The sequence below is a fragment of the Trichococcus collinsii genome (genome assembly GCF_900107505.1).
Taxonomy (GTDB): Bacteria; Bacillota; Bacilli; order Lactobacillales; family Aerococcaceae; genus Trichococcus; species Trichococcus collinsii.
The window spans coordinates 1-55893 of the sequence record NZ_FNQH01000011.1; the positions used below are offsets into that span (position 1 = coordinate 1).

Genomic DNA, 55893 nt, shown 5'->3' on the forward strand with positions numbered 1-55893 from the left:
TTGCGGACGAAATCGGGTATCCGGTCTTGGTGCGTCCGTCCTACGTATTGGGCGGACGGGCGATGCAGATCGTCTACAACCAAGCGGATCTGGAGAAATATATGCGCGAAGCGGTCGTAGCCAGTCCGGAACGTCCGGTCCTGGTCGATCATTACCTGATCGGACAAGAGCTGGAAGTCGATGCCATCTGCGACGGCGAAACCGTCCTGATTCCGGGCATCATGGAACACATCGAACGCGCAGGCGTCCACTCGGGCGACTCGATCGCTGTCTATCCGCCGCAAAATCTGTCGCCTGAATTGATCCAGACGATCGAAGACTACACGATCCGCGTGGCACAAGGGCTGAACACCATCGGTTTGGTGAACATCCAGTTCGTCATCAGTGAAGGCGTCGTCTACATCATCGAAGTGAACCCGCGCGCGAGCCGGACGATCCCGTTCCTGAGCAAAGTGACCGGCATTCCGATGGCGAAGTTGGCCACAAAAGGAATTCTAGGGTTGAAGCTTAAGGATATGGGTTACAAGACAGGTCTGGTTCCATCAAAATCAGGCGTATACGTGAAGATGCCAGTCTTCAGTTTCAGCAAACTGAAGAAAGTCGATACGGTTCTGGGACCTGAAATGAAGTCTACCGGAGAGATCATCGGTAAAGATGTCAACTTGCCGAAAGCTTTGTATAAAGGCTTCATTGCATCCGGCGTGAATGTGCCTGACTATGGTACAGCGTTGATGACGGTATCGGATAAAGACAAAGAAGAAATCATCCCATTAGCGAAACGTTTGATTTCGTTAGGCTACCACATCGTTGCTACGACAGGTACCGGCAAAGCTTTGGAAGCAGAAGGAATCAAAGTTGATGTTATTGAGAAAATCAATGAAAACAGCAACGACATTCTTGATGCCATTCGCGACGGCCGCATCAACCTGGTCGTCAATACGATGACGGAAGGTAAGACGAGCGAGACCGACGGATTCTTGATCCGCCGTGAAGCAGTCGAAAACAACATCCCATGTTTAACTTCATTGGATACAGCAGAAGCTTTGCTGCAAGCGATGGAAACCATCCATTTCCAATTGGAAGACATGAGTAAATAAATTGTAAAGCAGAAAAGAGAAGCGATTGCCTCGTTGGGGCGGCTGCTTCTCTTTTTTTCTATTTGATTGTGTCTGTCATTAGACCAGTAAGGTAACCTAAACAACCGAGACAAGACAAATGTGTCAACCGTTAGCTTGGTCCGGGAATAGGAACAGTCAAGACAAAGGGATTGTGTCAACTGTTAGGGGATGTCGGTAGATTAAACAGTCAAGACATGGCGTGGATGTCGGTCGTTGACGCAGCCCACAAACGCAAACAGTCGAGATCTTGTTGTTCCGATAGGGGCTGTCTGCGCTGCTCCCACAATCAATCAACCTGCAAAACGGCAAAAAATAACCCCTAGAAAGTCATATGAATCGCTTCATATCAACATTTCTAAGGGTTTCATCTACATCTAGATGGAGACGACGGGAGTCGAACCCGTGTCCAAGCATATCGGCACTTCCAAGTCTACGCTCATAGTTAAACTATTGGAATTCGCCTTGAACTAGCCGTTTAACAGGCATTATTGTTGGCTAATCTGATTGATCTCTTCTGATTCCTCCAGATGGAAGGTCACAGCGTATCCCACATCATTGAGACCCTGATCTGAGTACATGGGCGATACCAGGAGGATCTTAGCTAGCTACAATTAAGCAGCGAAAGCTAAAGTGTTGTTTTGTGTTTTGTCAGTTGTTTTAACTGTAACGTTTTAACGTAGACGTAACCTACGGAGCGCATCAAAAGCTCGACCTATACCTGTCGAATCCGTAACGTCCCCGTAATGGGAATGCACAGAGTTATCTTGCATTTCATATTATACGGCATCCATTCCAAAAAGCAAGTATTATGCACAAAATATTTTGGCAGCCTGCTGCAAACAATAAGTAAACAATAAAGAATCGCAAAGCTGCGCAGAACCGGAGTGATGGGATTCTGGAGCTTAATACTTATCGCTGCGGTTTTTCTGAAAGGGCTATCCTTTGAAATGCGCAGTCACTTTCAGTACACTGTAAGTAAGTGACAAGCAACACCATTAAGAAAGGATGGATAGAAATGAGACAAAGAAAAATAGTAATGAGTTTGTTCAGTCTATCGGCTACTGTATTATTGGCCGCTTGTTCAACGGACACGACCACGGAGGAAGTCTCTGTCGGATCGGAAAGTAATACGATGGAAAGCATGGTTGAGGAGTCTTCCTCCAGCAGCTCAGAAGGCATGGGGGATATGGTCCATGACGATTCAGGTGTAATTCCTGAAGGGTTGATGGAAGCGGAGAATCCTACTTATAAAGTTGGCGATTCCGTCATCATGCAGGCAGGCCATATGGAGGGCATGGAAGGTGCAGAGGCGACAATCGTTGGAGCCTTCGACACGATTGTTTATGAAGTTTCTTATGATCCAACCAATGGAGATCCAAGAGTAGAGAACCACCAATGGGTTATCCAAGAAGAAATCATGGATGCAGGAATAGACCCATTCGGCGTTGGCAGTGAAGTGATGCTGGAAGCTGAGCACACAGAGGGCATGAGCGGCGCGACTGCAATCATCGAAGCTACTGAAACGACTACTGTCTATATGGTGGATTATATAGATACAGTCACTGGGGAAACAATCAAAAATCATAAGTGGGTGACTGAAATGGAACTTGAGCCGATTGAGGAACCTTAAGAGCAGCTCGAGTATACAGACGTATTCTTTTACGCAAGAAAGGACTGGTTACTATGAAATTCGGCATGCGCAAACCAAGCCTGAAGCGTTCATTTAAGGCTAGGACAACCGGAAAGCTGAAGCGGGCGATCAAGCGGCAAACAAATCCGTTCTACGGTGAAAAAGGCATGGGCCTGATCCGGGATGCCAAAAGAACCGCCTACAACCGGATATACAAAAAAGCCACGTTCTCGATTCGAGATTTGTTCAAATTCAAATAAGAGTAGTTACAAAAAAGCAGAGAAACAATCCCTCACAGGATTCATTTCGCTGCTTTTTTATTTGCGCCAGTACCGTATGATCAAAACTATTCCTCATCATTGATGAAATTCATCATTGCTCTATACCCGCAAACCGGGCAAGTCAACAAGGCAGTTAACCCAAAGCGTACTGATAATAGAATTGTTATAGGCGAGTCTTGGAATGATGATCTGCAGTTTGGACAGACGGAGTGCATATGCTTTGCGCGATGATCAATGAATTTAAATGCCAGGATCGGGGCGAAAGCCGGCAGCTCCGCAGTACGATCTGTCGTTGAACGAATTCTACGGCGTGGCGTTGGACAATCAGGAGTGGACGACCCTCGGTGAAAAGCAAATGCTTGTTGGCACGGCATCAAATGCAAACGGAGTCATGATGAAATTGGCGGCCGTCAAGGACTTGGCGCATTGGAACTACAAACCGGAAGCCGCATTCATCTGGGACTTCTTCCAGGATTATCAGAGAAATACCGAGAACGGCGCACTGATCATCAACAGTTCTGAAGAATGATCGTTTGAAACAGCAGCATCACTGATTTAAATTGAAAAAAATGGACTAGCCCTTGAAGGAAGAGTTGGAAAATCCACTCTCTTCAAGGGTTTTTGTCATATTTAAATAAAAAATATCGAATATATTGCTGATTCAGGCATAAAATTCTGTATATATTTTGAAAATAAGGGTATAATGAAAGCGTTACCTGATCAATGCGGAAGTAACATTACCTTATCCGATCGTTCAGGCTAACAACGACATAGGAGGCGGTTGCGATGACAATGAAGAAATTCCAAGTGGAGCTACCCGAAGATATGCTTGAAAAAATGAGAAAAGGGTATGCCGCTAAAAGAAAACAGGGCGGATACGATGTAAAAGATATCAGCGATGAAGATCTTGCTGAATATTTCATGGGTATGGGCTTAAATTATGTCGACAGAAAAATATCCGAAATTCTTGATAAAGAAAAAAAATAAAGAAGAAGAGAGAAGCGATCCCGCAAAGATTGCTTCTCTTTATTTAATGATCCATATGATTAAAAAAATGATGAATCATCGGGATAAAGAAAGTATGATGATAGTGGAAAAGCTAAAGTTGGGCAGCGTAGCGTAAGAGCAGATGAGAAATTGGATTTAGAAAAACAGCGGCAGCATATTTTAATATGCAAATTTTGATTGTGTAATGCTTGATGGTGGCGAAATAGAAATAGGGGATAATGTGTGGGTCGGAGCTGTCGTTCACATCAACCAAGGCGTAAAGATCGGTGATAATTCCATCATTGGATCAAGGAGTGTCATTACAAAGAATATCCCTGCTAACGTTATTGCAGCTAGTATTCCGTGTAAAGGCATCAAAAGGATAACCTCAGAAGATGAAACGAGCAAACTGCAGAACTAGTAATATTCAAAACGATAGGGCTTGCACAATCAAAAAATCCATGGTACAATGACTTTAACATTTTGTGAAGCGCAGAAAAGAATTGTTTCAAAACATTCCGATTCGTAACGTTAGCAACAATGTATCATAAAGTGCAAAACGCACGAGGAGGATTTTCAATTATGGAAAAAGGTACAGTTAAATGGTTTAACGCAGAAAAAGGTTTTGGTTTTATCGAACGCGAAAACGGAGACGATGTATTCGTACATTTCTCAGCTATCCAATCTGAAGGATTCAAATCTTTAGAAGAAGGACAAGCAGTAACTTTCGACGTTGAAGAAGGTAACCGTGGACCTCAAGCAACAAACGTTTCTAAAGCTTAATTCAAATTAAACTTATAGGAACCTGATCTTCGGATCGGGTTCTTTTTTTGACGAAAAATTGCAGAATGGCGCGCTGGAAAAATGATTTGTATCAGTATTGAGAATTTTTTTGCCATTTCGATTTGCATTATTGAATAAAGCATGATACAATGAATTTAACATTTTGTTGGGTTAGAGAAACGAATTGCATTACGAAAATTCCGATCCGTAGCGTTAGCAACAATGTATGATATATGTGCAATAGCACGAGGAGGATTTTCAATTATGGAACAAGGTACAGTAAAATGGTTTAACGCAGACAAAGGTTTTGGCTTCATCGAACGCGAAAACGGAGACGATGTATTCGTACATTTCTCAGCTATCCAATCTGAAGGTTTCAAATCTTTAGAAGAAGGACAAGCAGTAACTTTCAGCGTCGAAGAAGGTAACCGTGGACCTCAAGCAACAAACGTAAACAAAGCTTAATTCAAAATTAAACTTAATAGGAACCTAGTCTTCGGATTAGGTTCTTTTTTTTGTTCTTTTTTGTCATCCCAGCTTCGGTTGGGCAGCTTTCATCGGAGCAGCAACTATAATCAGGTATCGAATCTCCGGTCTTCCGATGAAACAACGCCTCATCGGAGGAATGCTCACAAAAAAGCATCCAAAATTTTAATTCTGGATGCTTTTTTGTGGTACATCAATATTTCTTCTTTGGATGGCGGTCGACGACTTCGGGATATTTTGCCAGGATCGCTTCACCTTCGGGAGTGATACGGTATCCCCTCAGCGCGAACTGTGATGCCAGTTGTTCTTCGCTCAATTCCTTTTTCGCAAGTTCCATCAATTCGGGCTTCTTCATTTTGGAATAGCCGGCCACTTCGTAGTGTTTCAAGATGGCTTTCAGGCTAGCTGCGTTCAGGTGATCCAGCGAATCGGTCGCCGAAAGTTCCACCGCATAGCCTTTTTCGATCACTTCATCTAACGCTTGAGAGCCATTGATGCCGTAATTGTATTCGAAATATTTCGGATAAGCGCTCTCGTTCGTGAATGTACCGAATTGTATGCGCCACAACAGGATAAGATGTCCCGGCAGGATATCTTCCTCAAAACGGACAACGTTGCGTTTGGGTACCAGCTGTTCCGAACCGATCCGGACAGCATTAAGCCAACCTTCCTTGTCGCGTCTTTCGGAAATGAAAGGCACTTCCGGATAATCCTGATAAAGCGCGAAAATATCCTGGACCGCTTTATCCTGCAAGTCCAAATGGCTGTTTTGTTTTTCGATGTTCTTGGTATTCATATAGATCCTCCTGTTCGGTCCTAATTATTATGCCTCAAAATCAAAGGCGTAGCCCATTCCTTTTTCGAGTGCCCTTCGGTAAACTTCTCCGGCTATCGCAACATCCATGGCTCCGGTGCCGATTGGGATGCAGATGGTGATGTCCTGCGAAAGGTCGCCGGCATCTTTCATTCCGACTGCCAATTCGCCCAACGTCGCAAAAATATCTTTTTCGGACAGTTTTCCTTCACCCGTCAGTTTCTTCAAAGCACCGCGATGGAGAGCCTGCTCCACATGGTCAACGATGATTTTGTCTGCCTTCAGGATGAGTGCATCTTCAATTTCCTGGAAAGATCCCATCGGAAAGATGATGGTACCCTTTTTGATCCATTCCGCTTTGATGAGGGGAGTCTGCGCTGGCGTGACGGTAATGAGGACCTCGGCCTGGCTGGCTTCCCGAGGATCGTCGACAATGCGGATATCGCCTTTTACGTGTTCCTGCATTTTTTCGGCAAATGCTTCCGCTGTGCTGCGTCTGTGGTTCCAGATAATCAATTCGGTGATGTCGAACAGATCCGCGATTGCCCGTACATTGGTGCTGGCTTGCATCCCGGCTCCATAAAGGCCGATTGTGACGGTCGGTTTCTTGAGCAAATACCGCAATGCGTTTGCGGTCTGAGCCCCGGTGCGCATGTTGGTGATATAAGCGCCTTCAAGTGCGGCAGTGAAAGTTCCCAAATGCGGATTGATCAGCAAAATCATTCCCGTGATATAAGGCAATCCGGCAGCTTTACGCTCGCCCAAAAACCCTCCGACCCATTTCAAGCCGGCGATATCCTGCGAGCCGATGTAGGCCGGCATTGCGTTCATGAATCCTTCGTACGGCGGGTAACCGCCAGTTTCACCCAGATCAAGCGTCAATTTTGTCGGGTTGATGACCGTGCCGTCACCGAGTCCCTGAAATGTCTGATGCACGAGATTGTTGAAATCCGCAATATCCAATAATGCCTTGATGGTGCTCTGATTGATCAGAAGCGTATTGCGTTCTTCCATGGCCATTCTCCTTTAGACGAGATGTGTTCATAAGAATTGCTCCCCTCGAACAGTCACATAAAGTATAGCATTTTTAAGGGAAGAACAAAAAATCGCGGGCATCCAAATATCGAAAAATATCCAAAAAATCGTATCAATTGGAATGCATTTTTTGTTGTTATATACTGAAACCATAAATGACAGAGGAATATGAGGGGGATGAAGATGGAAAAGAAATCCGAACAGGCTAAGGTGAGGAAACCGGAACTGGTTTTCTATGCGGATTCGATATTGTTGGAAGGGCCGCACTGGGATGCGGAGAACAGCTTGCTTTATTGCGTTTCAATCGAAAACAACATGATCTACGCCATCGACCCGGAAACAGGTGAGGTGCAGACCTACTTGACCGATGGGCCGGTCGGTTGCGCAGTGCTCGATCAGGAGGGGATGATTCTGGAAGCTGAGAGGAGCGGTATTTTCCGGATTGATCCTCGGACGAAGGAGAAGCAACTGGTGGCCGAGGCTCACAACGACGAACGGATGCGTTACAACGACGGGAAATTGGATCCGAAAGGCCGCTTGCTTGTCGGGACGATGGGTTATGAGGGCACCTATGAAGGGGAAGCCGCTTTGTATGCCATCGAAAAGGACGGAACGGGCCGCAAGGTTTTGGATGGCCTCACGTTGGCCAACGGGATGGGATGGTCACCGGATGGAAAGACGCTCTATTTCATCGACACGCCGACCAAAAAAGTGGGCAGCTATGCTTATGACACAAAAACGGGTGAAGCGAATTTCGAGAAATATGTGGTCGAGATCACCGACGGCAGCAATCCGGATGGCATGTGCGTGGACCTGGAAGGCATGATCTGGGTGGCGCAATACGGCGGTGGAAAAGTCTGCAGATGGGATCCGGAGACCGGCAAAAAGCTTGAGAAAATCCGGATTCCGGTGAAGAATGTGACGTCCTGTTGTCTGGGCGGCAAGAATCTGGAGTATCTCTACATCACGACTGCGAAAGACGGCGAGACGGAAGAGGAACTGGCGGGTGGCTTGTTCCGCGTCAAGCTGAGTTAGAGTGGCTTTCCACAAAAAAATAATGGATTTAATCTAGAAAAGGTACCTGTTGTTTAGGTATCTTTTTTTTAGGCTAAAAATCATTATCCAACATAATTCTCTGGTAAAAGTTAATTCTTAATCTTAGACACTTTGTTGGCATAAATTTTGCTAGTATTTCCGTGTCTAATAAGTTGTCAAATCAACTGATTAAAGACAATTTGAGTCCATCGCTGAAGTGTTTACAATGGATGGTTCAATAAAGGTTTTGAGAAGATGTAAGTTGATTTTTGTGTACTTTGATTTATGAAATTGTTGTGAAAAGGAGAATAGAATTATGACAGAAGCTTTATTTTTGAAACCCGTCTTTCAAGAAAAAATATGGGGAGGCAATAAATTACACACTGTTTTTGGGTTTGATTTGCCTAGTGACAGAATCGGTGAAAATTGGGTAATTTCTGCTCATCCACACGGTGCGAGCACTATTGAAAACGGTAAATTTAAAGGGGAAAGATTAGATGATCTCTGGAAAAATCACCCAGAGTTGTTTGGGAGCAACTGTGAGTCCGTTTTCCCCTTGTTGACAAAAATTTTGGATGCAAAAGACGATCTGTCCATACAAGTCCATCCTAACGATGCTTACGCCAAGGAACACGAAGGTGAATTGGGCAAGACTGAATGTTGGTATATTATTGATGCGGAAATAGGTGCGGAAATTATATACAATCATTATGCACGGACTAAGCAAGAATTAATGGAAATGATCCGAACAGATAACTGGTCTGAATTGTTACGGAGAGTGCCTGTTAAAAAGGGGGACTTCTTTTATGTTCCTAGTGGCACTATACATGCAATAGGAAAAGGGACGCTGGTTTTGGAAACCCAACAAAGTTCTGACACGACCTACCGCGTTTATGATTATGACCGTACTGATGGCAATGGCAGGAAGAGACAGCTGCATAAAAAACAGTCCGTAGATGTGACCACAGTACCCGGATTAACCCCCAAATTAGAAATCAAAACAGACAATTATGGGGATTCAAGCATTGTGACGTATCTCAGTAATCGATTTTTTAATGTATACGAATGGAATATCAAAGGTGCTTTGAAGATGGTGAAAAAAGATGCTCCGTTCGTTTTGGTTACTGTAGTAGAGGGAAGCGGTGAACTTGTGATTGAAGAGACAGTGTATCCATTGCAAATGGGGACAAGTTGCATTCTTCCTGTAGGGATTGAGGATTGGCTCGTAAAGGGGAATCTAAAAATCATCGCATCTGAGCCCGGATACCATTGACAATCGTTAAGATATTTACGGGGGATTCAATCGCTCTAAAAATGCACGTAATTTCCTGGAAAGGATGTAATTTGGATTGATTACTTGATGAAAAATTTCTAAGCTAAAGAAGTGTCCGAAATAAATTGGGCACTTTTTATTTTGATTGTGTCGGCTGTCGTTAACGCAGGATACTAACTCAAACTATTGAGGCCTGAGTCTGATATGCTGTCCGCGGCGCATTCAATCCAACCAACTTGCAAAACAAAAAAAAAAATAACTCCATAGAATGTCGAATGAATCGCTTCATATCGGCATTTTTGTGAGGTGTTGAATCGTTGGTTAGTGATTGCGGTTTACAGGCAATCATACTTTAACAGCAATCTACAATATTTTTTCGTAGATTCCAAAAAACAAAAACTAAAAGAATGAACATAAGATTCAGAGATATCATTGTATCTTATTTTCTTTTCGACGGAATAATGGCACAATAATTGCTCAAAAGAATAGTGGGATGAGTGAATGGAGCTTTTAACGTTAGAATGACTATTGCTGTTGCTGTGTTGGAGTTCCAACGTGAAATAGCAATGGACAATACACAGGGAATTCGTCGAGCAGCTGAATCAGGGAGGGAACATTACAAGAATAAACGGCCGGTTTAATCTCCAGCCGGTAGGAGTAATGAGGTAATTGGCGACTAATAACTATCTGATCGCCTTTAATGGAACTAATTTGACTGAGAAGAAAGGGGATGAGAGAACTTTTCAAAATAATAACGATGAAAATTCTGAAAATCTCACAAATGTTTGGACTAGCTCTTGAAGAAAATGTTCCAATCGTTTCTGAAGGTTCAACTGACATGAAGGTAGTCATTTTAAGTGACGATCATTGTGGATTTTCATTCGTGCTGATTCTCTACTTTGCTCATTGCCTCTTTCAAATCCACTAAACTCATTTTTTTGAGAGAGCCTTAACGAAATAAGGAAAAAGAAATCCTTGTATAAATATTCTATAGAATCCGTAAAGACTAGCCAACTCGAAATTTGATAGCGGTTACAAATTTTATTGGCCTATTTTAAAATGAATAAAAGAAAATCATCCAGTTATTGAAAAGGAGTACAACAATGAAAAAATATTCAAAACATCTCTTATCATTAGCATTCTGTACATTAATGCTTTTAACGCAATTCTATACCTTAGGAGGAGAAATGGTGAAGGTTGCTGCGGCGACAGAACCGATAGTGTTTCCTACTACTCAGGATGCATTTGTTTCTAATTTTGGATCACAAGCAGAAAGTGTTGGCATAAATTTGAACTCGAATAAATTAATATATGGGAAAAATAGACATACTTATCTTAAGTTTGATTTAACATCAATTGATACGCAGTATTATGACATCAATCAGATAAAAGTGGAGCTAACCTTCAGAAAATCGCATGCACCTAATGATTTAATTTTCACTGAAAGTGATTCAACTCTTATGAATTCAGTGGAAGAGTGGACAGCTTCAAATCTAACCTATAATAACCGTCCTAATGATGTGGCTGAATCACCGCTTGTAACTCAGAATGTTACTTCTAATGGTGAAGAAACCATTACTGTAGATTTGTCTCCCGTTTTTCAATTTGCATTTCGAAATGATAGAAAAGTAGTCACTATACATATTTCAACGGATAAGGTGAATGATGGAACTGTAGCAGCAAGTGAAATGTATTCATCACGTAACGACCTAGGTCAAGCAGTTCCCACTTTATCCATAACTTTAGGGAATCCAATCATAAATGATAATGTGGATAAGACCGCTCTGGATACTTTGATTATTGAAGCGGATAAGTTGTTACAAGCCGACTACACACCTGAAAGTTGGAATAACTTCATATTCACATTGAATCAGTCTAAAGTTGTTAACATGACGAACACATCAGCAGAGTCTGTTAATAAAGCTCTTTTAGCGTTACAAACGGCAATGAATAATCTTGTGAAAATACAAAAGCCATCTCAACTTGCTGGCCCCGATATGGGAGATTACTTTACGAACAGTGCGAATGCAGCGAAGATTTTCAAAATGAAGAATGTGGATGACCAATACATTAAGGTTGATCCGGTTACGGAAAAATTATCTCTGACATCAAATTCTGGCGAGGCTTCTACATTTGCCCTTTATGTCTTAGATTATTTTAAAAACGTAGAAAAAGAGGAACCAGAAGCCGGAGCAACGCGGACGGCATATTCTATTAAATCTTTGGATACCGGTAAATACCTTAGCATCCAAAATTATTTTACTGCTGAAGAATTTTTGAGCGATACGCATCAGTATTTTAATATTATTAGCGGAGATGCAGATGGTTTCAGCACCGATAGGATTTTCGAAATTAAAGCATCCGCAAGTATGGCAGGCTGGAATGAGCGTTTTTATGTAGACCAGTACGGGGATGCTGATTATTATCGGATTTGGTCTCATTTATCGAGGATGAGAGACAGTGCTGACTTTGACCGTTTTAATGTAAAAATGACAGCGGATTCGATGCAAAGCAGCGGTATCGAGCAAGAGAATACTGAATATCGCTTTGTTTTCGAAGAAGCAACTAAACAAAATTTACTGGAAATCAATCAAAAAGTATCAGGATATGATGCGGAATTGTCTTGGTTTCCTATAAACGGTGACACAAATCCAGATAATTACAAACTCGATGGAGAAGAGGCTAATGTAAGATATACAGAAGGCATGATGCGGGCGGAGCTTGTTGACTTGAGTGTTGGAGTTCATAAATATAACGTAGAACATAATGAAGGGGAGTATCAAACAAGTACAGCTGTGGATGTTCGAATCTTTGACCATCCGGGTATCTTGCTGACAATGGGAGATCTGGATAGGATGAAAGCACATGTGGAAGCGAAGGAAGAGCCTTGGTATTCGGATTACCAGAGGTTGGTGAACAGTGTTCCGTATAATTTATCTAGTCCAAGTTATGTGACTACCGTTTTTTCTAACGTGGGTAGAGGGGGTGCTCCCTCAGATTCTGGCAATATTGGATACTTTGAAAAAGGGGGACTAGCCGCATATTTTAACGCTCTTCAGTGGGTAATTACAGGAGAGGATCAATACGCTGAGAAGACAGTTGAAATACTGAATAAATGGGCGGATGGCTTAAAAGTACTTGATGGTAGGGACAGAATATTGGGTGCCGGTATTAATGCTTATAAATATGCAAGTGCAGCAGAGATTGTCCGGTATTATAATGGGGGATACAGCCAATACAGCGATGAAGATTTCAACAACTTAAAAGGAATGATGATCAATGTGATATATCCGGTCATCCAGGATGCAGCAGTTCCGATGTACGCTAATGGAAACTGGGATGCTGCTGCTATGGTCAGCTTAATGGCCATTGGAGTGCTTTGTGAAAATACCGAAATATTTAATCGTGGAATGACATTTTATCAAGACATTCATACGAACGGGTCTATTTTTGCTTATGTAAATGAATCAGGGCAGACGATGGAAACTGGACGCGATCAGGGTCACGCTATGTTGGGATTAGGATATATGGCTGAAATTAGCATGATTGCTAAAAATCAGAATGAGGATTTATATTCTTTATACGATAACAGACTGGCCAAAGCTTTCGAATATACTGCAAAGTACAACCTCTATTCGAAAGAACTATATGGGGAGGATAGTCCATTTGTTGCGATGCCTAATGTTTTTGGTGATACTGCTAGGGGTTATTACGGAGCGGGATTTGACAATGACAAGAATGGGCTCAACAGGGGGGAGCTACGGCCAGTGTTCGAACAAGCTTTAGCACTGTACAATCAAGTAGAGAATTTAGATTTGACTTGGACAAAAAGAGCAGCTGACGCATCGCGGCCACAAGCCCTGGTGCATATTGATAACATGAACTTTGGAACTCTTACGTATTATAAAGGTGAAGCGCTCGGTGTGAGCAGTCCCTATTTCCAAATGAGGACGCGCTGGGAACCTTTATATCAAAGAAACTGGAGTACGGTAGACGGTGAGAAAGTTGCTGAAACTTTGAATTCCTATTACGATGTTGATGATAATGGTGAACTTGTCACTAGTGTGATGAAGAAAGATGCTCCTTTCTATCAATTGGTCCCTAATGAAGACGGCACATATTCAATAAGATTCATAAATACGAATACGTATTTATCTGTCAAGGATGAGTTGGTGGGGGGAAATAATATAATAAAAGCAGATGCCACCGCGATAGGTGACAGTGAAAAGTTCACCTTCCGTTCAACCGGAGTGGGTCCTTATTTCTTAGCATCACCTAAGTATGATAATCGGATCGTTTACCAGGAAGCTGAGGGTTCGGGTAACAACGCCACTCTGAAGCTTATGCTGGGCAGTAAACAACTTTCACAAATCAAAGATATCCCGGATGTGACGACGAACGAAAGGCTTATCTTTATGTTCAACAACATTGAGGAGTATACAAATGATGTTACCCCGCCAGCTACCACGGATAATGTTTCGGCCGGCTGGATCAACCAAGATGTAGTAGTAAGTTTAAATACCACTGATGAAAGTTCTGGGGTTGCTACAACCTACTATATAGTGAATGATGGACCAGAAAAAACAGGAACTGAGGTTAAACTTACTGAAGAAGGAACAAATAAGTTAGTTTACTGGAGTGTGGATAAGGCAGGCAATGTAGAGGGTCAAAAAACTGCTACTGTAAAAATAGATAAAACAGCTCCAGAAATTGCTATACCAGGATTTGAGAATGAAAATCTCAGTTATGCTATAGATACCGTACTTGATGTAACTTTTAAGGATATTTTATCAGGAGTAAATGACAGTGAAACACATTTATACATAGATGGGGAAACGTATATCAATGGGGATATCCTTCAACTTTATGCTCTTCCACTTGGAGTACATACTTTGAATGTTGAAGTGAGCGATTTGGCAGGTAATTTTACCAACGATACAGTAACTTTCAGTACTCTTGCAAGTACAGAAAGATTAAAACAAATGGTTACATCTTTTGAAAAAAGAAATTTGATTGATAATCAGGGAGTAGCTAATAGCTTACGACAGAAGTTGTCATCAAACAATCTGCAATCCTTTATAAATGAGGTGCAGGCACAGGGTGAAAAACATATTGGCAACGATGCAGCAGAATACATGTTGCGTGATGCAAACGCATTGATTGGAAATAATTGAGCAGTGTGATTATTGGTAGAAGTAGGAAGCAATTGCTCCTACTTTTTTTTATTTGAGAACGCTCCCCAGAAGTTGGCATAGTTTTTGCTTAAATAAAATTTGACAGTTTGGTATTGGCAGGAATAACAGAAAAAGACCAGCCGCTTTGTTTTGAACGTGTGGAAGACCTCTTAAAACCCTTAAATGAAAGGCATCATAGTTTTTGAAGGGGCAGCGCATATCACTTCCGGTTAAAATGAAAACATTACATTCGTGCCTATTGCCACCATCACTAGCCAGAAATACAGCATCTATTTCGAGAAAAAGTAAACGCATCATTCTTTCGTAAGTAGGACCTGATAATATTCCCGATTATATTATAGTGACTAATCCAATGGGAATGTGAACGATCCCATCTTCTGTTGTAAATGCATAATTAAAATTGTAAAGTAATATAAGGAATCAGCGGATTCAGAATTTTAGAAGGAGGTATTGCTTTGAAACAGAAACTTGGCCTATCCAATGTACAAACTCAGACACAAAAGATTCGCCTATCGCAAGAAATGAAGCAATCAATCGAACTGTTGCAGTACAATAAGGATCAATTGCAGGAGTTTTTACGCAATAAAGTTCTCGAAAACCCTTTGTTGGAGATTTCTGAGCCAGTAATCGGCTCATTTTCTGGTCTGCATTCTCATGGAAGAATGGATGACTACGATCCGCTTGTGCAGCTCTCTGATGGAACAATTTCGTTCTATGACATTGTCATTCGGCAGATCCACATGAATTATCGCGATACATACCTGCGTAAGTTGATTCTATTTTTAGTCAATCATCTAGATGAAAACGGATTCTTGTCTGTTTCGCTTCAAGAAGCAGAAAAGATGACCGGCGGGACTGGTATCGAATTGCTTGATGCGTTGACCCTGCTTCAACAGCTTGAACCTGCGGGAGTAGGGGCACGAGATATGCGCGAGTGTTTCATGCTGCAGTGTGAGAGGAATGAATCAGCGCCAGCGCTTGCCTACTTCATCCTTGAAGAATATTACGAGCTGCTCATGAAACGTAAATGGGAGGAAATAGCCAATCAAACCAATATTTCATTGAAGGAAATTCAAATCATTTTTGATTTTGTAGGGAATCTCTATACTTCACCCGCCAAATCGATGGAGAGTGGTCAAATGGAGTATGTTGTTCCAGATTTGAGCGTGAAAGTGGAAGATGATGAGATTACGCTGAAGGAAAACAGAGGCGCTCAGACAAAAATAAAATTGAATGTCGCTTACCTGAGAACATTGAGGGAAATCAATGATCAAGAGACGAAAAAATATCTGAACGAAAAAGAAAAAGAGGTTCATTGGTTAGAAATGGTCATAGCCAAAAGGGCAAGCACCATTTTTCGGGTTGGAGAATTCATCATCAAGTATCAGGAAGATTTTTTTCTAAAGCCCGAGCATCCGATCAAGTCGTTAAAGTTGAGCGATGCAGCCACCGATCTATCCCTTCACGAATCCACAATCAGCCGTGCAGTGAACGGGAAATATCTGGAAACGAACTTCGGGATCTTTGAGCTGAAGACATTCTTCTCCAACAATGCTGTAAAAGGTGAGGATATTTCGAGCCAACAGATCAAAATCAGGATTAAACAATTGATATCCGAAGAAAACCCAGCCAAGCCTTTCTCCGACAGCAAGTTAGTCAAAATGCTCGAGAAGGATCAGATTCCTATTTCGAGGCGAACCATTGCAAAGTACCGAGACAGTCTTGGAATTTTGCCATCCTCCAAGCGAAAGCGATATGAATGAAATCGACGACAGGACGAGCAACATCTTTTTCAACCTGTTTCGCTAAACAAGTGAATAGACTAAAAACACTTTTTCTGTCGAAAGAGTGTTTTTTTCTGTCGAAAAAAATGCTCGTATTCAGTGAATGGATGCGATGCAGAATATTGGCATGGAAATTGCTTATTGTTTTGTGTTGGTAAAATTTTCTATTGAAGGGGATGGGCAAATGCAACGAGTCGATCGTTTGATTCGATTAAAAGAATGCGGCGTCATCGCTGTGGTTCGCGGTGCGTCCAAAATTGAGGCAATTGAATCTGTCAAAGCGGTTCAAGCTGGAGGAATAAACGGAATAGAACTGACCTTTACCGTTCCCCAAGCAGAGGAGGTAATCAAGGAATTGGTTGCATTGTTCGAAGGGAAATCAGAAGTGGTAATTGGAGCGGGGACTGTCTTGGATGCTACGACAGCAAGAGTAGCCATCATGGCTGGCGCAGAGTACATTGTGAGTCCATGTTTTGATAAAGAAACGGCAGAAATATGCAATCTCTATCAAATTCCATATTTGCCAGGTTGTCTGACTATTTCTGAAATGAAAATGGCTCTCAAAGCTGGCGTGGACATAGTCAAGCTTTTCCCGGGGAGCGCTTTTGGGCCAAGTATCTTGTCAAATTACAAGGCCCCAATGCCGCAGCTTAATATTATGCCTACAGGTGGTGTTTCACTTGATAATATGAACGAATGGTTGGATGCGGGTGCCGTGGCAGTTGGTGTCGGTGGCAACTTATTTGTAGGAGCTGCGACCGGAGACTATAATCGCGTGACCGAAACAGCCAAAGCATATATGCAACGATATCGGGAACTGAAAACGAGTTGATGGAGCAGAAGCAAAATCCGTTCAATTTCTGGACAGGATGAAGGACAAGTACATGTAAAGTGAGGACAAAAAATGCAAAATTTAGAGACACGCTATACGCATAGTCCGTTGGATATCAGACATTATTCGACAGAGGAATTACGCAGAGAGTTTTTGGTTGAAAAGGTATTCGTCCCAGGAGAAATTTCATTGACGTACACCCACAATGATCGCATGATTTTTGGCGGTGTCACGCCAACTGAAAAGCCACTTGAAATCGTTTTGAGCGATGCACTCGGTGTCGATTATTTCCTCGAACGCCGCGAAATGGGTGTCATTAACGTAGGCGGCCCCGGAAAAATTATCATCGATGGTATTACGGATGCGATGGGCAAACAGGATGGTTACTATATCGGCAAAGAAACGCGACATGTCATTTTTGAGAGTGAGGACGCGGCGGCTCCAGCCAAATTTTATATCAGCTCTGTGCCGGCGCACCATAAATATTCTAATGTCAAAATCAGCATCAACGACATCAAGCCTGTAGAGACTGGCGAAGGCAAGACGATGAATAAACGCAAAATTTTCCAATACATCCATCCGAACGTATGTGAGTCTTGCCAATTACAAATGGGCTATACGATTTTGGAAGAAGGTTCAGGCTGGAACACGATGCCATGCCACACACATGAACGGCGCATGGAAGCGTATGTGTACTTCGATATGGAAAGCCCGAATAAGGTTTTTCATATGATGGGCAAACCGGACGAGACGAAGCATTTGGTAGTTGACAATGAACAGGCTGTAATCAGTCCCAGTTGGTCAATCCATTCAGGTGTAGGCACCAGTAATTACAGTTTCATATGGGCGATGTGCGGTGAAAACATCACTTATACCGATATGGATATGGTTCCAATGGACGAGTTAAAATGACAATCAAAGGAGAAGATGACTGTGGTATTTAGTATGGACGAATATTCATTAAAAGGTAAAATTGCCCTTGTGACCGGGGCTGTTTATGGAATCGGGTTCGCTTTGGCAGAAGGGTTCGCCAGCGCAGGAGCAACGATTGTTTTTAACGACAGGACACAAGAAGGCGTCGACAAAGGTCTGCTCGCGTACGAGGAAGCAGGAATAGCGGCTTATGGGTATGTCTGCGATGTAACCGACGAAGAAGGTATCCAAAAAATGGTCAAGCAAATTGAGGAAGAAGTAGGGCTGGTCGATATTCTTGTCAACAATGCGGGGATCATAAAACGGATTCCGATGCTGGAAATGAGCGCGGCAGATTTCCGCCAAGTCATCGATGTTGACTTGAATGCCCCCTTTATCGTATCAAAAGCCGTCATTCCGGGTATGATCAAAAATGGTGGCGGTAAGATCATCAACATCTGTTCAATGATGAGCGAGCTAGGGCGCGAAACTGTTTCAGCATATGCAGCTGCCAAGGGTGGTTTGAAGATGCTGACAAAAAATATCGCATCTGAGTACGGGAAATATAACATTCAATGCAACGGTATCGGACCCGGCTATATTGCAACCCCTCAAACAGCGCCTTTACGCGAAAAGAAAGCTGATGGCTCACGTCATCCATTCGACCAATTCATCATTTCTAAAACACCGGCAGAGCGTTGGGGAGAAGCTTCGGATCTGCAAGGGCCTGCAGTTTTTCTGGCAAGCAAAGCATCGGATTTTGTGAACGGACACATCCTCTACGTAGATGGAGGGATTTTGGCCTATATCGGCAAACAGCCGGAATAAGGCATCAATAGCAACAAGTCAGTCATTCAAGACGCTTGAATGACTGATTTTATGAAAAATGATACAATAAGTACACGTGCAGAATGTGAGGTGGATAAGGGATGTCTAAACAAAAAGTTCAAGATTTGCTTGTGATGCATACAATGAACCTTGATGAAATTATTGAAGATGAGCATTTGACCGCAGAAGCCATAGCAGAAGAGGTGGGGATTGCCCGAAATACGATCAGCCAGTATCTGAATGAATTGGTGAAGGAAGGTTTTGCTTTCAAAGTCAAAAGCCGTCCTGCTTATTTTTTCGCAAAAAGTGTATTTGAAGAAAACTTTTTCCCTATCGAAAAAGAGGTCTTTGATAATTTTGTCGACCTGGAATCGGTCCAGATGCAATCCAAAGCGAGTCCATTCATAGCGTTCATCGGGTCGAATGCAAGCATGAAACAGGCGATTGAGCAAATTAAATCCTGCGTTCATTATCCGAATATTGGGTTACCTTTCATGCTGTACGGGGACACTGGTGTCGGAAAGAGCTTATTGGCTCGTTTAACACGCGATTATTGTGAAATGAAGGGGCTGATAGAGCCGAATGCCCCATTTATTGAACTTAACTGTGCCCAGTACTTTCATAATCAAGAGCTTTTAAGCAGCATTTTGTTCGGATACAAAAAAGGAGCATTCACCGGTGCGGATGAAGATCGTATCGGTTTGCTGGAGGCCAGCGATGGCGGCGTTTTGTTTCTGGATGAATGCCATCGACTTGGTCCAGAGAGTCAGGAGAAGTTGTTTACATTTTTGGATAACGGTAGTTTTAGCCGATTAGGTGAGAACAACAAGGTTCGCCATGCGAAAGTCAGAATTATATTCGCTACCACAGAAAATATCAAAGAATCTTTTCTCAGGACATTTCTAAGACGAATTCCGATCACTATCGGCATACCCAGCTTGAACAGCAGGACGAAACATGAACTATCAGAGTTTATTTTTTCCTTCTTTGTCGCGGAAGCCGAGAAACTGGATCGGGAGTTGTATATCTCTTCATGGCTCATCAATCGATTGATGAGCATTAAATATGAAGATAATGTTGGGGAACTAAAAAATACGATTAAGTTCATGTGTGCGAGTGCATACAGCAGACATCCTGCCGATAGTTCCCTATTGATCAATTCTGAAGTCATCGAAAGTGAGTTGCTGCAGAAATTTTTGGCGATCAAAGAAATTGATGATATCGACAAAAAAGAAGTAAGGATTACGAAGGATAGTAAGCTGACTGACTTCATTTCGAAAAGCTCTCCTGAAATCAAATTAATCCGCGAAACATTCGAGCGTTTTTCGGAATACCTTAGCGCATATAAGAATGAAAGTAATTCAAAAGAATTTCTGAAGACTCAATTAGCAAGAGAGGCCAACACTGTAATCGACATTATCGTAAATACGGAACGCGATGACCACGCGAAAACGGGAGTCCAATTTCTGGCGACAACCATGAAAGAGTTGGTCAATTACGTTGAGAATATGAATTATATCCGGATTAAAGGAAATTTCATTATTGCATTGAGTCATTATTTTTATGCGAGAGGTAATTTCTTGTCCGAGTTCCCGATATTGGATTCTGCAACCAGTGAAGAATTGGCTACTTTTACTAAGGATAACTTAGAGGTCGAAGAAAAAGTTGTGACAGCGCTTTTGGAATTGATTGAAACCAGATTGGACAGCACACTTTCAATAGAAGAGAAGATGCTTATCACCTATTATCTGAAGAGTCTTAATTTAGAAGTGAAAAAGACTAATACGCGTGCAGTGATCTTGTCACATGGCTTCTCGACGGCTAGCAGTATCGCCGATGCGGTCAATCGATTTTTGGATGAACATATATTTGAGTCGTTTGATATGCCTTTTGATGTTCCAGTCGAAAAGGTAGAAGAAAAGATGATTCAATATGTTAGATCAAATGATTGCGGAAAGGGACTCATCCTGTTGGTCGATATGGGCTCGTTGTTGGTGTTGGGTAAAAAGCTCGTTGAGTACACGGATGGACCTGTCCTTGTGATCAACAATGTAACGACACCTCAAGCGTTGTTTGTCGGGGAAATGCTGAAAAAAGGGACGGACATCGAATTGATTGGCCCAAAGATCATGGAGAACTTGAAGACATCCTATGATGTGAATTATCCGGTATATGAAAAAGAAGCAATGATTCTCACTGTAAGCCAAAGCGGACTAGGTGGCGCGGAACAGCTGAAAACGTTTATCGATTCATCCAAACCTGTGGGCAGCGACTTTATTGTTGAGGCGATAGAGCTCTCCTATTTGGAAAAATACGGCAAGAATAATTCCCTGTTCAAGCAGTATGATGTAAAAGGAATCATTGGCACAACGGATCCGTCTATTCCAGATATTCCTTACATTTCTCTTGAAGATCTGATCAGCGGAGTCGGCGAAAAACCGTCCATCGATGTTTTCAATTTTTTATCGACAGAAGAGCTGAAGCAGTTCAATGATGCGCTTATCAAAAATTTATCGATTGACAGACTTGTCTCAGCGATTACGATTCTTGATGTGAAACGGGTGACGGAATATATCGATCAGTTCATACACCAACTGGAACGCCAACTAAATATTAACTTGTCGAATGCGCAGAAAGCCCTTCTATATGTCCATATTGCGGGCGCTGTAGAAAGGCTCATCCGTAATATAGAAACGCTGACCTATACGATAGAAAATCAATCTCCTGAAAGACGGAAGGCTGTTTCAGTCATTGCGGACTCCATCAGTATGATTGAACAAGCCTATAACATTTCCATCCCTCAGGATGAACTCCAATACTTATACGACATTCTTTTCTGAGGTCACGTGGATAATAACAAATGATGCCGAATACCGCTGTCTTCCAGCGGTATTTGTTTTATGCAAAAATATTTGTGCATTCGCCAAAATCTGGCACAGATTTTGCTTCAACTATAGTGAAGGAGTTGAGAATAATTGAGTATCTTTGCAATAGATCTGGATGGGACTCTGCTTACAGATGATCATCAGGTGACGAAAATGAACAAACAGGCGATCCAACTGGCGGAGAGTCTTGGGAATACGATAGTTATTGCAACCGGACGGAGTGTTCATTCAGCGGTGGAACATCTAAAAATGCTGGAAATCGATGGCTATGTTGTCGCATTGAATGGCGCAGTGGTAATGGAGACTTCCAACCAAGAGATTCTATTTGAAAAAATGCTGCATAAGGAAGGCGCGAAAGCAATGTTGGAGATAGGGGAAGCATACAATGCCAACGTATCAATCAGCTGCCTGGAAAACAACTATCAAGTGGATTTTACGGGACAAAAACAGGATTTTGTCCAAGAGTTTTTACCCGGCCAGACGCCATTCACCATTATCAGCCATCAAGAAGCACAGCAAATCATCCAGCGGGATTCTGTATTGAAGGTTGCAATCATGAATGAAAATATTGAAAAGCTTGAGGAAATGAAACGGCATCTTTTCGAATCGGGGCATCCTGTCATATCCAGCGATACGCATTATATCGAATTGATGGCGGAGGGTGTCAATAAAGGCTACGGGACGAGGATAATCGCTGAAAAATTAGAGGTTCCAAAAAATGATATCGTTGTTTTTGGAGATCAAGAAAATGATTTGGGATTATTCGCCATCGCTGGAGTGAGCTTTGCGATGGGAAATGCTAATCCGGCCATTCGGCTTATTGCTGATCATGTCATTGAATCCAACAATGAATCTGGGGTAGGCAAGACAATTATGAGGCTTCTGGATAACAGAAGAACTGTGTTAAGAGGGGGACAAGAATAATGGAAGAAACGAAAGAATGGGCACATGGAATATTTGAAAAGTTGGACAGAAAAATTACAGCCCAAGCAAATCGCTTAGGGGATAAGATTCCCTATGTCCCGGAAAACGGTGTATACCCGGATATGGGGGAACGGGACATTGTTTGGTGGACGAACGGATTTTGGGCCGGAATGCTCTGGCAAATGTTCCATGCAACTGGAAATGAACTTTATGCAGATGTCGCTGAGTCTAATGAAGCAAGGTTGGATGAAGCCTTTGAAACATACACAGGGCTCCATCATGATGTAGGTTTTATGTGGCTGCACACTTCTGTTGCAAATTATCGGTTGACAGGCAGCGAGCGTTCAAAAGCAAGGGGCTTGCACGCGGCACACTTATTGTCTGGACGCTACAATCCGCGAGGGAAGTTTATACGTTCCTGGAATCGGGATCGTTCAGGTTGGGTCATCGTTGATTCGATGCTCAACATACCGCTTTTGTATTGGGCTCGGGATACGATAGATGATCCGCGTTTTGGTTACATTGCAGAAGATCATGCGATAACTGTGATGAACAATATCGTGAGAGCTGATGGATCAGTCAATCATATAGGGGTGTTCGATCCAACCAACGGAGAGCTCGTTGAGACACCTGCTGGTCAAGGGTATGCTAGCGGGTCTTCGTGGAGCCGCGGCCAGTCATGGGCAATTTACGGTTTTGCCTTAAGCTACAGTCACACTGGAAAACAAGAGTATCTCGATACTGCCAAAAGGGTTGCCAATTATTTTGTTGCGCAGGTTTCAGAAACCGGTTGGATACCATTAGTCGACTTCCGAGCCCCAAAAGAACCCGTGATGTGGGATACTTCAGCTGGCCTATGCGCAGCGTGCGGTTTTTTAGAGATTGCCAAACATGTAGGAGAATATGAAAAAGATTTCTATACAAACGCTGCTGTGAAAATTCTAAAGGCGACGGAAGCACAACATGCAAACTGGAAAATCGAAGAAGACGGAATCATTGATTTTTCAACGGGTGCATATCATGATGAGCTGAATACTGAGGTTCCTATCATCTATGCAGATTATTATTTCGTGGAAGCTATTTTGAGGCTACTGGAAAAAGATTTTTTGATTTGGTAAGTGTGGCTAAGTACCCCCTTTGACAGAAATTGGCACGGAAGTTGCTATTAAAATTGCGAAGGGTAACAGAGGGTACAAGTGATAGATCTTATGTTCCATTCATAAGTAAAGTCTAGGACGCAATAAGCACTCGACACAAAGTTGGCATAATTTTTGCTAGGTATAAAGTGAAGAGAAGAGGAGGAAAATATTATGATAACAATGATCCGTATTGATGACAGATTAGTTCATGGTCAAGTTGCAGTAAAATGGTCAAAACAATTAGGTGTCAGCCGAATCGTAGTCGTCAGCGATTCGATTGCGAAAAATGAGATTCAAGTCAGTGCATTAAAAATGGCAGCGCCTGCAGGGGTGAAAGTTGCTGTGTTGAACCTGGAGAAAGCAGCGGACATTCTGAACGATCCGCGATCAAAAGATTTGAAAATTTTGGTTGTCACAAACGAGCCAAAATATGTTGCAGATTTGTTACCGCTTTTGGATGAAAAGCCTTTGCTCAACATGGCTAATTATGGTCGTATCGGCGGCTCTTTATCTGAAAAACAGAAGATTACTGAAACGGTTTATTTATCACCGGAAGATAAACAGACCATCAATCGCATTTTCGATATGGGGTATGACTTCAAATATCAGCCACTGCCGGACGATTCACCAAAATCACTAAAAACTTTGATCGGAGGTTAATACTATGTTGATAAATGCACTAATAGTCGGATTCGTCGTTGCATTTGCTAAGTTTTTTGACTGGTGGGGTTCCACTCAGTTAGCTCGTCCAATATTTATTGTAGCTTTTTTGGGATTACTGTTAGGAAAACCGGTTGAGGGTATAATCCTCGGTGCGCAATTGGAGCTTATTTTCCTAGGTAATGTAAGTTTGGGTGGTGTAATGCCGTCTGATATTACTTTAGGTTCAATTTTCGGTGCGGCCTTTGCCATTATCCTGGGATCAAATCTAGAGTCGGCAATTGCTTTAGCAGTACCAATTTCTATGTTGGGTACATTGCTCTATTCAGTAATGAAAATGGTCGTGACTTCATTAGTACCACGCTTTGAAAAACACATCCGCGATAAAAATTATAAAGCATTTACCAGGTTGTGGCATATGCAATTCTGGGGCTTTGAATTGACTTACTTCCTGCTTGGCTTTTTGGTTATAATGGTTGGAACTGATGCTGTGAATACGCTGATTACTGCAATCCCGGATTGGATTCAACGTTCAATGACGGTCGCATCGACAATGCTTCCGGCAATCGGGTTGGCCTTGCTGCTGAAAATGTTATGGCAAAAAACATTGGCTCCTTATTACTTCTTAGGATTTGCTCTGGGTGCCTTTTTCTTCTACCAAAAGGTCATTGATGTGGCGGACGGTGTTGTAAAAACACAACCATCCAATATACTTTCACTTGTACAAATCGCCTTCATCGGTTTTATTGTCGCTGCATTGGTAGTGATGGCGGAGCTAAGAAACAATAAAAAAGGATTGAAAACTGCAGCTGAAAGCGCAGTGATCGAGGATGAAAGCGAGGATTTCTTCAATGACTAGTAATAGAGAAATGATGAAACTTACCAAAGAAGAACGAAAAACGATTTCGAAAATGTTCTGGCGCAACCAGTACCTGATGTTCTGTACAAGTTACACGAAACAGCAAGGAATCACTTACGGTTGGCTAATGGCTCCGTTCCTGCAGAAGGTCTACGGGAAAGATACGGATGCTTTCTATAAAGCGATGGGCAGACACTTGGACTTTTTCAATACGGCACCGGCAATGAATGGATTTATTTCCGCATTGAATCTTTCTATGGAAGAAGAAAACAAAATTTTGAATGACAAAGGGGAGGATTTTGACACTACCTCAATCTCAGCGCTCAAAACTTCTTTGATGGGCCCGTTGGCTGGAATTGGAGATGCAATTTATCTTTCCGTTTTGCGCGTCATCGCAACTGGGGTAGCGCTAGGGCTGTCTCAACAAGGAAATATTCTCGGACCCATCCTGTTCCTTTTAATTGTAAACGTTCCAAACATGCTGATTCGTTGGTATACTACGGTCATCGGCTACAAAGCGGGAGGACAGTTCATTTCCGAAGCAATGAAGTCTGGCACTTTTGCAGCGATCACAAGGGGTTCTGCTGTTTTAGGGTTGATTATGACTGGAGCAATGACGGCACAATTCGTTACATTCAAAACAACCTATACGGCTGAATTGGCCAATACGACATTCGTTTTGCAGAATGTTTTCGATTCAATCATGCCAGGGCTGTTGCCGTTGTCGATCACGATGCTTTGCTTTGCTTATCTTAAAAAATACAATCGACCAGTACGTGCGTTGGTGTTCATGTTCCTGATATCGATTATCTTGACGCTACTTAAAATTGCAGGTTAATTTTCCAAATCAGTATTTACTCTTAACAGAATAAATACTGATTTTTTGTATAGGTTCCGACAGAAAGTTGGCATGGAACTTGCTTAGATAATAGTGTAAATAAATAAAAAACGAGGTAAATTTCATGAAGAAAATGTTCTTTTTAATTTCGCACAATGAATATGCTTTAGGGTTGAAAAAGGCTTTAGAAATGATAATTGGGAAACAGGACAATTTAGTGGCGTACGGCTTGATGCCAGGGGGACATCCTGATGAGATCATTGAACAGATTGAGAATGGGATCGACGACAGAACGGAAGTTGTGATTTTGGGGGACATTGCAGGAGGGAGCGTATGCAACTCTGCATTGCGTCTAACCTCAAAGCAGAATATTACTTTGGTTACTGGAATGAACTTGCCATTGGCAATGGAAATCATTGTTACCCAGACAACAGAAAAAGAAGCGATTGAAGCGATCGTTAGTTGTGCACGAGAAGGGATGAAAGTCCTGGAGATTGTACAGACGGCTGAACTCGGCGGAGCGGACTTCTTTTAATCGGACGTTTGAACAGGGAAATCTGCTTAGCTCAATAGGGGAGTCGTTAAAGGTGGGCTTAAGGGGATTTCCTTAAGCCTTTTTCTGCTACACAGTGGATGTTGAAAAAAATGGAGGAAATATAGATGCTAAATTTGAAGTTAATCGATGCTAATGGTCAAGTGGTGGAGGAACGCAGTCATGCACAGGAAACTTATTTGGCGTACAAATCGCGAACATACTCATCCGGTGAAAAAATCATTCTCGAGACAGAAGAGACCGGCCAATTTGTATGGGTGCAAGTGGATGAAGCAATCGAACCGAGTTTGATTTATTTAAAAAATAGCGCATGGGAGTATGCTGTGCCCAAAGATCCGGAAGCACTCCGGGCATATTCTCCGAAAGCCTTTGCGGGGGAGCGGCATTACATTCGGGCTTGGGAACCGGCAGAACATGAGATCGGCTGTTATCGAAACCTTGCACGGAATGCCCATGATCAAAAAGATGAATCCGGGGCTTATCCGCACGCCTATGCCAATGTTGAAACCCGTAATGATTCCACTTTCTTTGCCCGAAATGCAATAGACGGCATGATCGCCAATGAAAATCATGGGTCGTTCCCTTATCAATCGTGGGGGATCAACCAGCAAGCTGACGCTCAAATCACGATTGACTTTGGGAGAAAAGTCAAAGTCAATCAAGTAGCATTAGTTTTAAGAGGTGATTATCCTCATGATAGTTATTGGGAACAAGCAACACTGGAATTTTCTGATGGGCTGCAGCTCGTTTTGAAGCCCACAAATCAATTGTCACGCCAATTTTTTACCTTCCCAGAAAAAAACACAGAGTCTGTTACGCTTAAGGAATTGATCAAGCATCAAGATGATTCGCCGTTTCCGGCTCTGACAGAATTTGAGGTATATGGAAACGGATAGATTGATCCGTGGCAGAACTTCAGGTGAGGATTTCAAATAAAGGAGAATAGTAATGAACAATAAAATTATTAATCCAATTCTGCGCGGATTCAATCCTGACGCCAGTATAGTAAAGGTGGGGAAAGACTATTATATGGCAACATCTACCTTTGAATGGATGCCTGGAATTGAAATCTACCATTCCAGGAATTTAGTCAACTGGGAGTTGGTTGCTAACCCGTTGCAAAGTGTTGAACAAGCAAATCTAGTGGGTAATTACAATTCAGGGAGTATCTGGGCACCGCATCTGAGCTACTCAGAAGAACGTTTTTGGTTATTGATCACAGATGTGAAAACAGGAACTGCATTCAAAGATACGCTAAATTATGTGCTGTCATGTGAGACAATTGACGGTGATTGGGGAGCACCGTTTTTCGTTACGGCAACTGGATTTGATCCAGCGTTTTTCCATGATGATGACGGCTGCCACTATATTATGAGCATGCTTTTTGATCATCGTTTAGAAAAACCGAATTTTGACGGATTAGTCATACAAGAATTTGATGTGCAGCAAATGAAGTTGACAGGAGAACGAAATCACTTCTTTTACGGCACGGATTTGGGAGTTTGTGAAGGGCCCCAAATGCTGAAAAAGGATGGCTGGTACTATTTGCTTTGCGCAGCGGGCGGCACAGGCTACAGTCATGCTGCCACTGTTTGCCGCAGCAAGCAGGTTATGGGTCCATATGAAACTTCACCTTATCACCCATTGTTGACAACCAAATTGGACTCGAAAAATCCTCTGCAGAAAAGCGGACACGCATCTTTTGTGGAAGTTACGCCTGAGGAATGGTATATTGTGCACATTTGCGCGCGTCCGCTGACGGAACGAGGAAACTGCACATTAGGTCGTGAAACGGCATTGCAAAAAATAGAATGGATTGATGGGTGGCCACGGTTGGCAAACTGCACAATGTTTCCTGAATTAGAAGTGCAAGTGCCGAGCATCGGGAAAGGTGTTATTCAAAGAACGGATTTCAGTACTACCGATGATTTTTCTGTGCCTATATTGCCGAACTATTTTAAAACATTACGGCAACCCATCAATGACAAGATTTCTCTGGATGAACGGCCAGGTTATTTGCGTTTGCATGGCGAACAAAGCCTCACTAGCCTGCATCGACAAACAATGGTTGCACGGCGCTGGCAACATTTTTCTTTCCGGGTTGAAACAGAAATGACATTCGAACCAAAGAACTTCCAACAAATCGCAGGATTGGTGCTGTTCTATGATACAGACAATTGGCACTACCTCCATGTTTCATACGATGAAGAGACTAAAGAAAAATACATACAGGTTGAAACAGATTCCATCAACTCCTTTAGCTACCGCTCTGATCGAATCGTGATCGAAAATGACAAGCCTATTCGATTGGCCGTTGAAGTGGCCCGAGGGAATGCGCAATTTTACTATGGAGTCGCAAATGATGATTTGAAGGTTATTGGGGAGATAGTAGAAGCAGATCGATTAAGCGATGACTATATTAAAGCAAATGGCAAATTGGCATTTACCGGGGCGATGGTTGGTATTTGTGCCCAAGATATGGATGGTCATAATTCTTTTGCGGATTTTCGCTATTTCAACTACATAGAAAATCATTACAAGTAGTCTCTTTGATGTATGTCATTCGATGTTTAGAAAGCTAATAATAAGAACAGCAAAAAGAGAAAAATTTGGAAGGGTGGACAGATGTCCATCCTTTTTTTCTGCGATTTTTCGTAACTCCGTTCTGAACACGTGATCAATCATCATTAAAATCCTTGAAATTTCTCGATTGATAACGTAATGCCTCTGATATAATGGATGCAGAATGAAATTTAACGAGAAAAGGAATCAAAAATGGATAATAATAAGATTCAGCCATCACTATTGGATAAATTGAAAGCACATGCGGCGTCCGGAAGCATCCCCATGCACATGCCAGGGCATAAGCGGAACATTGCGCTGCTCGGCACAGATCTGCCTTACAACATCGACATCACTGAGATAGAGGGCTTCGACAATCTGCACGGCGCGAGCGGAATCCTCAATGAATATATGGATGAAATAGCAGACTTCTACGGCACCAAGCGCTCGTTTTACCTCGTGAACGGCAGCACCTGCGGCATCCTGGCAGGAATCCGCGCTGCCACGAAACGCGGCGGCAAGATTGCGGTCGCCCGGAATTGCCACAAATCCATCTATCATGCCATCGAGCTTTTCGGGTTGGAGTCCGTCTATCTGATGCCTGAGATGGACGCGTCTTTCGGCATCCACGGCGGCATCTCGACGGCAAGCATCGCCGATACGCTGACCAAGCATCCGGATACGCAGTTGGTCGTTTTGACTTCGCCAACATATGAGGGAGTAGTCAACGACATCGCGGCGATCGCGGCAATCTGTCATGGGCACGGCATCCCGTTGATGGTCGATGAGGCACATGGCTCGCATTTCAATTACTCGGAACATTTCCCAACCAGCGCGACTGCCCTTGGTGCCGATATCGTGATCCAGAGCTTGCATAAGACTTTGCCTGCGTTGACGATGACGTCGTTGGCCCATCTAAACGGCAGTCTGATCAGGCAGGAAGAAATGTCCCGACAACTCGCCATCTTCGAAAGCAGCTCGCCATCCTATGTGCTGATGGCTTCAATCGACCGCTGCTTTCGCTTGCTGCGGGATGAAGGGGAGCAGTTATTCGAAAACTATAATCAAAGGTTAACCGACTTCTCGAAAAAAATGAAACAGTTGCAGTATCTCAAGGTGCTTTGCCATGGGGACGACAGTCTTGACGCGCACAAAACCTTTTTCGCTTTCGACCAAGGTAAAATCCTGATTTCTGCTCAAGGAACTGGATTGACCGGACAGGAACTTTCCGAAACGTTGCGGAACGATCATCATATCGAAATGGAGATGGCTTACGGGGATCATGCATTGGCGATGACCAGCGTCTGCGATACAGATGCCGCAATGGCTACGCTGGCGGATGCACTGTTGGCCATCGACAGCACGCTCGACTCTGAGGCTGGCGAGAACGCCTCAAATGACGTAACTTTAATTTTCGCATTACCTGAAAAGCAATGCGAAATCTGGCAGGCCTTGGAATCAGAAAAAGCTGTGTGTCCGTTGGATCAAGCTGAAGGGCAAACAGCGGCCGAATCCGTCTGGGCTTATCCGCCAGGCATCCCTTTGCTGGTGCCAGGTGAACGGATCAATGACGGGTTTATCCGCCAAATACATACGCTATTGGAAAAGGGGACAAAGGTCTACAGCGATGCGGATGGGCTTCCGAAAAATATCCGAATTATGCAGCAAGAAATCCTTGCTCACTAACTTACATTTTGATAGTTATTGGATGAATCACGATTTTTATAAAAACGGTCACTATGCTGATAGGTCGGTAGATTGACGGACTAACAATTTGTTGGTAAAATAATTCACAAAGGGAGCATTTTTCTGTCAAGCAATATGCTTCCTTAACCTATTTCAGAGGAGATGTCGTTATGAAAAGAATCGTAACATTAAGCACCCGCAACCTGAAGGATACTGCCAAACATGGCGGCTGCGGAGCATGCCAAACATCTTGCCAATCCGCATGCAAAACTTCTTGCGGAATCGCTAACCAAAGCTGTGTGAACCCTAGACAAGCAGCGAAGTAAAAAAGAGTCCGTCCGACTGATTCCAGTTGGGCGGCAATTTTATGGACAAAAAAGGAGTTTGAAACCGAAATGATTCATCAATATAAACTGAACGGATACAATATCGTAATGGATACTTACAGTGGTGCCGTGCATGTCGTGGACGACCTTGCCTTCGACATCATCGCGCTGTACGAAGCAACGCCGGTCGAAGAGATCGTTACGATGATGCTGGAACAATACGCGAACGACCCTGAAATCAACGAAATGGAGATCCGTGATACCTTGTCGGACGTCGAAGAATTGAAGGTCAACGGTGAATTGTTCACGGAAGACTTGTACCAAGACCTTTCCATCGATTTGAAGAACCGCCAAACATTCGTGAAGGCTCTTTGCCTGAACGTTGCCCACACTTGCAACCTGACTTGCGATTATTGCTTCGCCAGCCAAGGCAAGTACAATGGCGACAGAGCGATCATGAAATTTGAAGTCGGCAAGCAAGCAATCGATTTCCTGCTTGAGAATTCCGGTTTCCACCGCAACTTGGACGTCGACTTCTTCGGCGGCGAGCCGTTGATGGCTTGGCGCGTCGTGAAGCAGATCGTCGAATACGCGCGCAGCAAGGAAGAGGAGTCCAACAAGACTTTCCGTTTCACTTTCACGACGAACGGAATGCTTTTGAACGATGAAATCAATGAGTTCCTGAACAAAGAAATGTACAACGTCGTTTTGAGCTTGGACGGACGTAAGGAAATCCATGACCGTCTGCGCCGTACTGTTAACGGAAAAGGCAGCTATGACTACATTTTGCCGAAATTCCAGAAATTCGTGGAAGGGCGCGGCGACAAGGAATACTACGTCCGCGGCACTTACACAGGCAATAACGTCGATTTCACAAACGATATTTTTCACGTCGCTAATCTCGGATTCGACAAACTGTCGATGGAACCAGTCATCTGCGATCCATCCGAACCTTATGCTTTGACGGAGAAACATCTTCCAGCACTGTACAGACAATATGAAATCTTGGCTGAGGAAATGCTGAAGCGCGGCGAAGAGGGCAACGACTTCACTTTCTACCACTACATGCTGGACCTTTCCGAGGGCCCGTGCATCCAGAAACGCATCTCCGGCTGCGGATCAGGAACGGAATACATGGCTGTCACTCCTTGGGGCGAAATATTCCCTTGCCACCAATTCGTGGGTGATGAAGAATTCAGCCTGGGCAATATCTGGGATGGCGTGACCAAACCGGAACTGCAAGGCCAATTCAAAGAAGTCAACTGCTATTCCAAACCGGAATGCCAAGATTGCTGGGCTAAATTGTACTGCAGCGGCGGTTGCCCTGCAAACTCCCTGCATGCGACAGGTTCGTTGAAAGGCAATTATGAATTCAGTTGCGACCTGTTCCGCAAACGCGTGGAATGCTCGATGATGGTGAAGGTCGCGGAATCGATCCGCGAAATGGAAGCCGAAGCGATGGCTGCTGAGTAAGAAAATATAAACGAAGTGCGTGCCGGATTGTTGTCGGTGCGTGCTTCTTTTTGTTGCGGGGATGGGCGGATAGGCGGGATGACTTTTCCTCCGGCCAAGGCAGTCTTAGCAGGAGGACAGGACCTATTGTGACCCCCATCTCCGGGGTAGACACTCTCCCCGGAGGAGAGATCTAAATGTCAGCCGCAACTCCTGCGAAGCCGGCTCTCGCAGGAGCAACCACTAAAAATGCGGGCCGGTTCCACGACCAAACAACCCAACAGAAAAACCGCACAATCGGGTGATTGTGCGGTCAAACATTCATTCATTTATTTATTTCGCGTTCAACTCTTCCAGAAACGCAACGATCCGTCGGCAGCCTTCAATGACGTTTTCGTCGCTAGCGGCGTAGCTCATGCGGAAGTAGCCGGCTCCTGATTCGCCGAAAGCCGATCCAGGGATTACGCCGACGCCGGCTTTGCGCGCCAAGTCGATGCAGAAATTCCAATCGTCGTTGCCATACTGCTCCGGAATGCGCGGGAACAGGTAGAAGGCGCCGTCCGGGTTGTTCATCTTCAGCCCGGCAGCCGTCAGACCTTCCAACAGGATATCCCTGCGTTTGAGGTAAGCTGCTTTCATCATGGCAGTCACTTCATCACCGTCGCGGAAAGCAACACCAGCCGCCATTTGCGCAGGTGTGGAGCCGCAAGTGACCAGACTTTGGTGATATTTCAAAATTTCGCGGATCAGATCTGCTTGGGCAGCGACAAAGCCGACACGCCAGCCGGTCATCGCATAGCTTTTCGAAGTGCCGTTGATGACGATGGACTGCTCAGGGATGTACGTGGCGATGGATGTATGACTGCCGTCGTAGGTCAGTTCGCTGTAGATCTCATCGCTGAGGACAAAAACATCATATTTCCTGATGACATCGGCCAAAGCTTTGACTTCCGCTTGCGTATAAGTGGCGCCAGTCGGGTTGTTCGGATAGGTCAGCACGACCATCTTCGTTTCCGGATTCGCATCCAGAGCCGCCGTCAAGTCCTCCGGCGTAATAAGGAAACCGGTCTCGGAAGTGTCGATTTTGACGCTCTGGCCGCCTGCCAAATGCGTGACGTATTCATATTGCGGGAATGCCGGCGATTGGATGATCACCTTGTCGCCCGGATTCATCAGCGCGAACATCGACGCAGTGATCGCTTCCGTCGCGCCGACAGTCAGGATGATGTCGGTCTCCGCATTGTAATGCAACCCGTATTTCCGCTCCATGAACTTCGCGATTTCCTTGCGGGTCTCAAGGACACCGGCGGAAGGTGCGTAGTGGGTTTGATTCTGTTTCAGAGCCTCTGCGGCCGCCGCTTTGATGAATTCTGGTGTATCGAAATCAGGCTCTCCCATCGTGAAGCGAATCAAGTCCTTCACATCGCTGATGGCTGCGTCGAAGTTGCGGATGGGCGATCCTTTCAGTTGCTTCACAAAGCGGTTCGTTTCTCTGCTCATAGTTTATCTCCTCCGGATGAAATATCCTTAATCAATGTATAGTCGAACATGCGCCAGCCGATTGTTGACGTCCAATATCATGAAAATAACATAACACGATTGCAGGCGTATTTCTATGCAAAGTTGCACACTCTTGGGTGAAAATTAGAAAACCGCGAGTTTAATGAGCATTTGCACATAAGAGTGGCCAATCCTGCCTGGCACTTTCCGATCCGGAGACCATTCTGCACCAAGCCATGAACCCCCGAAACACATAAAAACCAAGCAGAATCCAGCTTCTGTTCCGAATCGGTTGACAGGTTTGCCGGATAAGTGTACGATTAGAAAAATAAATGAATCGCCAAGCAAAAAGAGGTCGCGGCTGGTCAAGAGTACCGCAAGGGAAAGGGACGGTCGCCGAAGCATGCAGATGCTGGACCCAGGTTGAACAAATGTGGGGCTGTTTCATTGTCGTTGCCCGATGACAATGGATTGCGCTTTAGCTTGGTTGGGCGAATGCAGGTCTCCGTAGCCGTAAGCACTCGCTTACCGCTATTTTTTTTGCATTTCAGAAATAAACGGCCGTCCACCGCATAGGGCAAACAGGTGCTGGCATGCTATAATGGGCATGTTGGAACTGAAAAAAATGATCGGGAGGAAACATCAAAATGAGCGAACTATTACTGACAGATGCTTACGAAATCGCGGCTTACATCAAGGCTGCCGAAAAGCAAACACCTATAAAACTATACATCAAAGGGGATTTCGAAAATCCTACCTACGAAGGTTTGAAGTTCTTCGGAAGCGGAGACAGCTACACAGTCTTCGGCGACGCTGCAGCGATCTATCCTTTCTTGGAAGAAAACAAAGATAAAATCAAAGACCATGTCATGGAATACGACAGACGCAATTCCGCAATTCCATTGTTGGACACTACCAAAATCGATGCACGCATCGAGCCAGGTTCATTCATCCGTGATCACGTAACGATCGGCAAGAGTGCCGTCATCATGATGGGTGCGGTCATCAACATCGGCGCAATCATCGGCGAAGGCACAATGATCGACATGGGCGCGGTAGTCGGCGCACGCGGTACGATCGGCAAAAACTGCCACATCGGAGCAGGCGCAGTGGTTGCCGGCGTTCTTGAGCCACCTTCGAAATCACCAGTCATCATCGAAGACGGTGTTTTGGTCGGCGCGAACGCTGTCATCATCGAAGGCGTGCACATCGGCGAAGGCGCTGTTGTCGCAGCTGGAGCAATTGTTTTGGAAGATGTGCCAGCTAATGCGGTTGTTGCGGGATCCCCTGCTAAAATCGTGAAGATGAAGGACGCACAGACAAGCGAAAAAACCAAATTGTTGGCTGACTTAAGAGACTAACAAATACACGCGGAGGGACCAGGTGAACAGCATGCAGATTGCAGAATTATACGATACGGTGAAGACGATCCGAAGGGAGCTCCACCAGATTCCGGAGATCGGCTTCGATCTGCCGTTGACTTCGGAATATGTCCGCCAAAAGTTGGTATCGTTCGGTTATGAACCGATCAGTACAGCCGAAACGGGCTGGATAGCCGTCCTGAAGGGCAAGTCCCCGGAAGCAATCGCCTTCCGTGCGGACATGGACGCTTTGGAGGTAACCGAGGAAACAGGAGCGGATTTCGCTTCCCTTCATCCGGGCAAAATGCATGCGTGCGGCCACGATGGACATATGGCCTTGTTGTTGGGGTTCGCAAAATACCTAATGTCCCTACCAGTTTTGGAGAAGTCCGTCGTTTTGGTCTTTCAGCCGGCTGAAGAGGGACCAGGCGGCGCGAAATGGATCATGGATTCCGGTATTCTGCAGGAGTTGCATGTCAAAAAGATCTACGGTTACCACCTGTATCCGAGTCTTCCTGAAGGCATTCTCGGACTGGCAAAGGGACCCTTGATGGCGCGCAATGGTGAATTCGACATCACGCTTGAGGGCGTCAGCTCACATGCCGGGCAGCCGCACTTCGGCAAGGATGCCTTGATCGCCGCCGCGCAGATCATTATTTCGGTCCAGAACATTTTGGCCCGCGATCTTGATCCCTTGCAGCCAGCTGTCGTGAACATCGGCACGCTGCATTCCGGGGAAGCACGCAATATCGTGGCCGGAAAAGCCGAGTTGACCGGGACGATCCGGAGCTATGATAAGGCGGTCTATGCATCCATCAAGGAACGCCTCGCCGACATCTGCGCTGGCGTCGAACGCATGACCGGTGTCATCTGCTCGTTGGACATCCGCGATTTCTATCCGGAGGTCACGAATGATGCGGAAATGATCGGCACGTTGATGGACGCGTTGCCTGCCGATGCCTACGAAGTCGTCAAACCGCTGATGCTGGCCGAGGACTTCGCTTTCTACCAAGAAAGCATCCGCGGAGCCTTCATCCTGCTCGGGACGGGTCGTCCCGACATGGGCTGGACGCACCCGCTCCACAGCAGCCGCTTCAACTTCGATGAGAAGGTGCTGCTTAAAGGCATCGAATGCTACGACCTGATCCTCGAAAAGGAAGGGCTGAAGGGCTAAAAGGTTGCTTCAAATCGACTGTTCCAAAGTAATGAATAAACGTGAAGGCACTCTTAGCTGAGTGCCTTTTTATATTGGAGGCGAATAACGATTGTCGTCCTCCGGCGAGGGGTGTTTCGCCGGAGGACAGGACCGCATTTGGATGGTCTCCTTCGACCAGCAGAAGCCTCCTCGGAGGAGAGCCACATCTATTACCGGTCTGCTCCGGCGAACGAAACCTCGCCGGAGCAGCGGACCAGTTTGCATTGTTCTTCTCCAGCCACCGCTTTTTGCCAAATTTGATCGAAGCGGGCAGACCGGATGAGCTGCCGCAATATTGACCCTTATTCAATAAAAGTGTAAAGGTTCGATTAAGTTGATGGGTGGGAAAAGCATTTTCTCCGTAAAAAAGGTACAATGGAATCATATATTGGATGAAAGAGGGGAAATTATGCATAAGAAAAGATTATCCGCATTGCTTTTAGGGTCAACAGCATGGTTGCTTGTAGCGTGCCAAAACCCGGCAACAGACACGACAACTACCGAAGCAGCGACGAGCACGTCAGAAGTTTCAGATTCACAAACTACTACAGAATCGAGCAATCAAGATTCTTCCAGAGCGAACAGTCTGGAAGCGGCTGAAAGTGTTCAGACACAAACGCCATCCGCAAGCAGCACCACGACGGATGCTAACGCAACAATCGATTCTGCCCAGACCGCCGATGAGGCAACCCTGATTACCGAGGCAAAACAAACAATCACGCAATTGACAGGCTATGTCGAAAGCGATGTGTACCTATTCATCGTGGAGTCGGTCGAGGGCAATGAAGTCACGATTAACGTCCGCGAAAATGGCACCGATGTAGCCAGTTCTGTCGGGTTTTACCGCTACAACGGAACGACCGGTGAATTACTGGAAATGGATATTGTGACAGGGGAATACACCCGCCATCCCGCACAATACTAAGAGGATAGGTTTGAATCAAAAGGAAGAGGGTGATGATCATTTTCGATTTGGGATTATTGGCGAAAATATTCGCGATCAGTCTTAGCTATGTGACGATGAACACGATCCGCTTCATGTTGACGATAAAAGGCTACCGCGTTTTGGCGCCACTATTGAGTATGGTGGAAATCGTCATCTACGTTTTGGGTCTGTCGATGGTCATGAACAGTCTGGACAATCCGCTCAATCTGGCGGCCTATGCCCTCGGATACGGCGCCGGAATCGCTATCGGCATCAAAATCGAGGATTTGCTCGCGCTTGGGTACACCATGATCACCGTCATGACGCAAGATGTCGACAGCCCGATGCCGAACTTGCTGCGCGATTTTGGCTACGGAGTCTCCAGTTATCGGGCCAACGGAAGGGACGGCGAGCGTCTAGTGCTCGAAATTCTGCTGACGCGGAAAGCCGAACGCCACCTGCAGAGCAGAGTGTTGGAAATCGATCCAAAAGCATTCATGGTTTCATACGATCCCAAATATATCCACGGCGGCTTCTGGTCCAAACGGGTCCATCTTGGCAAAAAATAAACGAACGAATAAATGAACGGGCAAGGAAAGGGGAAACGAGATGACAGAACTTGTGAAATTGGGAAGAACCGACCTACTGATCCATCCGATCGGGCTGGGGGCGAACAAAATTGCCGCAGCCGATCCAGAAACGAACACCGAATATGGTGGAGACGTGCTGCTGAGCGCCATCAATAAAGGGCTCAACTTCATTGACACGGCGTTTATGTATGGAATGGGCACTTCCGAAACCATCATCGGCAAGACGCTGAAGGAACACAACTTGCGCAATAATGTCGTCATCGCCACAAAAGGCGCGCACCAGGTGACGGAAACAGGCATCGTTCTGAATAACAATCCGGCTTTTCTGACGGAGCAGGTCGAAAACAGCCTTAAACGTCTGCAGACCGATCATATCGACCTTTACTACATTCATTTTCCGGATGAAGCGACACCCAAAGCCGAAGCTGTCGGGGCACTGCATCGACTGAAGGAACAAGGAAAGATCCGTGCCATCGGCGTTTCCAATTTCAACCTGGAGCAGCTGAAGGAAGGCAACGCCAACGGCTACATCGATGTTGTCCAGGATGAATACAACCTCCTGAATCAGTCGGCTGAAGAGAAGCTTTTCCCTTACTGCCGCGAACAAGGCATCTCCTTCATCCCGTACTTCCCGTTCGCGTCGGGGCTATTGGCCGGCAAGTACACGGAAGCTTCGGTCCTGTCGGAGAAACAAAAGCAGCGTCCGCAGTTCCAAGGGGATACCTATCTGGACATCCTGAAGCGTGTGGATCAGATTCGGCCGCTCGCTAAGAAGCACCGGACCGGGCTGCAGAATGTGGTTCTGGCCTATTATCTGTCTAAGGACATCATCGATGCCGTTATTCCGGGCGCACGCAATCGGCAGCAAGTGCTTGAAAACCTTGAGGCTGCAGAAGTGCGTTTGGATGCAGAGGATATCGCTTTAATCCAGCAAGCGTTCCCGGCGGCGTACCGTTTGCCGAAATGATTTTCTGTTTGTTTCAAAGTTATTTATTACAAAATGATGAAAAAAGCATTTGACATTCATTAGATACAAGCATAGAATTACATCATAATCTAACAAACAGAAGGGGGAGAATGAGAATGGATGCGACTTGCGGAATGTGCACACTACAGAACAATAAGAAAGCATCGTTCTCATTCGATGCCCTAGTCATTCTAAAAGTGATTTAGCCCTGGATTCTTACTTATTACAAGTAGAGTCCTCTTTCCGTTTCATTGGGCTCTCATTAAAGAATGAGCCTAATCACATAGGCTCATTCTTTTTTTTATAGAGTTGAAAAGTATAAAATATTTTGAATACAAAAGTGCATCACCTTTGGTGTCTTACAGGTTTACAAAAGGTTTTGTGCAATCAAAACAGTTGGCTAGCTTCACGGGTTAGCCCTTCGGAAATTAGATAAATCGTACCTATTGCGCTCTACGATGCTCAGTTGCATGGGAGTCTTTGGGATTCATCCCTTAGACTCCCAGTACAAGGTGACCGTAGGGAACGTTGCATGGCACGATTTCCTAAATTTCTTTCAGGGCTGAACGAACCCGTTCAGCTTTTCTTATCGTTAATTCTGATAAATAATATAGATATGGAGTGGTTTGGATGACAGAAATGACACAGACAGAAGAACAAAAAGCGTTGAACATCGATTGGGAAAATCTAGGATTCACTTATATCAAGACGGATTACCGCTTCATTTCTTATTGGAAAGACGGAAAATGGGACGACGGCGAAATGACGACCGACAACAAAGTCCACATCAGCGAAGGCTCTCCGGTTCTGCACTACGGCCAATCCTGCTTCGAGGGGATGAAGGCGTACCGTACAAAAGACGGCAGCATCAACCTTTTCCGTCCGGACGAAAATGCCAAGCGGATGATCAACAGCTGTCAACGCTTGTTGATGCCTGAGTATCCTGTGGAAAAATTTGTCGAGGCGGCTAAAGCGGTAGTTAAGGCCAACGAAAAATGGGTGCCGCCATACAACACCGGCAGCACGCTTTATCTGCGCCCTTACTTGATGGGTGTCGGCGACAATATCGGCGTCAGCCCAGCGACCGAATACATCTTCTCCATCTTCGCGATGCCGGTCGGCCCTTACTTCAAAGGCGGCTTGACGCCGACTAACTTTATCGTGTCCGACTATGATCGTGCCGCTCCGCATGGTACGGGAGCAGCCAAGGTCGGCGGAAACTACGCAAGCAGCTTGCTGCCTGGTAAAGAAGCGCATGATCGCAACTTCAGCGACTGCATCTACTTGGATCCAGCGACGCACACGAAGATCGAAGAAGTGGGCTCAGCGAACTTCTTCGGTATCACGAAGGACAACCGTTTCGTGACTCCGAAATCACCATCAATCTTGCCAAGCATCACCAAATATTCCTTGTTGTATTTGGCTCAGCATCACTTGGGCATGGAAGTCGAAGAAGGCGATGTCTTCATCGACAAGCTGGATGGGTTCAGCGAAGCCGGCGCCTGCGGTACAGCTGCAGTCATCTCTCCAATCGGCGGCATCCAATACGGCGACAATTTCCATGTCTTCAATTCCGAAACAGAAGTCGGACCTGTGACACGCAAATTATATGAAGAACTGACCGGCATCCAATTCGGCGACTTAGAAGCGCCGGAAGGTTGGATCGTGAAAGTAGACTAATTTATTGATGGTAAAGCAGCTCTCCCAAGGCCTTTGTGCTGGATGAGAGCTGTTTTTTAGTTGGTAACTGCCGAGGGGTGAGCGGTAGCTCCGGTGAGAAGCGTGCTGCCCGGAGAACAGCTTGCGCGCCAACGAATAACTACGGCGAGCGAATGTTGGCCGGAGGAGAGGCGGTATCGGGCAGGCGACCTCCGGCGAAGCCGATGTGGCCGGAGGTGACATTTTTTTGGGTCACTAACTCCGGCAAGTACCGGCTTCGCCGGAGCACGGCGTCAGCTCCGATAAGCGGGGCTCTGCCCGGAGAACAGCTTGCGCGCCAACGATCAACTACGGCGAACGAATGTTGGCCGGAGGAGAGGCGGTATCGGGCAGGCGACCTCCGGCGAAGCCGATGTGGCCGGAGGTGACATTTTCTAGCGGTCTCCATCTCCGGCGGGGGAACCTTCACCGGAGCAGGACTGATTACTAGCACAAGCATTTTCGATGCTTAACTGTGGCAATCGCAGCCGCTTTTGTCTATGATTAAGCTATAGAGTTTGGCGGGAGGAAAAAATAATGAACGCATTAAGAAAATACATCAGAAATCCCAAGATTCGCCAAATTGTCGGCTTATTCCAGGAACATTGGGGCAGGATGGAGATCGGGCGGCAGTCGGCTGAGATGGCCTACTATGTGCTGTTGGCATTGCTTCCGACATTGTTGTTGCTGGGGAACATCATACCCTTGTTACCGTTGCCGCGTGAGCAAGTGCTGTCCTATGTGGAGATGGCCTTGCCGCTTGAAATCAGCAACACCCTCACACCGATACTGGAACAATACTTGTCCAGCGGCAGTGGCGGAGTGGTTTCATTCGGGCTGGTCCTATCGATTTGGACGGCTTCGAAAGCATTCAATGTCTTTCAGAACGTTTTGAATCAAGTGTACAATACGAAGATGCGCAAGAATATCATTGTCCACAGAATCTTTTCGTTTGTGATCGCCTTCCTGTTGGTCGCCATGATTTCGCTTGTCGCTGTCCTGTTTATGTTCGGCAGATACATCCGTGATTTCTTCGAAGAATTTTTGTCCATCCAGTTGGACTTCATCACTGCCTTCGAAAATGTCCGGTGGATCGGGGCTTTTCTGATCATCGTAATCATTATGACGGTCATTTATTATGTGGTGCCAAATGTGCGTTGGTCCATCAAATTTTCGGTGCCGGGTGCAGCGTTCGCAACGCTCGGCTTTCTGTTGATTTCGCAACTGTTCTCCTTTTATGTCGGAGTTGCCGGAAGCCAAGCCATTGGAAACAGTGCAATCGGAGTCGTGATCACGCTGCTGCTGTGGTTGTATCTGATGGGGACGGTGCTGATTCTGGGAGGCTTCCTTAATGTGATGCTATACCATTATTTCCGGCCGATGCCGGTCGTACTGAAAGAAGAGAGCCGTTATGCAATCCGTTATTCGAAGAACGCATTGGCGCTGACAGTCAATGAACAATCTTTGAAACGGCGCCTGATCCGTAAAAAGCTGCGCATCCAAACGAACAAACAGGCAGACATATTATACAATCCGGAAAGACAAGGCAGAGAGGTTTAGGTTTTTTTAAACCTCCTCGCCTTTTTTTTTGAGCGAAGTTTCTATATAATGAATAGATAGTACGCCTATTGTTTTTGAAAGAAAGGATTTAATCATGCGAAATCAACAAAATACGCAGAATGCAGATGTTTCGAAGATCGATTACGGCATTATCCTGTCCGTGTTCCTTCTGGCCATCATCAGTGTCCTGACGATTTATTCAACTACTGTCCTTCAGACGGACGGAGGGATCGATACGACCATCATGCAGCTCATTTGGTACGGCATTGGCATCATCGCTGCGGCCATCGTGATGCATTTTGATTCCGAACAACTCTGGAAAGTCGCGCCGATCGCATATGGAGCTGGTGTTTTGCTTCTGTTCCTGGTCCTGATTTTCTATGACCGCAACACGTATGCGCTGCAAGGGGCGAAGAGTTGGTTCCGCTTCGGTGGCGTCACTTTCCAGCCTTCGGAAGTCGTGAAGGTCGCGCTCATCATCATGCTGGCACGGGTCATCACCGAGCACAATATGCATATCGATGACCGGACTGAAAAGACTGACATGAACTTGCTGCTGAAAATCGCCATGTGGTCGGCACCGCCGCTTCTGCTGGTTATCCTGCAGAATGACCTCGGGACGACACTCGTTTTCCTGGCGATCATCATCGGTATGACGTTCCTTTCCGGGGTTTCCTGGAAAATCCTGTTGCCCGTATTCGGGACGATTGGGGCGCTTGGATCGTTGCTCATTTACCTGGTGGTCTACAACCGCGATGTGCTCCTGAATTTCGGCTTCCAGAATTACCAATTCGCCCGGATCGATTCCTGGCTCGACCCATTTGGGGACAGCACCGGGGATGCCTATCAACTGGCGCAAAGCATGAAAGCGATCGGATCAGGCAAACTGTTCGGCAAAGGCCTCGGCGTTTCTGAAGTCTACGTGCCGGTGCGCGTTTCCGATATGATTTTCTCCACGATCGGCGAGAATTTCGGCTTCATCGGCGGATGTTTTCTCATTTTCATCTATTTCCTGCTGATTTACCAGATGATCCGCATCTGTTTCGATACGAAAAATGAATTTTATGCTTACATGGCTACGGGAGTCATTATGATGATCCTATTCCACGTATTGGAAAATATTGGCATGACGATCGGGCTGTTGCCGATCACCGGTATCCCATTGCCGTTCATTTCGCAAGGGGGTTCGGCTCTCCTCGGCAATATGCTCGGGATTGGACTAGTTATGTCGATGCGTTACCATTATCGCAGCTACATGTTCTCGGATGAGGACGAACATTTCGGAAACTGACCCTAAACCAAAGGAGGCACTTGCATGATCACAATTTACCAACATCCCCAATGCTCGACCTGTAAAAAGACGCGCGCTTGGTTCGACGAAGAAGGCATCGCCTACGAATTGAAGGATATCCGCGAAGAGCGCCCGGACCGGGAAAGCATCCGCCAAGCGATCGCATCAGGGAAACTGACGCTGCGCCGCATCTTCAACACGAGCGGCAACCTGTACAAAGAAATGCAATTGAAGGACAAACTCGACAGCATGGAGCTGGAAGAAGCGCTGGATCTGCTGGAATCGGACGGCATGCTGATCCGCCGGCCATTCGTCACGGACGGTACGCAAATCACGGTCGGCCACGACGAAGATAAATTGACCACGACTTGGAAATAAACGAAGGAGGAAAATAACATGACTGAAATCACAGTGAAATACAGCGAGAACGGCTTTTGGATCAAGAAGGAAGCGGACAAGTACATCATCGGCCTGTCCGAAAAAGGCCAGGATGATTTGGGCGAAGTCAGCTTCATCGACCTTCCTGAAGTTGGAGCGATCAAAACGACCGATACCTTGATCGGTGTCGAAGCCGCGAAAGCGATGACCGACTTGGCTTCTCCATTGGCTGGGACGATTACAGCAGTCAACGAAGCGTTGGAAAATAATCCTGAGAACCTGAACAGCAGCGATACAGCAGTGAACTGGATCGTCGAACTGACGGATGTATCCGCTGAAGCTTTCGAAGCTTTGCAGAATGAATCCGGACTGTAAAAGAATGTGAGAAGATAAAAAGGCAAGCATTCGGACATCGAGTCCGAGTGCTTGCCTTTTATTGTTGTTTTGATTTTGCTCCGGCGAAGGCCGGGTTGGCCGGAGGAGCCGGCCCCGGATTGATCTGTCCTCCTGCGAGAGAATCTTGGCAGGAGGACAGATTGATTATCCCGTTCGTCCTCCGGCGAGGTTTGTCTCACCGGAGGACGCGAAACCTTTCAGCCCCCAACTCCGGCGAAGGAATCCTGGCCGGAGCTGAACCCCGAAACCTGCAATCCTCCTAGCGTGCAGCCCGCGCGACCAGATCCTCAAAGAACAGTCGCATGTTTTTGGCTTCCGGTATCATTGTCTCTGGGTGCCATTGGATGGCAAGGATGCTTTGTTCCGGATCCGTCGCTTCGACGGCTTCAACAAGACCATCTGGGCTGTATCCGACTGGTTGCAAACCTTTGGCGACGACTTTCAACGCTTGGTGGTGGAAGGAATTCACCGATAGCTTTTCGCCGACGAGTCCGCGGAGATGGCTGCCTTCCATCACGATGACGGAGTGGGTTGCATATTTGAAGTCGGTCTTCTGCTGATGCTGGATGCGCATTTCTGGGTATTCATGCGCAAGGTCCTGGTACAGGCTGCCGCCCATCTGAACGTTCAAAATCTGCAGGCCGCGGCACACCGCCAAAATAGGCTTCTTCTGTTTGAGGGCTTCCTCAATGAGCGCCATTTCGAAGTCGTCGCGCAAAGGGAAGGTAGCGCCGATATGCAAGCTTGGTTCTTCTCCGTAAAAGTTCGGGGAAACATCCTGTCCGCCCGTCAACAATAGCCCGTCGATTTTGGCAATATAGTCCGCTGCCGTTTCGGGCGCGCCGATCGGAATGATCAGCGGATTGCCTCCTGCAGCCTGGACCCCTTTTACGAATCCGATGGGGGTGTAGGCGACGGATATTCCTGAGAAAGCCGGGACAGCTTCCAGTAATTGGTTGCCGGTTATGCCGATCAATGGTCTCATATATGTTGACTTCCTTTCGGTCTTGACTGATTTTTACCATTTTACAACATAATCGAGAATATGGGAAAGAATCGTTCTTATAAGTGGACAAAACGAGTCGATAGTTTATAATGATTATAAATTGAAAAAAAGTATCGTTGATTAATGGGGTTTTCATAATGATTCCATTGCGAAAGGTTTTCAATTGGGTTAAAATAGTCGTAGTGTCAATAATGAAGGTTCGATTAAAATATATAGATTGTGAGGAGTTAATTTATGTCTACTTTAGAAATAATAGATCTGCATGTCTCCATTGAGGATAAACAAATTTTGAAGGGTGTCAACCTGGTGATGAACACCGGTGAAATCCACGCCATCATGGGGCCGAACGGTACAGGTAAATCGACTTTGTCACAAGCAATCATGGGTCATCCGAGCTATACAATCACACAAGGCCAAGTTCTCTTGGACGGCCAAGATGTGACGGAAATGGAAGTCGACGAACGCGCACGCGCAGGCCTGTTCCTGGCGATGCAATATCCGAGCGAAATCGCCGGCATCACAAACGCTGAATTCATGCGCGCGGCCATCAATGCCCGCCGCCCGGAAGACGACAAAATTTCGGTCATGAATTTCATCAAGAAATTGGACGAAAAAATGGAAATCCTGAATATGCCGGAAGAAATGGCTGAACGTTATCTGAACGAAGGCTTCTCAGGCGGAGAAAAGAAACGCAACGAAATCCTGCAATTGATGATGATCGAACCGAAATTCGCGATCCTTGACGAAATCGACTCCGGTTTGGATATCGACGCTTTGAAAGTCGTTTCCAAAGGCGTGAACCTGATGGCCGGTCCTGACTTCGGCGTCCTGATCATTACCCATTACCAACGTCTCTTGAATTATGTACATCCTACATTCGTCCACGTCATGATGGACGGCCGCATCGTGAAATCCGGCGACGCCAGCTTGGCGAAACGTCTGGAAGCGGAAGGCTACCGCGGCATCCGCGACGAATTAGGTCTAGATATCCATTTGGATGAAGAATAGGAGGACGTCACATGCTGAACGAAGAAAAAACGTCCTTGTTGGATGCGGTTCGCCTGTTTTCCATTGAAAAGGAAGAACCGGAATGGATGCGCACGAAACGTTTGGAATGGCTGGAAAAATACGAAGAGCAAGCTTTCCCATTGATGGAACGCATCAGCTACCACCGTTGGCCGCTCCTTGACACAACCATCTCTGCCGGTGCATACGGCGAGGAATTGGTCAACAGCCAAGGTCTCCAATACGACTTGGGCGACACACCGAAAATCGTACAATACGGAAATGTGACGCTGATGGAGCAATTGCCACAGCATTTGATCGATCAAGGCGTCATTTTTACCGACTTATATACAGCCGCTCAGGATTATCCTGAATTGGTCCAAGAATACTACATGACGACAGCCGTGAAGCCGGAAGAAGACCGTTTCACCGCTTTCCACACAGCCTTCATGAACAGCGGCGTCTTCCTTTACGTGCCGAAGAACGTCGTCATCGAAGAGCCGTTGGAAGCTCTGTTCATCCAGAATTCCCACGTGAAGGAAAGCTTCGTCAAACACGTGCTTCTGGTCGCTGACGTGAACAGCTCAGTCAAATACGTGGAGCGCTACGAAACCGAAGGCAACGAAAAGAACAGCGCCAACATCATTGTTGAAGTCATCACGAAAACAGGCGCGCAAGTCAAATTTTCTGCAGTCGACACCTTGGGCGAAAACACATCCGTCTACATCAACCGCCGCGGCCACCTATTGAAGGATTCTTCCATCGATTGGGCGATTGGCGTCATGAACGACGGCAATGTCATCTCCGATTTCGATTCCGATCTGATCGGCGACGGTTCTCACAGTGAAATCAAAGTCGTTGCTGTTTCCACAGGCAGACAAGTGCAAGGCATCGATACCCGCGTCACAAACTACGGCAAGCACTCGATCGGCCATATTCTGCAGCACGGGGTCATCATGGACCGTTCGACTTTGACCTTCAACGGCATCGGCCACATCATCAAAGGCGCAAAGGGCGCCGATGCGCAGCAAGAAAGCCGCATCCTGATGTTGTCCGATAACGCCAGAGGGGATGCGAACCCGATCCTGTTGATCGACGAGAACGACGTCACAGCCGGCCATGCCGCCAGCGTCGGACGCGTCGACCCGGAAGAGATGTTCTATCTCCTTTCCCGCGGTATCCCTAAGGCAGAAGCAGAACGTCTGGTCATCCGTGGATTCCTGGGTACGGTCATCGCGGCCATCCCGGTTAAAGAAATCCGTGATAGCTTGGTGGAGATGATCGAAAGGAAGTTGATGAAGCTTTGATCGATGCAAATAAAATCAAACAGGACTTCCCGATCCTTTTCCAGACCGTGAACGACGAGCCGCTGATTTATCTGGACAATGCGGCCACTTCACAAAAACCGAAACAGGTGCTGGAAGCCATCCAACATTACTATGAGTTTGACAACGCCAATATCCACCGCGGCGTGCACACTTTGGCGGAACGCGCGACTTCAGCCTATGAAGCCGCCCGCGAAAAATTGCGCCGCTTCATCAATGCCGCTTCGACGAAGGAAGTCCTCTTCACCCGCGGCACGACGACCGGCCTGAACTGGGTAGCTGTCGGCTTCGGCGATCTGATCGTTGAAGAGGGCGACGAAATCTACATCACGCCGATGGAGCACCACTCCAACGTGGTTCCTTGGCAACAGTTGGCGAAACGCAAGAAGGCCAAATTGGTCTACCTGCCGTTGACTGCAGACGGCTTCGTCGATGTCGAAAAATCGGCCGAAGTCATCACTGCAAAAGGCAAGATCCTGTCGGTCTGCCATTCCTCGAACGTGTTGGGAATCACCAACCCAATCAAGGAACTGGCCGCTTTGATCCATCAACACAACGGCTACATCGTCGTGGACGGCGCGCAGTCGACGCCGCACATGAAAGTCGATGTGCAGGCACTGGATGCCGACTTCTACGCTTTCAGCGGCCATAAGATGCTGGGGCCTACCGGATCCGGCGTTCTTTACGGCAAGGAAGCCTTGCTTGAAAAGATGGAGCCTGTCGAATTCGGCGGCGAAATGATCGATTTCGTCTACGATCAGGAAAGCACCTGGAGCGTCCTGCCTTGGAAATTCGAAGCGGGCACCCCGAATATCGCCGGCGGAATCGGCCTTGGTGCTGCCGTTGACTATCTCGAAGCGATCGGCATGGATGCCATCGAAGCCTATGAGAAGGAAATGGTGCGCTACGTGCTGCCGAAACTGCAGGCGATCGAAGGCATCACTGTCTACGGTCCTGCCGATCCGGAAAAGCACACGGGTGTCATCACTTTCAACCTTGATGGGGTCCACCCGCATGACTTGGCTACGGCTTTCGACATGGAAGGCATCGCCGTCCGAGCCGGTCACCACTGCGCGCAGCCGTTGATGCGTTATTTGGATGTATCCTCGACTGCCAGAGCGAGTTTCTATTTCTACAACACATTCGAAGAGGCCGATCAATTCATCGCCTCCTTGCATAAAATAAAGGAGTTTTTCAAAGATGGCTTTATCTAAACTAGAAAACCTATACCGCCATGTCATTCTTGACCACTCCAGTCATCCGCACAATTACGGCACCTTGGAAAACGCCGACGAACAGATCGAACTGAACAACCCGACCTGCGGCGACGTCATCACACTGCAATTGGCGATGGATGGCGACATCATCAAGCAGGCCAAGTTCTCCGGCCACGGTTGCAGCATCAGCACAGCCAGCGCCAGCATGATGACGGACGTAGTCATCGGCAAGACGAAGGCAGAAGCGTTGGACTTGGCAGAAGAATTTTTCCTGCTGGTCCAGGACAAAATCGAGCCGAATGAGCAACACCTCGGCGAAGCGATCGTCCTGAACGGCGTCGCGAAATTCCCGGCCCGCATCAAATGCGCTACTTTGGCTTGGAAGGCTTTGGAAAGAGCGATTCTCCAAGACAAAAAAGAAAAAGGGGAAGAACAAGCGGAATCCCCGCATGAAGGAGAGATCTTATGAGCGAAGTACCAGTAGTTGACGATTATAAATTTGGCTTTCATGACGACGCAAAAATCATCTATTCGACCGGAAAAGGGATGACTGAAGAAATCGTCAGAGAAATATCCGAGTCTAAGGATGAACCGCAATGGATGTTGGATTTCCGTCTGAAGTCATTGGAAGCATACAGAAAAGCAGGGTTGCCGAAATGGGGACCGGATCTATCCACACTCAAATTCGACGAAATCACCTATTTCCAGAAGGCCACCGATAAAGTCGCCAGAACCTGGGAGGATGTGCCTGACGAAATCAAGGAAACCTTCGAAAAAATCGGGATCCCTGAAGCCGAACGCGCCTATCTGGCCGGAGTAACGGTCCAGTATGAATCGGAAGCCGTCTATCACAACATGAAGGATGAGTTCGAGAAATTGGGCATCATCTTCACCGATACAGACACGGCCCTGAAGGAATATCCAGAAATCTTCAAGGAATACTTCGCCACTGTTGTACCGCCGACTGACAACTTCGAAGCGGCCTTGAATTCGGCCGCTTGGTCCGGCGGCACGTTCATCTATGTGCCCAAAGGCGTCCAATGCGATGTGCCGTTGCAGACGTACTTCCGTATCAACAACGAAGGCTCCGGCCAATTCGAACGCACGCTGATCGTCGTCGACGAAGGCGCCAGCGTTCACTATGTTGAAGGTTGTACCGCACCGACTTATTCGGCCGACAGCCTGCATTGTGCAGTTGTTGAGATCATCGTGAAGAAGGATGCTTACTGCCGCTACACGACCATCCAAAACTGGTCAGCCAATGTCTACAACTTGGTGACGAAACGCGCAGTAGCTCTGGAAAATGCGACAATGGAATGGATCGACGGTAACCTAGGTGCCAAAGTGACCATGAAATACCCGAGCGTATTCCTGAATGGCCGTGGCGCCAAAGGAACGATGCTTTCCGTTGCCTTCGCCGGCAAAGGCCAACTGCAGGATACCGGTGCAAAAATGATCCACAACGCACCGTACACTTCCAGCTCAATCGTCTCCAAGTCGATCGCTAAAGATGGCGGGGCAGTGAACTACCGCGGACAAGTGAAGTTCGGCAAGAAATCGGAAGGATCGATCTCGCATATTGAGTGCGACACGATCATCATGGACGATATCTCCACTTCCGACACAATTCCGTTCAACGAAATCCACAACGGCAGAGTCTCCCTGGAGCACGAAGCGAAAGTTTCCAAAATCTCCGAAGAGCAGCTCTACTACCTGATGAGCCGTGGCCTCAGCGAGTCCCAAGCGACCGAAATGATCGTCATGGGCTTCGTGGAGCCATTCACCAAAGAACTTCCGATGGAGTATGCAGTCGAGTTGAACAGACTGATTGCGTATGAAATGGAAGGAAGCGTAGGTTAAAACACAAACAAAGCAAAGGGTTGTTGTTGTAGCAACTTCCCTTTGCTTTTTGCTTGTGAAAAAATATTCCGAAATTAAATTTGATGATATTTTGATGATGTTTTTAAAAGTTAACGAATTTTGCAAACTTCTCAGCAGTTTTTTCTTTTCGTTTTTCGGTTACGTGTGTATAAATATTCATTGTTGTTTTTATATCAGTATGTCCAAGTCGTTCTTGCACCTCTTCAAGTGGTGTACCCATTTCAAATAGCAAGCTGCAATGAGTGTGCCGAAATCCGTGAAGAGTGATATGTTTTAGAGGGTATTTTTTTTCCAAATAATATAACCATTCATTTACAAGCGTTGGTAGATATATCTTATTCTCTTTTGTAGTGAATAAAAATTGATCTAAACCAAATATATTAATTCCTTTTGCTAAGTAATATTGAGACTGTATCGTTTTCCATTGCCTTAACTCAATCAACGTTTGATCATCAATACTTATTTTTCTGATAGATTTTTTTGTTTTTGGGGTTGTGATGATCGCATTTTCTGACTCATCAAGTGATACCGTTTTTGTTATATTAATTGTTTTTCCATTAAAATCTATATCTCCCCATTGCAAAGCGAGTACTTCGCTTTTTCTTGCTCCTGTAAAAGCCAATAATCTAAAGAACATAGACATTTTTGGGTTATTATAATCCTTAACACATTCAAAAAAGAACTTCAATTCATCCAGATTATAATAATTATCTAGCTTTGATAAATCTGATACCCTTTTTGGGAGCCGTACCTTCCTCATGGGGTTTTCTTTTATGTAACCTAACAGCATAGCATAATCCAAAACTTGTTGTGCTATGCCTTTTGGGTATTTAGCTGATGCGAAATGTTCGGACCACTCATTCACGGCTCTTTGGCATTCCAACAGATCGATGCTTTGCACGTATTTATTACCAAGCTTCGGTAGAACATGCAGCCGCGCGTAACGCTTAGTAGTTACAACAGTTCCTTGCTTTACCATCCGTCGATGCTCTTCCATCCATATATCATATACATCTTTAAATTTAATGCGGTTTGTCGCTTGCAATTCTCCTCGTTCAAAATCGCTTCTCATTCTATTTAGAGTTGTCCGCGCTTCTCTTTCAGATCGGAATCCTCTTTTTGTAGCATATTTTTGCACACCAGTTGTCCTATCGGTGCCTATATACTCATTGAACATCCATGCTTTTTTACCATTCTTCTTTTGATATTCGCTTATCACTCATTATCCTCCTTCCTCATGAGGTAAACACGGAGAAAATTTACTGCACAATCTCTGAGCTGTACATTTTCCAGTTACCGAATGGATCGCTAGGATTTCCTCTTGAATCTAAATCTCCTGTAACAGTCAATTGTTGTCCCGGTGTTATAGCAGATGTGGCGATATCATAATTAAAATCAGCTATAAACACGCGGTATATACCTGGTTTTCCGTTTAATTCTTGAAATAATGTTCCATCGTAATAATTTGAATCTATCAATATAATCTCGCTATCCCAAACCTCTACAACAGTTCCTGTCCATGTTACTTTAGTTCCGGATATATAGTCATCCCATAAGGCAGTTCTTTGAATTGGTTCTACATTAGCGTAGTTATTGGCAAATGAATTGAAATCAGACAAGCTATCTAATGTTAGTTGTTGCTGTTCGTTTAATGGTTCTTTTACTTCGACAATCGATGAACTCACTGCATCCACTTCTTTTGGTTCTTCTTCAGCAGTGCTGCATCCAGCAAATAAAAATAAAGCTGCTAGTAATCCGATATACTTCTTCAAATAAATCCCTCCTTAAAATTTCATTCCAATAGGTGTCATGGCCCAAACTAATTTTCCTAATATCGAAATCATTTCTATTTCCTCTTTTGTTGTATATATCTGATTTTTATGCTCAGGGTTAGTAGATTCAGGTTGAAGCATTATGTAATCTCCCATCCTATAAAACCTCTTCAAAGTAGCCTCTGTTCCGTTTACTCTGATTACTCCAATTTCACCGTTATTCAATTCTTCACATGGATCTATCAAAGCATACATACCTTCAGAAATAACTTTATTCATGCTATCGCCTTTAACAATAAGGAAGTACGCTTTTGGGAAAGCTGTATCTACATCAATTGGTACCTGGACAATATCAGGCACTTCGAACATTTCCAACGGCATTCCGGCAGCAATAGCGCCTTTAAGTTCTTTATATGCCATTGCTGATGGTTGTTTATTCATTGGTGTGTGGTTGTGGCTATGCTGGTGATCTTCTTTGTTTATTATTAGTTCCAAATCATCATCTAATAACTCCATTATTTCATTAAAATCTATTCCAGTAGCTTCAGATACCTGTTTGATAGTTTCTATTGAAGGTGCTATCGCTTTTTTAGTTCTGGGATTTTCATTTTTTTCTAACATCGATATGTATCCCTTGCTGAGACCTGAAATCTTCGCAAATTCATCCATTGACATTTTATGCTCTACTCTAAATTTTTTAACTATTTCTCCTAAAAACATTTCATCACCTCCTGATGGTAACATTGTACAGTCTATTGAACTTTTTATCAAACATTTTAGTTTAATATACTTGACAGGATAGTACCCTTGTATTAATATATGTTTAACAGGTTGAACAAGGAGGTGAGCGAATTGTTATTTAAAATTAAAGAAGCGCGAGAAAAAGCCGGGATGTCTCAGGATGAATTGTCAAAGAAGTCAGGTGTATCACGCACAATCATATCGGGATTGGAGACAGGCACAATAAATGTCACTACCACAAGGACATTAAAGAAAATTGCTGAAGCTTTAGGAATAAAAGTCAGCGATATTTTTTTGAACTAAAGGTTTAACACATTAAACAGGAGGTATAAATTTATGAGTGAATTGATGGTATTCGATTTCGAAAGTAATGACATAAGAACTCAATCGATAGATGGTGACCCTTGGTTCATCGGGAAAGATGTTACTGATGTATTAGGTTATTCAAATGCAAATGATGCGATTGCCAGACATGTTGATGATGAAGATAAGGGGGTCGCGTTTCACGATACCCTTGGCGGAAAACAAAACCTAGTCATCATTAATGAGTCTGGATTGTATAGCTTGATTATTAAATCAAAATTACCAAGTTCCAAGCGATTCAAACGATGGGTAACAAGCGAGGTCCTCCCGGCAATTCGTAAAACAGGAAAGTATGAAGTGCCAATGTCTCAGGAGGACATCATGATTGCAACGCTTAAAACACAGAAGGAACTTCGTGAAAAAGTAGATGTCATCGAGGAGGATGTTGCATATCTAAAAGAAGAGCAGCCAATATCTCCATATCCATTGATGAGGATGGAATCTCTTAGGAGAAAAAAAGTAGTAGCAGTTTTAGGTGGTAAAAGTTCAAATGCTTACAAAAAATTAAGTAACAAAGTATTCGCTGAGGCTGGTAGAGATTTTAAAAACAAGTTTGGGATCCCACGGTATGACATGCTGCCGAAGAAATACGAAGAGCAAGGCTTAGAGTATTGGGGAGATTGGGAGCCATGTACAAATACAAAGCTTGAAATAAAAGAACTCAACAGCCAAATATCATTGGAGGTGTAACGATGGAAGTTAATATCCCGCTTGAAATTCCGCATAACCTCCAAGAGGAACTGAAGCGGTCCATTGTTTCAATCTGTTTGGATGCAGCAGCACAGGCGAATAACATGTACTACGATTTGCCCCCATATCCAAATAAGACGGAACTGCGAAAAGCTTTGAAGGTTGGTAACGACAAGATAGAAACGTGGATCGCCGAGGGACTCCAGATGACGCGCTTTTCCGATAATGAATACCGATTTGATCGTGAGGATGTCAGGAAGTTCTTTAACGAAAGGAAAATATAAAGGATGTGATCACATGAAGATATTTACCGAAGAATTTGAAAATAAACTGGTAGCTGTTATCGGAACATCAGTAGTCGTTTTTATTGCATTGATGCTGGCCGGAATTGTCGGAGGCATTGAGCAAGGCTTGCTTTTCCCATGAAAGGGGACGGAAGACATGAACCTGAACGGACAAGAATATGAATCGTATTACCTAACAGCAGAAGAAAAGGCTGTTGTGGATGCAATGAGAGCAGGAGCGAGTATAGATGTAACGTTACGCATTGATGAAACGCCTGATCCAATTGATGAAACGCCTGATCCAATTGATGGAGTGGATAAATTCTTTGCTGGATTCAATAGTCTTACAACTGAAAATGCTTTTGTTCACGATCGGACAGATTTCGAAATTCCTTATATCGGTTTCTCAAAATTCTTCAGAGATTCAAAAATCATAGCGCGTGTATCGGTTCATTTGGAAAGGGTGGTTGGATGAGTTTTGCTTTATTAACAGATGTACTCGGAAAACGTGGGATAACCCATAGTCAAAGTAAAGTAGATGCGAACTTCGCAAGGATATATGAATTGGTTGATGGTAAATCTGTACCGGTATTTCAGGTGAATTTAGTTGATGGCTCATTTTTAGAAATGCCTCACTATCACAGCTTAAATACATATAGCAAGAAAACGTTGGCTTCTGCACAAGCGGAGTACAAACGCAGATTTAAAGGATGGTACAAAAAAAGCTGATGGGCAAACATCAGCCTGTAATTAAAGCAAATTACACCAAAAGTATAACACAGAAAGCAAGGTGGAGAAAATGGCTGAAATCAGCTGGATTAAACTTACCATCAACATGTTTGATGATGAGAAGATCCGCATCATACAGGCC

56 protein-coding genes, 1 other RNA gene, 1 pseudogene and 1 riboswitch are annotated in these 55893 nt (G+C 45.1%); of the genes and pseudogenes, 50 read left to right on the forward strand and 8 right to left on the reverse strand.

The annotated features are described in order from the left end of the window. Positions 1–1097, forward strand: a 1097-nt coding sequence (locus BLV66_RS14350; protein WP_143033143.1) for an ATP-binding protein, incomplete at its 5' end; no start/stop codon positions are given. Positions 1098–1494: 397 nt separating this feature from the next. Here BLV66_RS14350 and ssrA read toward each other — a convergent pair. Beyond that, positions 1495–1858: a transfer-messenger RNA gene (ssrA, locus tag BLV66_RS14355) on the reverse strand. Positions 1859–2133: 275 nt separating this feature from the next. Between ssrA and BLV66_RS14360 the strand changes: the two genes are divergently transcribed. The 7 genes from BLV66_RS14360 to BLV66_RS14390 all read left to right on the forward strand — a co-directional run bounded on the left by BLV66_RS14360 (position 2134) and on the right by BLV66_RS14390 (position 5264). Next, complete coding sequence (locus BLV66_RS14360) at positions 2134–2748, forward strand: YdhK family protein (RefSeq protein ID WP_086986471.1); 615 nt, start codon at positions 2134–2136, stop codon at positions 2746–2748. 53 nt (positions 2749–2801) lie between these two features. Then, complete coding sequence (locus BLV66_RS14365; protein ID WP_086986472.1) at positions 2802–3008, forward strand: hypothetical protein; 207 nt, start codon at positions 2802–2804, stop codon at positions 3006–3008. Between the two features lie 265 nt (positions 3009–3273). Next, on the forward strand, positions 3274–3558 hold the full coding sequence (locus BLV66_RS14370; protein WP_086986473.1) for a hypothetical protein: 285 nt from the start codon (positions 3274–3276) through the stop codon (positions 3556–3558). A 257-nt stretch (positions 3559–3815) separates the two neighbouring features. Then, positions 3816–4016, forward strand: a complete 201-nt coding sequence (locus BLV66_RS14375; protein WP_086627496.1) for a hypothetical protein — start codon at positions 3816–3818, stop codon at positions 4014–4016. A 205-nt stretch (positions 4017–4221) separates the two neighbouring features. After that, positions 4222–4437 (forward strand): LbetaH domain-containing protein, encoded by a 216-nt coding sequence (locus BLV66_RS14380; protein ID WP_086986474.1) that lies wholly within the window; start codon positions 4222–4224, stop codon positions 4435–4437. 161 nt (positions 4438–4598) lie between these two features. Continuing rightward, complete coding sequence (locus BLV66_RS14385) at positions 4599–4799, forward strand: cold-shock protein (protein ID WP_086986475.1); 201 nt, start codon at positions 4599–4601, stop codon at positions 4797–4799. 264 nt (positions 4800–5063) lie between these two features. Next, positions 5064–5264, forward strand: coding sequence for a cold-shock protein (locus BLV66_RS14390; protein ID WP_086629034.1), 201 nt, complete (start codon positions 5064–5066; stop codon positions 5262–5264). Positions 5265–5478: 214 nt separating this feature from the next. Here the strand turns inward: BLV66_RS14390 and BLV66_RS14395 are convergent, their stop codons facing one another. Together BLV66_RS14395 and BLV66_RS14400 are read right to left on the reverse strand one after the other, a co-directional pair. Next, positions 5479–6081 (reverse strand): hypothetical protein, encoded by a 603-nt coding sequence (locus BLV66_RS14395; protein WP_086986476.1) that lies wholly within the window; start codon positions 6079–6081, stop codon positions 5479–5481. Between the two features lie 27 nt (positions 6082–6108). Beyond that, positions 6109–7113, reverse strand: coding sequence for an ornithine cyclodeaminase family protein (locus BLV66_RS14400; RefSeq protein WP_086986477.1), 1005 nt, complete (start codon positions 7111–7113; stop codon positions 6109–6111). Positions 7114–7317: 204 nt separating this feature from the next. Here BLV66_RS14400 and BLV66_RS14405 point away from each other — a divergent pair, with 204 nt between their 5' ends. The 20 genes from BLV66_RS14405 to scfB all read left to right on the forward strand — a co-directional run bounded on the left by BLV66_RS14405 (position 7318) and on the right by scfB (position 32898). Then, the gene (locus BLV66_RS14405; protein WP_176974301.1) at positions 7318–8169 is read left to right on the forward strand and encodes an SMP-30/gluconolactonase/LRE family protein; all 852 of its coding nucleotides are present in this window, start codon (positions 7318–7320) and stop codon (positions 8167–8169) included. 316 nt (positions 8170–8485) lie between these two features. Further along, a complete protein-coding gene (manA, locus tag BLV66_RS14410) occupies positions 8486–9442 on the forward strand; it encodes a mannose-6-phosphate isomerase, class I (protein WP_086986479.1) in 957 nt (318 codons plus the stop codon). A 669-nt stretch (positions 9443–10111) separates the two neighbouring features. Next, on the forward strand, positions 10112–10243 hold the full coding sequence (locus BLV66_RS15865) for a hypothetical protein (RefSeq protein WP_256327916.1): 132 nt from the start codon (positions 10112–10114) through the stop codon (positions 10241–10243). A gap of 302 nt (positions 10244–10545) precedes the next feature. Then, positions 10546–14616: an OmpL47-type beta-barrel domain-containing protein gene (locus BLV66_RS14420; RefSeq protein ID WP_086986481.1), complete on the forward strand. Its 4071-nt coding sequence runs from the start codon at positions 10546–10548 to the stop codon at positions 14614–14616. Positions 14617–15092: 476 nt separating this feature from the next. Continuing rightward, on the forward strand, positions 15093–16400 hold the full coding sequence (gene rpoN / locus BLV66_RS14425; RefSeq protein ID WP_086986482.1) for an RNA polymerase factor sigma-54: 1308 nt from the start codon (positions 15093–15095) through the stop codon (positions 16398–16400). A gap of 205 nt (positions 16401–16605) precedes the next feature. Beyond that, positions 16606–17253, forward strand: coding sequence for a bifunctional 2-keto-4-hydroxyglutarate aldolase/2-keto-3-deoxy-6-phosphogluconate aldolase (locus BLV66_RS14430; RefSeq protein WP_086986945.1), 648 nt, complete (start codon positions 16606–16608; stop codon positions 17251–17253). Positions 17254–17325: 72 nt separating this feature from the next. Next, positions 17326–18165 carry a 5-dehydro-4-deoxy-D-glucuronate isomerase gene (kduI, locus tag BLV66_RS14435; protein WP_086986483.1) on the forward strand — a complete coding sequence of 280 codons (840 nt, stop codon included), beginning with the start codon at positions 17326–17328 and terminating at the stop codon, positions 18163–18165. A 15-nt stretch (positions 18166–18180) separates the two neighbouring features. Then, on the forward strand, positions 18181–18993 hold the full coding sequence (locus BLV66_RS14440) for a gluconate 5-dehydrogenase (RefSeq protein WP_086986484.1): 813 nt from the start codon (positions 18181–18183) through the stop codon (positions 18991–18993). Between the two features lie 101 nt (positions 18994–19094). Further along, positions 19095–21833 (forward strand): sigma 54-interacting transcriptional regulator, encoded by a 2739-nt coding sequence (locus BLV66_RS14445; RefSeq protein WP_086986485.1) that lies wholly within the window; start codon positions 19095–19097, stop codon positions 21831–21833. Positions 21834–21968: 135 nt separating this feature from the next. After that, the gene (locus BLV66_RS14450; RefSeq protein ID WP_086986486.1) at positions 21969–22802 is read left to right on the forward strand and encodes a Cof-type HAD-IIB family hydrolase; all 834 of its coding nucleotides are present in this window, start codon (positions 21969–21971) and stop codon (positions 22800–22802) included. After that, positions 22802–23920, forward strand: coding sequence for a glycoside hydrolase family 88 protein (locus BLV66_RS14455; protein ID WP_086986487.1), 1119 nt, complete (start codon positions 22802–22804; stop codon positions 23918–23920). The genes BLV66_RS14450 and BLV66_RS14455 overlap by 1 nt, the downstream gene beginning before the upstream one ends. A 192-nt stretch (positions 23921–24112) precedes the next feature. Beyond that, complete coding sequence (locus tag BLV66_RS14460) at positions 24113–24601, forward strand: PTS sugar transporter subunit IIB (RefSeq protein WP_086986488.1); 489 nt, start codon at positions 24113–24115, stop codon at positions 24599–24601. 4 nt (positions 24602–24605) lie between these two features. Continuing rightward, positions 24606–25460 (forward strand): PTS mannose/fructose/sorbose/N-acetylgalactosamine transporter subunit IIC, encoded by an 855-nt coding sequence (locus tag BLV66_RS14465; RefSeq protein ID WP_086986489.1) that lies wholly within the window; start codon positions 24606–24608, stop codon positions 25458–25460. Beyond that, positions 25453–26298, forward strand: coding sequence for a PTS system mannose/fructose/sorbose family transporter subunit IID (locus tag BLV66_RS14470; RefSeq protein ID WP_086986490.1), 846 nt, complete (start codon positions 25453–25455; stop codon positions 26296–26298). Before BLV66_RS14465 ends, BLV66_RS14470 begins: the two co-directional genes overlap by 8 nt. 124 nt (positions 26299–26422) lie before the next feature. Further along, on the forward strand, positions 26423–26833 hold the full coding sequence (locus tag BLV66_RS14475) for a PTS sugar transporter subunit IIA (RefSeq protein ID WP_086986491.1): 411 nt from the start codon (positions 26423–26425) through the stop codon (positions 26831–26833). 125 nt (positions 26834–26958) lie between these two features. Further along, positions 26959–27747, forward strand: coding sequence for a hypothetical protein (locus BLV66_RS14480; RefSeq protein WP_086986492.1), 789 nt, complete (start codon positions 26959–26961; stop codon positions 27745–27747). A 52-nt stretch (positions 27748–27799) separates the two neighbouring features. Further along, entirely contained in the window at positions 27800–29395 is a 1596-nt protein-coding gene (locus BLV66_RS14485; protein WP_086986493.1) for a glycoside hydrolase family 43 protein, read from the forward strand. A 231-nt stretch (positions 29396–29626) separates the two neighbouring features. Beyond that, the gene (locus BLV66_RS14490; protein ID WP_086986494.1) at positions 29627–31099 is read left to right on the forward strand and encodes an aminotransferase class I/II-fold pyridoxal phosphate-dependent enzyme; all 1473 of its coding nucleotides are present in this window, start codon (positions 29627–29629) and stop codon (positions 31097–31099) included. Positions 31100–31269: 170 nt separating this feature from the next. Continuing rightward, the gene (gene scfA / locus BLV66_RS14495) at positions 31270–31425 is read left to right on the forward strand and encodes a six-cysteine ranthipeptide SCIFF (RefSeq protein WP_084253821.1); all 156 of its coding nucleotides are present in this window, start codon (positions 31270–31272) and stop codon (positions 31423–31425) included. Between the two features lie 69 nt (positions 31426–31494). Continuing rightward, positions 31495–32898 (forward strand): thioether cross-link-forming SCIFF peptide maturase, encoded by a 1404-nt coding sequence (gene scfB / locus BLV66_RS14500; RefSeq protein WP_086986495.1) that lies wholly within the window; start codon positions 31495–31497, stop codon positions 32896–32898. A 312-nt stretch (positions 32899–33210) separates the two neighbouring features. Here scfB and BLV66_RS14505 read toward each other — a convergent pair whose 3' ends face one another. Beyond that, the gene (locus BLV66_RS14505; protein WP_086986496.1) at positions 33211–34377 is read right to left on the reverse strand and encodes an aminotransferase class I/II-fold pyridoxal phosphate-dependent enzyme; all 1167 of its coding nucleotides are present in this window, start codon (positions 34375–34377) and stop codon (positions 33211–33213) included. Positions 34378–34718: 341 nt separating this feature from the next. After that, positions 34719–34864: riboswitch (Lysine riboswitch) on the forward strand. Positions 34865–35024: 160 nt separating this feature from the next. Here BLV66_RS14505 and dapD point away from each other — a divergent pair. The 10 genes from dapD (at position 35025) to BLV66_RS14555 (ending at position 44717) form a co-directional block, all read left to right on the forward strand. After that, on the forward strand, positions 35025–35738 hold the full coding sequence (dapD, locus tag BLV66_RS14510) for a 2,3,4,5-tetrahydropyridine-2,6-dicarboxylate N-acetyltransferase (RefSeq protein ID WP_086986497.1): 714 nt from the start codon (positions 35025–35027) through the stop codon (positions 35736–35738). A 31-nt stretch (positions 35739–35769) separates the two neighbouring features. Beyond that, on the forward strand, positions 35770–36912 hold the full coding sequence (locus BLV66_RS14515) for a M20 metallopeptidase family protein (protein WP_086986946.1): 1143 nt from the start codon (positions 35770–35772) through the stop codon (positions 36910–36912). Positions 36913–37342: 430 nt separating this feature from the next. Beyond that, positions 37343–37858: a hypothetical protein gene (locus BLV66_RS14520; protein ID WP_086986498.1), complete on the forward strand. Its 516-nt coding sequence runs from the start codon at positions 37343–37345 to the stop codon at positions 37856–37858. 35 nt (positions 37859–37893) lie between these two features. Further along, complete coding sequence (locus BLV66_RS14525) at positions 37894–38427, forward strand: DUF2179 domain-containing protein (protein ID WP_086986947.1); 534 nt, start codon at positions 37894–37896, stop codon at positions 38425–38427. A 40-nt stretch (positions 38428–38467) separates the two neighbouring features. After that, positions 38468–39415, forward strand: coding sequence for an aldo/keto reductase (locus tag BLV66_RS14530; RefSeq protein WP_086986499.1), 948 nt, complete (start codon positions 38468–38470; stop codon positions 39413–39415). 639 nt (positions 39416–40054) lie between these two features. Then, positions 40055–41095 carry a branched-chain amino acid aminotransferase gene (locus BLV66_RS14535; RefSeq protein WP_086986948.1) on the forward strand — a complete coding sequence of 347 codons (1041 nt, stop codon included), beginning with the start codon at positions 40055–40057 and terminating at the stop codon, positions 41093–41095. Between the two features lie 555 nt (positions 41096–41650). Next, positions 41651–42673, forward strand: coding sequence for a YihY/virulence factor BrkB family protein (locus tag BLV66_RS14540; protein WP_086986500.1), 1023 nt, complete (start codon positions 41651–41653; stop codon positions 42671–42673). Positions 42674–42767: 94 nt separating this feature from the next. Beyond that, a complete protein-coding gene (locus BLV66_RS14545; RefSeq protein WP_086986501.1) occupies positions 42768–43964 on the forward strand; it encodes an FtsW/RodA/SpoVE family cell cycle protein in 1197 nt (398 codons plus the stop codon). Positions 43965–43988: 24 nt separating this feature from the next. Continuing rightward, a complete protein-coding gene (locus BLV66_RS14550) occupies positions 43989–44342 on the forward strand; it encodes a Spx/MgsR family RNA polymerase-binding regulatory protein (protein WP_086986502.1) in 354 nt (117 codons plus the stop codon). A gap of 18 nt (positions 44343–44360) precedes the next feature. Beyond that, a complete protein-coding gene (locus BLV66_RS14555) occupies positions 44361–44717 on the forward strand; it encodes a glycine cleavage system H family protein (RefSeq protein WP_086986503.1) in 357 nt (118 codons plus the stop codon). Between the two features lie 280 nt (positions 44718–44997). On the opposite strand, the gene BLV66_RS14560 is transcribed toward BLV66_RS14555, so the two are convergent. Continuing rightward, positions 44998–45723, reverse strand: a complete 726-nt coding sequence (locus tag BLV66_RS14560) for a gamma-glutamyl-gamma-aminobutyrate hydrolase family protein (RefSeq protein ID WP_086986504.1) — start codon at positions 45721–45723, stop codon at positions 44998–45000. Positions 45724–45978: 255 nt separating this feature from the next. Between BLV66_RS14560 and sufC the strand changes: the two genes are divergently transcribed. From sufC to sufB, 5 genes are read left to right on the forward strand one after another with little or no spacing between them, the layout of a single operon-like run. Then, positions 45979–46752: a Fe-S cluster assembly ATPase SufC gene (sufC, locus tag BLV66_RS14565; protein WP_086629058.1), complete on the forward strand. Its 774-nt coding sequence runs from the start codon at positions 45979–45981 to the stop codon at positions 46750–46752. An 11-nt stretch (positions 46753–46763) separates the two neighbouring features. Beyond that, positions 46764–48056, forward strand: a complete 1293-nt coding sequence (gene sufD, locus BLV66_RS14570; protein WP_086986505.1) for a Fe-S cluster assembly protein SufD — start codon at positions 46764–46766, stop codon at positions 48054–48056. Then, positions 48053–49288: a cysteine desulfurase gene (locus tag BLV66_RS14575; RefSeq protein WP_086986506.1), complete on the forward strand. Its 1236-nt coding sequence runs from the start codon at positions 48053–48055 to the stop codon at positions 49286–49288. The genes sufD and BLV66_RS14575 overlap by 4 nt, the downstream gene beginning before the upstream one ends. Further along, positions 49275–49760, forward strand: coding sequence for a Fe-S cluster assembly sulfur transfer protein SufU (sufU, locus tag BLV66_RS14580; protein ID WP_086986507.1), 486 nt, complete (start codon positions 49275–49277; stop codon positions 49758–49760). The genes BLV66_RS14575 and sufU overlap by 14 nt, the downstream gene beginning before the upstream one ends. After that, complete coding sequence (sufB, locus tag BLV66_RS14585) at positions 49757–51151, forward strand: Fe-S cluster assembly protein SufB (RefSeq protein WP_086986508.1); 1395 nt, start codon at positions 49757–49759, stop codon at positions 51149–51151. Before sufU ends, sufB begins: the two co-directional genes overlap by 4 nt. A 103-nt stretch (positions 51152–51254) precedes the next feature. On the opposite strand, the gene BLV66_RS14590 is transcribed toward sufB, so the two are convergent. From BLV66_RS14590 to BLV66_RS14600, 3 genes are read right to left on the reverse strand one after another with little or no spacing between them, the layout of a single operon-like run. Further along, positions 51255–52391, reverse strand: a complete 1137-nt coding sequence (locus BLV66_RS14590) for a tyrosine-type recombinase/integrase (protein WP_086987746.1) — start codon at positions 52389–52391, stop codon at positions 51255–51257. 40 nt (positions 52392–52431) lie between these two features. Beyond that, a complete protein-coding gene (locus BLV66_RS14595; protein ID WP_086987747.1) occupies positions 52432–52944 on the reverse strand; it encodes a putative periplasmic lipoprotein in 513 nt (170 codons plus the stop codon). Positions 52945–52956: 12 nt separating this feature from the next. Next, the gene (locus BLV66_RS14600; protein ID WP_176974302.1) at positions 52957–53664 is read right to left on the reverse strand and encodes a helix-turn-helix domain-containing protein; all 708 of its coding nucleotides are present in this window, start codon (positions 53662–53664) and stop codon (positions 52957–52959) included. A gap of 132 nt (positions 53665–53796) precedes the next feature. On the opposite strand from BLV66_RS14600, the gene BLV66_RS14605 reads away from it, so the two are divergent. The 7 genes and pseudogenes from BLV66_RS14605 to BLV66_RS15475 form a co-directional block, all read left to right on the forward strand. Further along, complete coding sequence (locus BLV66_RS14605) at positions 53797–53988, forward strand: helix-turn-helix transcriptional regulator (RefSeq protein ID WP_245826762.1); 192 nt, start codon at positions 53797–53799, stop codon at positions 53986–53988. A gap of 33 nt (positions 53989–54021) precedes the next feature. Continuing rightward, positions 54022–54738: an ORF6C domain-containing protein gene (locus BLV66_RS14610; protein ID WP_086987750.1), complete on the forward strand. Its 717-nt coding sequence runs from the start codon at positions 54022–54024 to the stop codon at positions 54736–54738. 2 nt (positions 54739–54740) lie between these two features. Continuing rightward, entirely contained in the window at positions 54741–55022 is a 282-nt protein-coding gene (locus BLV66_RS14615; RefSeq protein WP_086987751.1) for a hypothetical protein, read from the forward strand. Positions 55023–55035: 13 nt separating this feature from the next. Then, positions 55036–55164, forward strand: coding sequence for a hypothetical protein (locus BLV66_RS15870; RefSeq protein ID WP_256327919.1), 129 nt, complete (start codon positions 55036–55038; stop codon positions 55162–55164). Between the two features lie 15 nt (positions 55165–55179). Then, positions 55180–55497, forward strand: a complete 318-nt coding sequence (locus BLV66_RS14620; RefSeq protein WP_086987752.1) for a hypothetical protein — start codon at positions 55180–55182, stop codon at positions 55495–55497. Continuing rightward, positions 55494–55751 (forward strand): hypothetical protein, encoded by a 258-nt coding sequence (locus tag BLV66_RS14625; RefSeq protein ID WP_086987753.1) that lies wholly within the window; start codon positions 55494–55496, stop codon positions 55749–55751. The genes BLV66_RS14620 and BLV66_RS14625 overlap by 4 nt, the downstream gene beginning before the upstream one ends. A gap of 70 nt (positions 55752–55821) precedes the next feature. Then, positions 55822–55893, forward strand: a pseudogene (locus BLV66_RS15475) (phage replisome organizer N-terminal domain-containing protein); the annotation flags it as partial.

Excerpts from the sequence above, each read along its gene's own strand:
- BLV66_RS14465 (WP_086986489.1), top strand. The coding sequence starts at position 24,606 with ATGTTGATAAATGCACTAATAGTCGGATTCGTCGTTGCATTTGCTAAG.
- scfB (WP_086986495.1), top strand. The coding sequence starts at position 31,495 with ATGATTCATCAATATAAACTGAACGGATACAATATCGTAATGGATACT.
- BLV66_RS14545 (WP_086986501.1), top strand. The coding sequence starts at position 42,768 with ATGCGAAATCAACAAAATACGCAGAATGCAGATGTTTCGAAGATCGAT.
- BLV66_RS14470 (WP_086986490.1), top strand. The coding sequence starts at position 25,453 with ATGACTAGTAATAGAGAAATGATGAAACTTACCAAAGAAGAACGAAAA.
- dapD (WP_086986497.1), top strand. The coding sequence starts at position 35,025 with ATGAGCGAACTATTACTGACAGATGCTTACGAAATCGCGGCTTACATC.
- BLV66_RS14550 (WP_086986502.1), top strand. The coding sequence starts at position 43,989 with ATGATCACAATTTACCAACATCCCCAATGCTCGACCTGTAAAAAGACG.
- BLV66_RS14440 (WP_086986484.1), top strand. The coding sequence starts at position 18,181 with ATGACTGTGGTATTTAGTATGGACGAATATTCATTAAAAGGTAAAATT.
- BLV66_RS14620 (WP_086987752.1), top strand. The coding sequence starts at position 55,180 with ATGAACCTGAACGGACAAGAATATGAATCGTATTACCTAACAGCAGAA.
- BLV66_RS14480 (WP_086986492.1), top strand. The coding sequence starts at position 26,959 with ATGCTAAATTTGAAGTTAATCGATGCTAATGGTCAAGTGGTGGAGGAA.
- BLV66_RS14460 (WP_086986488.1), top strand. The coding sequence starts at position 24,113 with ATGATAACAATGATCCGTATTGATGACAGATTAGTTCATGGTCAAGTT.
- BLV66_RS15870 (WP_256327919.1), top strand. The coding sequence starts at position 55,036 with ATGAAGATATTTACCGAAGAATTTGAAAATAAACTGGTAGCTGTTATC.
- BLV66_RS14405 (WP_176974301.1), top strand. The coding sequence starts at position 7,318 with ATGGAAAAGAAATCCGAACAGGCTAAGGTGAGGAAACCGGAACTGGTT.
- BLV66_RS14560 (WP_086986504.1), bottom strand. The coding sequence starts at position 45,723 with ATGAGACCATTGATCGGCATAACCGGCAACCAATTACTGGAAGCTGTC.
- BLV66_RS14430 (WP_086986945.1), top strand. The coding sequence starts at position 16,606 with ATGCAACGAGTCGATCGTTTGATTCGATTAAAAGAATGCGGCGTCATC.
- BLV66_RS14485 (WP_086986493.1), top strand. The coding sequence starts at position 27,800 with ATGAACAATAAAATTATTAATCCAATTCTGCGCGGATTCAATCCTGAC.
- BLV66_RS14490 (WP_086986494.1), top strand. The coding sequence starts at position 29,627 with ATGGATAATAATAAGATTCAGCCATCACTATTGGATAAATTGAAAGCA.
- BLV66_RS14455 (WP_086986487.1), top strand. The coding sequence starts at position 22,802 with ATGGAAGAAACGAAAGAATGGGCACATGGAATATTTGAAAAGTTGGAC.
- BLV66_RS14420 (WP_086986481.1), top strand. The coding sequence starts at position 10,546 with ATGAAAAAATATTCAAAACATCTCTTATCATTAGCATTCTGTACATTA.
- sufB (WP_086986508.1), top strand. The coding sequence starts at position 49,757 with ATGAGCGAAGTACCAGTAGTTGACGATTATAAATTTGGCTTTCATGAC.
- BLV66_RS14390 (WP_086629034.1), top strand. The coding sequence starts at position 5,064 with ATGGAACAAGGTACAGTAAAATGGTTTAACGCAGACAAAGGTTTTGGC.
- BLV66_RS14610 (WP_086987750.1), top strand. The coding sequence starts at position 54,022 with ATGAGTGAATTGATGGTATTCGATTTCGAAAGTAATGACATAAGAACT.
- BLV66_RS14360 (WP_086986471.1), top strand. The coding sequence starts at position 2,134 with ATGAGACAAAGAAAAATAGTAATGAGTTTGTTCAGTCTATCGGCTACT.
- BLV66_RS14540 (WP_086986500.1), top strand. The coding sequence starts at position 41,651 with ATGAACGCATTAAGAAAATACATCAGAAATCCCAAGATTCGCCAAATT.
- BLV66_RS14365 (WP_086986472.1), top strand. The coding sequence starts at position 2,802 with ATGAAATTCGGCATGCGCAAACCAAGCCTGAAGCGTTCATTTAAGGCT.
- BLV66_RS14515 (WP_086986946.1), top strand. The coding sequence starts at position 35,770 with ATGCAGATTGCAGAATTATACGATACGGTGAAGACGATCCGAAGGGAG.
- BLV66_RS14615 (WP_086987751.1), top strand. The coding sequence starts at position 54,741 with ATGGAAGTTAATATCCCGCTTGAAATTCCGCATAACCTCCAAGAGGAA.
- sufU (WP_086986507.1), top strand. The coding sequence starts at position 49,275 with ATGGCTTTATCTAAACTAGAAAACCTATACCGCCATGTCATTCTTGAC.
- BLV66_RS14625 (WP_086987753.1), top strand. The coding sequence starts at position 55,494 with ATGAGTTTTGCTTTATTAACAGATGTACTCGGAAAACGTGGGATAACC.
- sufD (WP_086986505.1), top strand. The coding sequence starts at position 46,764 with ATGCTGAACGAAGAAAAAACGTCCTTGTTGGATGCGGTTCGCCTGTTT.
- BLV66_RS14555 (WP_086986503.1), top strand. The coding sequence starts at position 44,361 with ATGACTGAAATCACAGTGAAATACAGCGAGAACGGCTTTTGGATCAAG.
- BLV66_RS14505 (WP_086986496.1), bottom strand. The coding sequence starts at position 34,377 with ATGAGCAGAGAAACGAACCGCTTTGTGAAGCAACTGAAAGGATCGCCC.
- BLV66_RS14375 (WP_086627496.1), top strand. The coding sequence starts at position 3,816 with ATGACAATGAAGAAATTCCAAGTGGAGCTACCCGAAGATATGCTTGAA.
- BLV66_RS14520 (WP_086986498.1), top strand. The coding sequence starts at position 37,343 with ATGCATAAGAAAAGATTATCCGCATTGCTTTTAGGGTCAACAGCATGG.
- scfA (WP_084253821.1), top strand. The coding sequence starts at position 31,270 with ATGAAAAGAATCGTAACATTAAGCACCCGCAACCTGAAGGATACTGCC.
- BLV66_RS14530 (WP_086986499.1), top strand. The coding sequence starts at position 38,468 with ATGACAGAACTTGTGAAATTGGGAAGAACCGACCTACTGATCCATCCG.
- kduI (WP_086986483.1), top strand. The coding sequence starts at position 17,326 with ATGCAAAATTTAGAGACACGCTATACGCATAGTCCGTTGGATATCAGA.
- BLV66_RS14535 (WP_086986948.1), top strand. The coding sequence starts at position 40,055 with ATGACACAGACAGAAGAACAAAAAGCGTTGAACATCGATTGGGAAAAT.
- BLV66_RS14600 (WP_176974302.1), bottom strand. The coding sequence starts at position 53,664 with ATGTTTTTAGGAGAAATAGTTAAAAAATTTAGAGTAGAGCATAAAATG.
- BLV66_RS14380 (WP_086986474.1), top strand. The coding sequence starts at position 4,222 with ATGCTTGATGGTGGCGAAATAGAAATAGGGGATAATGTGTGGGTCGGA.
- BLV66_RS14395 (WP_086986476.1), bottom strand. The coding sequence starts at position 6,081 with ATGAATACCAAGAACATCGAAAAACAAAACAGCCATTTGGACTTGCAG.
- BLV66_RS14445 (WP_086986485.1), top strand. The coding sequence starts at position 19,095 with ATGTCTAAACAAAAAGTTCAAGATTTGCTTGTGATGCATACAATGAAC.
- BLV66_RS14400 (WP_086986477.1), bottom strand. The coding sequence starts at position 7,113 with ATGGAAGAACGCAATACGCTTCTGATCAATCAGAGCACCATCAAGGCA.
- BLV66_RS14370 (WP_086986473.1), top strand. The coding sequence starts at position 3,274 with ATGCCAGGATCGGGGCGAAAGCCGGCAGCTCCGCAGTACGATCTGTCG.
- sufC (WP_086629058.1), top strand. The coding sequence starts at position 45,979 with ATGTCTACTTTAGAAATAATAGATCTGCATGTCTCCATTGAGGATAAA.
- BLV66_RS14475 (WP_086986491.1), top strand. The coding sequence starts at position 26,423 with ATGAAGAAAATGTTCTTTTTAATTTCGCACAATGAATATGCTTTAGGG.
- BLV66_RS14385 (WP_086986475.1), top strand. The coding sequence starts at position 4,599 with ATGGAAAAAGGTACAGTTAAATGGTTTAACGCAGAAAAAGGTTTTGGT.
- manA (WP_086986479.1), top strand. The coding sequence starts at position 8,486 with ATGACAGAAGCTTTATTTTTGAAACCCGTCTTTCAAGAAAAAATATGG.